Origin of the sequence: Olsenella absiana (genome assembly GCF_036408855.1) — a bacterium.
Taxonomy (GTDB): domain Bacteria; phylum Actinomycetota; class Coriobacteriia; order Coriobacteriales; family Atopobiaceae; genus Olsenella_K; species Olsenella_K absiana.
Genome location: NZ_JAZGJQ010000001.1, coordinates 342,357 through 399,348, shown reverse-complemented (window position 1 = coordinate 399,348; position 56,992 = coordinate 342,357). Strand labels below are relative to the sequence as shown.

Below are 56,992 nucleotides of genomic sequence, written 5' to 3'. Positions count from 1 at the left end.
CCTCGACGAGACCGCTCATCATCAGCCCGCCGAGAGAACGCACATCCCACTCGCTCGAGGTCATCCAGTAGCAGTTATGGTGGGGGTAGCGAGACCCGTCACTGTAAACGGGGTCCGCCCGCGCAGCCATATCAGGGAACAGGAGCATCTCCTTCCCCATGAGAGACTGGTCTGGCTTGTCGAGGGTACGGTACCAGGCGTCAGGATGATCCTTCGCCACCCTGCGGCGCCTTAGCCTCTCCTCGTTCTCCTCGAAATAGCCCCTGAGCCTTGGATAGTCATCGAGGTTCACGAGAGTCCCGTCCTCGTTCCATGGGTTTACGAGGTACTTTGTCGCTTCGCGACGCCCGGCACGCCAGTCACGCATGAAGAACAGGGGCAGCATGCGGTCCCTCTCCACGAGATCGGGATCCTCGGTGATATACACCTCGTCGCATCCCGAGGCGATACCGATGCCCAGCTTCACGCCTGCATCCTCTAGGCGAGGGTAGCGACTGGCGAGGTCTCCTAGCAACTGCAGCTTCTCAGGGGCTGCAAGCGGAATCGAGCCAGAGCCGGAAAGGGGACGAAGCACATCCGCTGACGCGTTCTCGGACCTGTAGGCCCCCTCCCCCGAGGCAATCCAGCGTTCGGCAGCCGGGACGTCACTCAAAGAGAACCTTGGCCGGCACTCCATATAGCGCATGGGCCTGCCCGCCCCTCTTCGGATGAGGGTAATCGCAGGATAGGCGGACACGTCGTCCTCGAAGGCGGAGACCCCATGCAATCTGATGTGAACGTCGAGGCTGTAGCGTTTCGACACGAAGGCGCGCAGTCGTGAGCCATAGCGGTTCTGCAGCCATCGATCGGAACAGATAAAACAGAGGGCGCCGTCTTCCGTTAGGGCTTCAAGGCTTTTCTCGAAGAAGCCCACGTAAAGGTCCGACCCCATTGTCACGCAGGACATCAACTCGCAATAGGCTTTCCTCTGCTCGCGAGGAATCAATGACGAGCGCACGTATGGGGGGTTTCCGACTACCCAGCGAGCCGCCGGAACGTTTGCCATCAGAAAGTCGCCCTGAGACACCCACACGTCCGAGAGGGTTTTCGAGTCATTCTCGCTCAGGCCGAAACGGACCAGCGCCCTTCGAATAGTCATCTTGCTTGCTGAGACGGAGGCATCGTCCAGGTCAAATGCCCTTACACACGGCTTGAGGTTCTCCACAGACAAAGATCCTACTCGCTTCGCTCGCTCGCACAGACGAGTCACAATGCGACCAAGGAATGCACCGTCACCACAAGACGGCTCAACGACACAGCCAGCCAGCAAATCGTTGTCAACGGTGTATCCCACAACATCGAGGACGAGATCGACAACCCAGTCCTTGGTGAAAACTACTCCCGGCTCTGTCACAAGAAACACCTCCCCCAACGACCCGGCAAATACATATCGACAGAACAAATATGATACCCGCAGGCGAGGACAACAATCTCCGTTCATTTGGGGCATCCTGGTTTTAGGTCAGACTAACCCATCTACCTGCGTGAGTATCATTTGAGTACCAGTGGGATGGGTTTCGCTCCTTTAGAGCGACTCCGTGAGTGCCAGCCTCATTGGCGCTGGTCATCAGCACATTATCGTGAGGCTGCTTGGGTATAGCGGAGCAAGATACCCTTACCAGGTCTCTTCAACTGGGCAAACACGCATCATGCCTGGAGGAGCGAGCAACTACCTCTCCACTGGCTTGCAGGTTCACGAATGCAAGACGACGCGCCTGGTAGACCACAGCCCACCAGATACGCCGCCAGAGAGACCTCACGATAATGTGCTGAGCTATTCCCACCCTACACCACAGCCGGGCTGCTGTCGCGCCTGCGAGGTGTGCTACAATACCCCGCGCGAGGTGGGCCAGACGACCGCGGGGCCGACCGGGCGACCGGTCCGGCCATGAGGAAAGTCCGGGCTCCACAGGGCAGGAAGCTGGCTAACGGCCAGGCGGGGTAACCCGACGGAAAGCGCCGCAGAAAAGAAGACTCCCGCTGCCCGCGCGAGCGGGTGAGGGAAAAGCTGAAACGGTGGTGCAAGAGACCACCAGCGTCGTGGCGACACGGCGGCTTGGCAAGCCCCTTCCGGAGCAAACGCAAATAGGAGCGCCATGGGGTGGCCCGCCCCGCGCTCGGGTTGCGCGCTAGAGGGCGTCGGTAACGGCGTCAGTAGATAAATGGTCGTCCACGACAGAACCCGGCTCATAGGCCCGCCTCGCACTTCGCCCCAACGGGCGCCCGCAACCGGCGGGCGCCCCTTCCCTTATCAACACGGCCCCTCGTCAGCCTTGTGCGTCCCCTTCTTCTGACCTCCCCTGTTCGGGTCCTCGATGTTAGGCCCCCTGTTCGGATCCCCCTTGTACGGACACCTGTTCGGTGCTACACTTGCCGAACAGAGGTTCTCAACGCGGTCGGGAGGCTTCGGTGGACACCTATTCCAAGCTGGGCATACTCGCGGAAGCAGCGAGGTACGACGCCGCCTGTACCTCCTCCGGCGTGGACCGTGGGGCGGTCAGCGGCCGGGTGGGCACGACGCGCGCCGCCGGCTGCTGCCACGCGTTCACCTCAGACGGGCGATGCGTCACCCTCCTCAAGGTCCTCATGAGCAACGCCTGCTCCTATGACTGCGCCTACTGCGTCAACCGCAGGTCCGCGAGCGTCCCCAGGGCAACCTTCGCGCCACGCGAGCTCGCGGAGCTCACGGTGGACTTCTACAAGCGAAACTACATAGAGGGCCTCTTCCTCTCCTCCGGCGTCCTCGGCACGCCAGACGAGACGTGCGAGCGCATGGTGGAGTGCCTCCGCGTCCTGCGCCAGGACCTCCTCTTCAACGGCTACGTCCACGCCAAGGTCATCCCCGGCACCTCACCCGAGCTCGTCGAGTGGCTGGGGAGGCTCGCGGATCGCCTCTCCGTGAACCTAGAGCTTCCGAGCTCGTCCTCTCTGACGGCGCTCTGTCCGGACAAGGACGCCTGCGGCATCACGCGTCCAATGGCCCAGATCCGGCGGGGCAGGGACGAGGAGGAGCTCCGGCTGAGGGCGGCCTCGGGGCAGGGTGGCGGCCGCTCGAGGGGGCCCTCGCGCCCCCTGGGGCCGTGTGCCGCGGCGCCCGCAGCGAAGGCCTCGCCGGGTGACGCCGCGCACGGGCCTGGGTCTCCCCTCGCCCTGGGGCAGGAGGCGGGCGCCCCCAGGCTCTCGTCGCGCCGCTCCCGGGTGAGCCCCTCGAGGCGCACGTTCGCGCCGGCCGGCCAGTCGACCCAGCTCATCGTCGGGGCGTCGCCCGAGAACGACGACCAGATACTGCGCCTCTCGTGGTCCCTCTACGAGAAGTACGACCTCAAGAGGATCTTCTTCTCCGCCTACATGCCCATGCTCGAGGACGACCGCCTGCCCGAGCCGGGCACGCCCGTGCCGCTGCGCCGAGAGCACCGTCTCTACCAGGCCGACTGGCTCATGCGCTACTACGACTTCAAGCCGGGCGAGCTCACCAGCACCGAGGAGCCCTGGCTGGACCTCGACCTCGACCCCAAGCTCGCCTGGGCTCTGCGCCACATCGGGCTCTTCCCCGTCGAGGTGAACGAGGCGCCGCTCGAGACGCTCCTCCGGGTCCCCGGCATCGGCCCCGTCGGGGCGCGCCGCATCGTCCGCGCGCGACGCTCGGGCATCCTCGGCTTCGAGGATCTGGGCCGCCTCAAGGTCGTGCTCAAGAGGGCGCGGCCCTTCCTGACCTGCAACGGCGCCACGGCGCGGGGCCTGCCCCTCGACGCGGACCTGATTCGGCGGAAGGCGGTGGAGGATGCCAGGGGAAGCTCCTACAACCGGACGAGGAGGCAGGCTGAGGGCCAGCTCTCGCTCTTCTGAGGACGCCGTACCGCCCGCCGGCGCGGACCCCTCGCCCACCACGGCGCGCGGCGGCGTGCTGGGCGGCTCGCGGGACGATCGGTCCGCGCCCCCCTTGGCCCCCGGCGCCGTCGGCGGGGCCGTCCGCTCCCTGCAGGAGGCCCTCTCCCACGCCATCTCCTGCGCGGTCGCCTGCGAGCCCACGGCCGAGGGCATCCTCTCGGGCGTGGGGACGCTCTACCTCGCCCACGCCGACCCCGCGCGAGTCCGCCTCGTCGGCCGTGACAGCTGCCAGCCGCGTCTCGGCGAGCAGCTGGTCTCGGGCCCCTCGTGCGCAGCAGACGAGACGGTCGCCCTCGCCCGGCGCGTGCTGCGCGGCTTCGAGCGCCACGTCTCGGAGGGCTGTCCGCGCGCGCGAGCGGGCCGCTGCCCGAGGGGCTGTACCGGCTCGTGCGTTCGACGGGTCCTCTACGCCTGCGCCTCGAGCACGGAGACGGCCCCGGAGGTCGTCCACCGATATCTGAGGCTCGCGTTCGAACGCGGCGGCGTCGTCCGCTCGGCGCTCCAGGACCCTCGCGTCGCCGACCTGCACGCCCTTTCGCTCTCGGTCTCCGGGGAGTGCGAGAGGACGAGGCAGTTCGTCAGGTTCTCCCGCCAGGAGGACGGCTCCTTCGCCGCGACCTTCAGCCCCAGGGACGACACCATCCCGCTCACGAGCAGCTACTTCGCCGCGCGCCTCCTCGACGACCGCTTCTTCGTCCTCGACCCCGTCCACCTCGTGGCTGCCTTCCACCTCCCGGGCAGGCGCGACTGCGGTCTCGTGCGCCTCGACGCCGCCGAGGCGGCGGCGCTTGCCGCCCGCCGCAGCGACGCGCCGGAGGAGGCCTACGTCGAGGCCCTGTGGCGGCGCTTCTACGAGTGCGTGGCCCTACCCGGTCGCGACCGCTCCCAGAGGGGCTACGACCTGCGGACGAGCTGGGTGCCCAAGCGCTTCTGGGCGGGCCTGCCCGAGCTCGCGAAGGCTGCCGCCCAAGGAAGTGGCCTCCCCGCCTAAGCGAGGGTGCCCCTTCCCACTCCGCGGGGCAGCGTGGAGCAGACCCGCGCCTTGCGGACAGAAAGGGCCCCGTCCAGGGACGGGGCCTCTCATCTCCTGCTATGTCCGAGACAGGTTCCCGCTAGTCGAGGTCGCCGAAGTCCTCGCCCGGCGCGGACGCCACGGGGGCGGTCACCGGCTCCACGACGGCCGTGGAGTCCACGTCCGGCGCGGGGACGGATGCCGCAGGGGCAGGCGCAGGCGCGGCGGGAGCGGCCGCGGCGGGCGTCGACTCGGGGAAGACCGCGTCGGCGTCGTCCAGGAAGTGCTGCAGCAGCTTCTTGTACTCGGAGCGGAAGTCCTCGCGCGACTGCTTGAGGCGGTCGATCTCGTCGAGCTCGTTCTGCTTCTCGGCGAGGGCCTGGCGGATGACCTCGCGGGCCTTCTGGTCGGCCTCGTTGCGGATGCGCTCCGCGTTGTCGCGCGCGTCGGCGACGAGCTTGTCGGCGCTCTGCTGGGCGACGATGAGGACCTGGGAGATCTGGCGCTCGGAGACGGACAGGTCGGTGCTCGGCGCGGAGAGCTCCGGCGCGGGGGCGGGCTGCTGCGGCCTCGCCGCGGCCTCGGCCTCCATGTCGGCGACCTGCTGCTGGAGGGCAGCGACCTGGGCCTGCGAGGACTGGAGCTGAGCCTCGGAGTTGTTCAGCCTGCCCTTGAGGTCTGCGATCTTCTGCAGCATGGCATCGACCTCGGTCGAGAGCTGCTCGAGGAAGGCGTCGACCTCATCGGTGTCGTATCCGTGCTTGGAAGGCGAGAACGCAAGTTGTTCGATGTCAGCTGGAGTAATGGCCATCTCAATCCCTTTCGATCCTTATCCGTGCCCCGCCACCGGCGGTTGCGCGTGACACGCGTTAGAGTATACCCACAACGAGTCGCTCGATGAAGTTAAGAACCACCAGGGCGATCACCGGGGAGAAGTCCAGCCCGCCCACGGGCGGGATGAAGCGCTGGAAAACGCCGACGTAGGGGTGCACGATCCTGTCGATCACCGTCGCGACGTCGCCGAGGAGGCCGTCCGGCGAGAAGGGGATCCAGGAGAGAATGCACCAAACGACCACGAGGATCTCGTAGAACTCGAAGAGCCTCATCACGACGTAGGCGAGCGAGACCAACCGTCCCCCCTCCCCTACGCGCCGGCCAGCTCGCGCGTACGCGCGAGCGCGGCGTCGACCGCACCGTACGAGCCCTCGAGGAGGTGGGGCTCCAGGGCGAGGAGGCCGGCCGCGGTGGTGCCGCCGGGCGAGGTGACCTTCTCCATGTAGGCCCTGGGGTGCTCCCCACTCTCGAGAAGCGCCTTGCCCACGCCGAGCATGGTCATCTCGACCATCTCGCGGCAGGCCTGGGCGGGAAGGCCCGCCCGGATGCCGGCCCTGGTCAGGGTGTCGACGAAGAGCGCCAGGTAGGCGGGGCCACAACTCACCACGGCGCCCTCGGCGTCGAGCTGGTCCTCGCGCATGACCTGCGCGCAGCCGAGCGCGGAGAACAGCCCGCGCACGAGCTCCACGTCGGCCGGAGTGGCCGCCTGTCCCGGCGCGATCGCCGTGGCGCCGCTCAGGACCTGGATGAGCAGGTTGGGCATCACGCGGATGACGCGAGCGCCGTCGAGGTAGTCCGCGAGCGTGGAGAGCGTGACGCCCGCCGCGATGGAGACCACGAGCCTCCCCACGAGCTTGTCCGACAGGCCGCCCGCCACCTCGGGCAGCACCTGGGGCTTGACCGCCAGCACGACCACGTCGGTGCCGGCGTCCACGAGCTTCTCGGCGCTCGCGAAGCCGCCGATTCCGAGCTCGGCGAGGGCGGCGAGCTTGTCTGCGCTCGGGTCGCACGCGAACACGTCAGAGGCGTCCATGGCGCCGGAGGCGACCAGGCCGCGCGCGATCGCGCCGCCCATCGACCCCGCACCGACGATGCCCACCGTAGCCTTGATCTTGTCCATTGAGTCCACCTGCCCCTAGCTTGAGACGTCCCTACCGGGAGAGCGTGCCGTCCGCGACGAGCCTGTCGAGGTCGGCCTGCGAGATCTGGATCCCCTCGGGCAGGACCGCGAAGACCTGGTCGCCGACCTGCTGGACCTCGCCCTCGATGCCGAAGGAGAGGCCGAAGCAGAAGTCGAGGATGCGCGTGGCCACGTCACCCGGGGTGTCGGAAAGGTTCAGGAGGACGGGCTGGTTGCCCTTCACGCGCCTCACCACGGCCTGGACGTCGTCGTAGGCGGTGGCGTTCAGGACGTAGGGCGGCAGCTGGCCGGAGGCGTTGCCGCGCGGGGCGGGGCGCGTCGGCACGTCGTCCTGCTCGTAGGCGCTCGACGGACGGGCGCCGTCCTCGCGGCGGTACGTCGGCGCGTAGCTTCCCTCGTCGAGGTTCTGGCCCTCGTAGCTGCTCGGGCCACCGGCGTTGTTGCTCACCGGCTTGCCGGAGCGCGTGTAGACCGAGACGCTCTCTGCCTCGGGACGCGGCGTGTTGCCGAGCAGTCCACTGCCGGCAGGCGCGTCGTCCTGCGCGTCATCGTAGTAGTCGTCCTCGTAGCCGTCGTCGTAGTAGTCGTCGTTGCCGTTGTGCGAGAACCTGTCGCGGATGTTGTCCAGAAATCCCATGGTGCCCTCTTCCTGTCGTGGTCTCTCGGTGGTGCGTCTGTGGTGCATGCGTGGCGTGTCTTTGGAGTGTCTATGGCATGTCCGTGGTGCTTCCGGGTCTCCCCCGCTCGCGGACGTCGTGCGCGGACCCGCGCCCGGGGCCTCCGGGTCGGCGCCCCTACCTGAGCTGGTAGTCGGGGCTGAAGACCGTCCTCCCCAGCCGGACGATGGTCGACCCCTCCTCTATCGCGATCTGGAAGTCGTCGCTCATCCCGCAGGAGAGCACCGGGAGCGCGCGGCCGGTCTCTGCGGCAAGCTCGTCGCGAAGCTCCCTCAGCCCCGAGAAGCTGCGTCGCGCCTCGTCGGGGTCGTTGGCGGGAGCCATGGTCATGAGGCCGAGGAGCTCCATGTTCGGCAGCTCGAGCAGGGAGCCCACCTCCCGCCTCACCTCGTCGGGGGAGAAGCCCGACTTGGACTCCTCGCCGGAGACGTTGGTCTCGACGAGGTAGCGGACGCGCACCCCCTTCGCCTCGGCCCTCTTGGAGATGGCCTGGGCGAGGTGGGCGGAGGAGACCGAGTGCACGAGCTCCGCGTTGCCGAGGACCATGTTGATCTTGTTGGTCTGCAGGTTGCCGATCATGTCGAAGCGGGCGTGCGCCATCTCGGGGCGCGCCTTGGCGGCCTCGACCTTGCGCTTGAGCTCCTGGGGGCGGTTCTCGCCGAAGGCCCGGTATCCCGCCTCCCACGCGAGGGCCACCTCCTCGGGGCCCACCGTCTTGGAGACGGCGAGCAGGCACACCTCGCCCTCGTCCCTCCCGGCGCGCCGGCAGGCCTCGCGGATCCTGTCGAGGATCTCTGCCCTGCGCTCCGCGAGGAACTCCCCGTACTGCTCTGGTGTCTCGTCTACCTGCATCGATGGTCAGCTCCGTCAGTCTGTCCCACGCATGAGCGCGATGGCCCCATGCCTTCCGCAATGGCCCCCCGAGGCGCGGTACGAGAAGAAGCGGTCGGTCTCGGAGGCCGTAGAGCCCCCTACCCAGGCGACGCGCCCGGGGGCAACGCCCGCCTCGTCGAGGGCGCACCCTATCGCCGACGCCAGGTCGAGGTGCCGGCTGCTCGGCTCGATTCTCGCACCGAACTCGTCTCGGAAGCGCCCTATCAGCTCTTCCGAAACCTCGTAGTCACCAGCCCCGACGTGCGGGCCCACGTAGGCCCAGACGTCGGCGACGTCCGCCCCGGTGCGCTCGCACAGCACGCGTGCCGCCTTGGCGGAGATGCGCGCGAGCGTGCCGCGCCACCCCGAGTGGACGACCGCGAAGCCGCCGGGGGCGACGAGCACCACGGGCGCGCAGTCCGCGAAGCAGAGAAGGACCGGCACCCCGGGGACCGTGCAGACCACGGCGTCGGCGCCCTCGGCGGCCTCGGCTCGCACGCGCCCGAGGGCGGCCTCCCCCGCATCGTCGACGACGACCACCCTGTCTCCGTGCACCTGCCGCGGGCATACGAGGCGTCCGAGGCACCCCTCAGCCCCGAGAGCGGCGAGGACGCGCCGGCGGTTCTCGGCCACGAGGGCAGGGTCGTCACCGCACGCGTCCCCGAGGTTCAGCGAGGCGAAGTCGCCTCCGGAGGCGCCTCCCGTGCGCTCCGTGAACGCGAACGTGACCCCGCACGGGCGGCTCCTGTCGCCGAGCAGGGTCACGCCGCGCGAGCCGAACCTTTCGATGAGCGGCCCGGGCATCTGGCACCTACATGCGCGTGCTGCGCTTGAGGAAGTCGGGGATGTCGAAGTCGCGCTCGCCGGAGGACTGGCGAGAGCCCGCGGCGGGACGGGACGCGGGACGCGAGCCGCGCGCGCCGGAGCGGCGGTCGGAGGGAGCGGAGGCGGAGCCGACGCCGGGGTTGGTGACGTTGTCGTCCTTGAAGCCGGTGGCGATGACGGTCACGCGGACCTGGTCGCCCAGGGACTCGTCGACGACCGTGCCGAAGATGATGTTGGCATCAGCGTCGACGTTCTTGGCAACGATGTCGGCCGCGTCGTTGATTTCCTGGATGCCGAGGTCCTTGTTGCCGGCGATGGAGAGCAGGACACGGGTGGCGCCGTCGATGGAGCTCTCGAGCATGCGGCTGGAGATGGCCTCCTCGGCCGCGTCGGCCGCTCGGTTGTCGCCGGAGGCGATGCCGATGCCCATCATGGCCGTGCCGGCGCCCTTCATGATCGTGCAGACGTCCGCGAAGTCGAGGTTGATCAGGCCCGGGACGGTGATGAGGTCCGTGATGCCCTGGCAGCCCTGGCACAGGACGTCGTCGGCCATGCGGAAGGCCTCGAGCATGGTCGTCTTCTTCTCGGAGAGGTCGAGCAGGCGGTCGTTGGGGATCACGATCAGGGTGTCGACGTTGTCGGAGAGGTTCTTGATGCCGGAGGAGGCGTTGGTCGCGCGCTTGCGGCCCTCGAAGGCGAAGGGCTTGGTCACGACGCCGACGGTGAGGGCGCCCACGTCGTTCTTCGCGATGTCGGCGACCACGGGGGCGGCGCCGGTACCGGTGCCGCCGCCCTCGCCCGCGGTGATGAAGACCATGTCGGAGCCGGCGATGGCGGCCTTGATCTCGTCACGGGAGTCCTCGGCGGCCTCGGCGCCGACCTCGGGGACGGCGCCCGCGCCCAGGCCCTTGGTGATGTCGGTGCCGATGTGGACCTTGATGTCGGCGTCAGAGAGGGCGAGCGCCTGCGCGTCGGTGTTGACGGCCACGAACTCGACCCCGCGGATGCCCTCCTCGATCATGCGGTTGACCGCGTTGGTGCCGCCGCCGCCGACGCCGACGACCTTGATGACCGCGAGGTAATTGCTGGGAATCTCGTTCTCGTTCATGGTTCCTCCTTGCTTGGGCGCGGTCCTGGTCGAGCGGCGCCTTGTCACTGCCTGCCTGGTTGGTGCTAACGAGTCTGCGTGCTGCTGCGTTTGGGGTGCGATGGTGGTGCGTTTGTGGTTCGTCTGGGTGGTGCGGTGGTGCTCCGTGCTGGTGCGTTTGCCGAGGCCAAAACCCTCAACCTCAAGTTAACCTCAACGCCTCATGCAAAGCGCGATATATTTGCACAACCAAAAGCCCCGCGTCAACGTTTTTGTCGAAACTATGGATTCCGCAGGTAGATGGCCACAATTCGGGCACGGAAAACCATCAGGCTGAGCTTGAGGTCAAGAGTTTCTGCGTACGTTCGGGCCAGCGTGCGAGCCTCAAGGCCTCGAGGGTTCGAGCCTTCCTCGAGGCTCGGTCGGGCCCTACGTGGGACAGGATCGAGGCTCGCACGGAATCGAGGCCCCCATAGGATCAGGCTCACGCGGAGGCGAGGCGGAGGCGTCGGGGCCGGGCCTACTGCGAGCTGGCGTCGGCAGACGACGACCCCGAGCCCGACGAGGCGGTTCCGTCGTCGTTCACGTCCGCGGGGTCGCCGATCTTGTCCGACCGGATGGAGTCGGAGTAGCTGGAGCCACCCTCGACGGAGCTCCCGGCGGCGCCCGTCCCCTCGCCCACGTTGGGAGAGTCGAGCCTTCGGTAGGCGGGCTTGGAGGGCACGCGGACGTTCACGTAGGTGAGCTCCCCCGGGTACTTGTCGAGCAGCTGGCGCACGAGCGCCTCCTTGGTGTCCACGTTGGAGGCAGCGCCCAGAGACACCTCCACGCCGCTCTTGAGCACGCAGGTGACGCTCTCGGAGTCCTCCACCGAGTAGGAGGCGATCTGATCCTTGAAGCCCTGCGAGAACTGCTCCTGGAAGAGCTCGACGGTCTTGAGGCAGCCGTCCGTCGCCGTGGCGAGCGCGGTGGGCTCCACGGAGCTGGGGGCGTCGGTCACGAGGAGGGCGCCATAGCCCTCCGCGAGGGCGAGCGCCGCGTCGTTGGTGGTCTGGCCGTCGGGCACCGTGAGGTGCACGGGCTCGATCCAGACGTCGTCGGTGCCGAGCAGCCACGCGATGTCGCCCGTGCTCATGGCCACGACCTCGCCGACCGACCTCTCGTGCACCTCGATGCCGAGCCTGTCGGGGAACTCGCGCGTGATGGTCGCCGAGGCGACCCAGGGGCTCCTCCTGAGGTTCTCCTCGACGGCCTGGACGTCCACGTTGAGGAGGGTCGCCCCGCTCTCCACCTTCGCGAGTCGCGCGACCGTGTCCGCGGAGACGTGCTCGGTGCCGGAGACGTCTAAGGACTCGATCGTGAAGGTCGAGGTGTGCGAGAGCAGGGTGACGCCCACCGTGGCGACGACGACGAGGGCCACGACCACGACGAGGGCGATGATGACGCCCCTGAGGAGCCTGCCGCGCCGCCTCTGGTCGCCGGCGGTGAGCCTGCCGGTGGCGGACGGGTCCACCTTGAGGTTGCCCTCGCGGATGCCTCCCTTGGGCAGGCCCCTCCCCTGCAGCCTGCCGGCGACGTCGCCCAGCGAGGAGCCGAGGACGCTCGAGGCGCCCTTCGGGGGGCGGGCCTTGCCCCGCCCCCTGCCGAGACCGCTCAACCTCAGACGAAGGCCCATGTCGTGTCCCCGGAGTTCCCTTGAGCCGCTAGTCGCCGGCGCCCGCGGCGCCCTCGTCGCGCTTTCGCATCTGGGCGATGAAGGCGGGGCCTATCGCGGTCACGTCGCCCGCCCCCTGGGTGATCAGGAGGTCGCCCGGACGCACGACGTCGCAGAGGTGCTCGACGAGCTCCTTGCGGTTGGGGATATAGGAGACGTCCTTGACCTTGCCGCGCTCCTCCACCGAGCTGACGATGGTCTTGCCGGAGACGCCGGGGATCGGCATCTCGCCGGCGGGGAAGACGTCCATCACGATGAGGACGTCGTCCTCGTCGAAGGCATGGCCGAACTGCTCGGCGAGCGCCTGCGTGCGCGAGTAGCGGTGCGGCTGGAACACGGTGACGATGCGCTTGAAGTCGAGGTCGGCCGCCGCAGAGAGGGTCGCGGCGATCTCCGTCGGGTGGTGGCCGTAGTCGTCGACGACCGTGACGCCGTCCACGTCGCCCACGTGCGTGAAGCGCCTGCGGGCGCCCTTGAACTCGCTGAGGGCGCGGGCGGCCGCGTGCACGTCGAGGCCGAGGACGTCCGCCACGGCGATGGCGGCGCAGGCGTTCAGGACGTTGTGGCGGCCGGGGTTGGCGTGGATGGTCACGTCGCAGGTCTCGCCCTTGGGGGTCCTCACGTGCAGCGTGCTCGCGAGCCCGTGGTGGGTGTCGTCCTCGCTGCAGACGTAGTCGTTCCCCTCGTCGAAGCCGTAGGTCACGAAGCGCCTGCCGCTCTTGCGGGCGATTTCGGCGTAGTGGGCGACGTCGCCCATCACCACTACGCAGCCCTCCTCGCCGACGAGGCCCATGAACTTGCAGAAGGTGCTCTCGATGTTGGCGAGGGTCCCGTAGTGGTCGAGGTGGTCGGCCTCGATGTTGGTGACCACGGCCACGCGTGGGTCGAGGTAGAGGAAGGAGCCGTCGGACTCGTCCGCCTCGCAGACGAAGTAGCCGCCGTCACCGTTGCGCCCGTTGGTGTCGTAGCCCTCGACGACCGCGCCGATGAGGAAGGAGGGGTCGAGCCCCATCTTGTCGAGCATCGTGGCGACCATGGAGCTCGTCGTGGACTTGCCGTGGGTGCCGGCGACGGCCACCGTGAGGGCGCCCTCGCCCAGGGCCGCGAGCATCTTAGCCCTCGGCCACACGGGGATGCCCAGCTCGCGGGCGCGCACGAGCTCCGGGTTGGTCTCGGGGATGGCGGTGGAGATGACCACCACGTCGGGCGCCGCCTTGTCGATGTTGTCCGCCTTGTGGCCGACCGAGACCTCGACGCCGGCGGCCTCGAGGTCGCGCACGTAGTGCGACTCCTTGAGGTCGGAGCCGGTGACCTTGCAGCCGCGCTCGTGGAGCACGAGGGCGATCCCGCTCATGCCGGCGCCGCCGATCCCGATGAAGTGGGCGCTCCTGAAGCCCTTGTCGCCAGCGTTACCAGCCATCTCTCCTCCTTCGGCGGGCAGGGCCCGCCAGACTCGCTCCTGCGCCGGGCTGCCGCCCGACGCCTCCGCATCCATGTGCCGGGCACCGAGGTGCCCACTCCATCCTACACGCAACCCGAGGGGGCCTGGCCCCTACACGCCGGGCGCCACGGCGGCCTCGACCTGGTCGGCGAGGGCGAGGGCGGCCCTATCCTGCGCGAGCCCGCGCGCGGCCTCGCGCATCCGGCCCCGCTCCGCGGCGTCGTCCAAGAGCGAGAGCACCTCGTGCGAGAAGGACCCGCCGCCCACCTCGTCGTCCGGCACGAGCACGGCGGCGCCGGCGTCCACGAGGTAGCGGGCGTTCGTCGTCTGGTGGTCGGCCGTCGCCAGCGGATAGGGCACGAGGACCGCGGGCACCGCAAGGGCCGCGATCTCCGCGATCGAGGACGCGCCGGCTCGCGACACCACGAGGTCGGCCGCGGCGAGCGCCTCGCCCATGTTGTCGATGTAGGGCATGACCGTCCAGCGAGCGGCCTCCTCGTCGGTGAGGGCGAGCGACGAGGTCACCTCGTCGTAGAGGTCAGCGCCGGTCGAGTGGACGACGTGGAGGCCGTCCCTCGAGAGGAGCTCGCCCTTGAGGGCACAGACCCCCTCGTTCAGGTGGCGCGCACCGAGGCTGCCGCCGAACACCAGGAGCATCGTCGAGCCCTCGGGCACGCCGAAGGCGCGCCGCCCCTCCTCGCGCGAGGCCGAAATGACGCTGCGCCTCACGGGGTTGCCGGTGACGACGACGGCGGTCTGGGGGCCGACGTGCTCCTTGAACGCCTGGGTCGCCGCGGGGAACGAGACGCACACCGAGGTGGCGTGGGCGGCCTCCGTCCTGTTGGCGAGGCCGGGGACGGAGTTCTGCTCGTGAATCACGTAGGGGACATCGTGCCTGTGGCACCACCTCAGGAGGGGCATCTCCACGTAGGCGCCGAACCCCACCGCCACGTCCGGGGCGCCGGCCTCGGCGAAGTAGGAGCCGAGCACGCGCTCCGCCTTGCGGACGCGCCACAGGGCCGAGACGGCCGTCCAGGGCCTCGCGCGGTCGATGCCGGTGACCCTGATGGGGCGGAAGTCGAAGCCCGCCTGAGGCACGAGCTTGCCCTCGAGCTTGGCCGTCTGGCCGTAGAAGGTCACATGGTGGCCCCTCTGCTCGAGCTCCTCAGCGAGCGCGAGCGCCGGATTGATGTGGCCCGCGGTGCCTCCCGCGGCTATCGCGACCTCGAGCCTATCGCTCACGGTATCCCCTCCTGCCGCGCCTGCCGGAGGCGGGCGCATCGTCTTCGTGCATCCTCAGTCTATCCGCCGCCGAGCCGTCGGGGTCCGCGCTCAGCCAACCTCCACGACCCGCCGACCTCCTTGGGTCCGCCGGGGAGAGAGGCCGCGGCGCGGGCGCGGCGCCGGAGGCCCCCCGGGCCGCCTGCGCGCCCGTCCCGGCGCTGGGCGCAACCGGGCCCGGCCGGAGCGGCGACGAGGCCGAGCCGCGCCGGCCGGCCGCGAGGCGCAGGCGCGAGGAGCGCGGCGTGGCCTCCCCTGCGCTCGACAGCCCCGGGTCCACGAGGTCCGCCACGCCGTAGCGGCCGTCTGCGTCCCAGGCGCCCTCTCCCAAGGGTCCCCCGTCCGCCCCGGCGAGGGACCCCTCGTCCTCGCCCGCCAGGCGCAACCTGCCGCGGCGCCGGTCGTAGACCGTCTCCGGCAGCTCGTCCCTGAGCGAGACCGACCCGATCAGCCCCACGAGCATGAGGCAGGAGATGATCGAGGAGCCGCCGTAGGAGAGGAAGGGCACGGGCTTGCCCGACAGCGGGAAGAAGCCGATGACGCCGCAGACGTTGACCAGGAGCTGGACCCCGATCAGGATCGAGCAGCCCGCCGCGACGAGCCTGCCCCTGAGGTCTGGCGCCTGCTCGGCGATCCTCATGCCCGCCCAGATCATGAGGGCGAAGGCGACGAGGACGCCCACGGTGCCGACGAAGCCCGTCTCCTCCCCCACCACCGCGAAGATGAAGTCGTTGTGCGCCATGGGCAGGTAGGAGTACTTCTGGCGCGAGAGGCCGATCCCCACGCCCGTGAGACCGCCCGACCCGAAGGCGTAAAAGCCCTGGACGAGCTGCCAGCCCGAGCCATAGGGGTCCAGGAAGGGGTTCAGCATGGTGAGGACGCGGGCGCGCGAGTAGGAGTCCCCCATGGCGAGGACCGCCGCGCCGAGGGCGCCCACGGCGAAGCACCCGATGACGAGGGCGGTGTTGACGCCGGCGAGGTAGCCCATGCCCAGCAGGGTGAAGACGAGGATGCCCGTCGTGCCCTTGTCGGGCTGCAGCAAGATCAGCAGCAGCGACAGGCCCACGGCGCCCAGGGCGAGCGCGGCGAAGCGCGCGGGGGTCACGGACCCCTCCTCGAAGAGGCGCACGTAGAGGTCGGCGCCCGTGAGCACGAGGGTGACCTTGGCGAACTCCGAGGGCTGCAGGGTGAAGCCCGCCACCGAGATCCAGCGGGTCGCGCCGTAGGCGTCGGTGCCCGCCGTCGGCGAGAAGATCGCGACGAGGAGGAGCACCGTCACGACCCAGGCCAGCACGAGCAGGCGGCCCCGCCAGACGCGGTAGTCCACCCTCGTCAGGACGACGAGGGCGGCGAGCCCCACCGCCACGAACCTCAGCTGCCGGATGAAGTAGTAGGTCGCGTCGTAGTCCGTCGCCTCGGAGGCGAGCGCCGTCGCCGAGGAGGCGGAGAAGATCATCAGCAGGCCGAAGAGGGTCAGGCCGAAGGCGGAGACGAACAGGACGACCCGGGGCACCATGATGCGCGCGGGGACCCCGTGGAGCCCCCGCGCGAGACGGCCGCCCGTGCCGCCCTGTGCACCCGTCCTGGCAAAGGCGGCCGCCACGCTAGGCGCCCGCCGTCATCTTGTCGCGCACGAGCGCCTTGAAGACGCGCCCGCGCTCCTCGTAGCCCGAGAACTCGTCGAAGGAGGAGCAGGCCGGAGAGAGGAGCACCGTGTCGCCGGGCGCGGCGAGCCGGCAGCCCGCCTCGAGGGCGTCGGCCATGTGCGGGGCGCGCTCTACCACGAGGCCACCCCCCTCGCCGGCGGCGGAGAGCGCCTCGGCGAAGCGCTCGCCGGCCTCGCCGTAGCAGACGGCGGCCCGGCACGAGGAGGCCACCTTGCGCGAGAAGGACGTGAGGTCGCTCAGCTTGTCGTGGCCGCCGAGCAGGAGCACGACCCGGCCCGGCTCGAAGGCGGTGAGGGCCTTCTCCACTGCGTCGACGTTGGTCGCCTTGGAGTCGTTCACGAAGCGGACTCCCGCGACCTCCCCGCAGGGCTCGATGCGGTGCTCGAGCGCGCGGAAGCCGAGGAGTGCGCGGCGCACGTCGGCCGGCGCCACGCCGACCTCGAGGGCCGCGGCGGAGGCCGCGAGCGCGTTCTGGACGTTGTGGTCTCCCCTGATGGCGAGTTCGTCCCTGCGGGCGAGCTCTACCTCGCCCGACTCGAGGCGGACGCGGAGGGCGTCGCCTGCGAGGTAGGCCGCGAGCGGCGAGGAGGGGACGCCGTGCACGTCGAGGTGGCAGACCCTGAGGCCGCGCGCCTCGAGCCGGCCCGCGATGGCGCAGCACCAGTCGTCCTCGACCGAGACGACGGCCAGGTCGCCCGCGTCGAGGTTCGCGAAAATCTTCTCCTTGGCCGCGGCGTAGCGCTCGAGCGAGCCGTGCCACTCGACGTGGTCCGGCGTGATGTTGAGGAGGACGGCGACCCGGGGGTGCAGGCGCGCGGTCTCCTCGAGCTGGAAGCTCGAGAGCTCGGCCACGAACCACGAGCCGGCCGGGCGGTCTGCCACCTGGCTCGTGGCGACGGTGCCGATGTTGCCGACCGTGAGCGCCACGTCGCCGCCGGCGCGCAGGAGCTCGGCCGCGAGGGTCGTCGTGGTCGTCTTGCCGTTGGTGCCCGTGATGCCCACCCAGCGCTCGGGGCTCTCGCGCCAGGCGAACTCGGGCTCGCCGATGACCTCGGCGGCGTGTGCGCGCGCCGAGGCGAGGAAGGGCGAGGACTCGGGGATGCCCGGCGAGGAGACGACGAGGTCGTAGCTGCCGTCGACCTCGTCGGTGCCCACGCGGACGGAGACGCCGGCGGCCTCGAGGGCGCGCGCCGCCTCCCCCATCGTCGACCGCGCCCCGCCGAAGACGGTGACGGAGGCGACCCGGCCCCGCGCCGGGCCCGCCAGGTACTCGGCGACCGCTACGCCGGTCTTGCCCAGGCCGAGCACGCAGACGTCCCCCAGCCACCCGGAAGGCCTGCTCGCGTCCGCACCCGTTGCGCGCGCCTCGCGCGCGGCTTGCTCCTCGCTCATGGAAAGGACCTCCTCGGCCTGCTAGTTGAGCTGGAAGTAGAGGGCGAAGCCCAGCGCGGCGAAGGCCGCGGAGACGATCCAGAAGCGGATGACGACCTTCGTCTCGCTCCAGCCCTTCTTCTCGAAGTGATGGTGGATGGGGGCCATGAGGAAGACCCTCTTGCCGGTCGCCTTGAAGCTCACGACCTGGATGATCACGGAGAGCGCCTCGACGATGAAGAGCATGCCCATCACGAGGGAGGTGACCTCCGTCTTGGTGAGGACGGCCAGGGCCGCGAAGGCCGCGCCGAGCGCGAGCGAGCCCGTGTCGCCCATGAAGATGGAGGCGGGATAGCAGTTGTGCCAGAGGAAGCCGACGAGGGCGCCCGCGATCGCCGCCGCCAGGATCGCCAGGGAGAGCTCGCCGTAGCTGTAGGCGACCATCGCCATCGCGAGCATCACCACGAGCACCGTGCCGCCGGCCAGCCCGTCCAGGCCGTCGGTCAGGTTGACGGCGTTGGAGAGACCCGCCATGAGCAGGAAGACGAAGAGCACGTAGAGCCAGGGGACCCTGACCTCGGCGCCGCCGGCGTGGAAGGTCGACGTGAGCACCCCGAGGTCGACGTCCAGCCCGCCCGGGAACCTGATGATCGGGCTGATCCCCACCCAGTTCACGGCCGCGAGGCAGAAGACGACGGAGATGGTGACGAGGCCGACCATCTTCTGCGAGGGGGTGAGGCCGAGCGAGCGCCTGTGGGCGACCGACTCGATGTCGTCGAGGAGGCCGAGCGAGCCCGTGACGAGCATGGCGAGGACGGCGCAGACGAGGTCTGGCGTCCACTCTGCCATGAGCGCGCAGGTCACGACCACGCCCAGCAGGATGACGACACCGCCCATCGTGGGGGTGCCCTGCTTGACGAGGTGGCGCTTGGGGCCGTCGGCGCGTATCTGCTGCCCGATCTTCTCGTGCCTCATGAGCCTGATGAAGGGGGGCATCGCGAGGACGGTGATGAGGGCGGAGATCCCCATGGAGAGGAACACCTGGTAGGTCGGATAGGCCGGGTTGCCGATGATCATCGGTCGTATACCCCCTTGGCAAACTGGTCGAGCCCCGCGGAGCGCGACGCCTTGACGAGCACGAGGTCGTCCTCGGTGAGGACGGGCGCGATGACGGCGAGCGCGGAGTCGACGGAGTCGAACGACTCGAGCGCGTCCTCCGAGAAGCCCATGGTGCGGGCGGCCTCCGCGACCTGCGCCGCGCCCTCGTCGCCGATCACGACGAGCAGGTCGATCGGCTTGGCGGCCGCATAGGCGCCGATGTAGCCGTGCAGGCGCGCCGACTCCCGGCCGAGCTCGCCCACCTCGCCGAGGACGGCGACGCGGCGCCCCGCGCACTCCATGGAGCACAGGACGTCGAGGGCCGCGGCGACGGAGCTCGGGCTCGCGTTGTAGGAGTCGTCGATCACGCGGGGCCGGTGCGGCCGCTCGACGACCTCCAGGCGCATGTGGGCGGGGCGCATCTCCCCCACCGCCCCGGCGGCGCGGGAGACGTCCGCGCCGAGCTCCCACGCGACGGCCATCGCGTCGAGGAGGTCGGCGACCATGTGCCTGCCGGGGACGTGCAGCCGCGCGTGCGCCCGCGCGCCGTCCGGGAAGGAGAGGTCGGCCTCGGCGCAGCCGTCGCCCGCGACGGAGACCCCCGTCGCGCGGACGTCGGCCGAGGGGGCGGCGCCCACGCGCAGCACGTCCACGCCGGCGGGGGCGCAGAAGCGCTCGGCGATGAAGTCCGTGAAGTCGTCCGCGGCGGAGAGCACGAGCGTGGGGCGCTCCCTCCCCTCGGCCGCCACCATGCCCGAGACGACCTCGGCCTTGGCGCGGGCGATGTTCTCGCGCGAGCCGAGGTTCCCGATGTGGCTCGTGCCCACGTTGGTGACGACGGCCACGTTGGGGCGGGCGGCGTGCGAGAGGCGGGTGAGCTCGCCGGCGTGGTTCATGCCCATCTCCACGACGAGCACCTCCGCGTCGTCGGGCGCCGAGAGCAGCGTCAGCGGCACGCCGAGGAGGTTGTTGAGGTTGCCCTTGGTGGCGTGCACCCTATACCTCGTGCCGAGGGCGCAGGCGAGCATCTCCTTGGTGGTCGTCTTGCCCACCGAGCCCGTCACGCCCACCACGAGCCACTGCGGGTTGCGCTCGCGCCACGCGCCCGCGAGCGCGAGCATGAACGCCGTCCCGTCGTCGTCTGCGGCCCGCGCCACGCAGGACCCGAGGCGGCCTGCGAGCTCGAGGTCGGCGGGGTCCGGCTCCGCGGTGAGCACGACGAGGGAGGCCCCGGCCTCGAGCGCCGCGCGCGCGTAGCGGTTGCCGTCCGTGCGCTCCCCCGCGAAGGCGACGAAGGCGGCGTGGGGCCGCACCTCGCGGGAGTCTATGGTCACCCCCGTGACCTCGGCGGTGCCGTCGCCTTCGAGCAGGGCGGCGCCTGTGGCGAGACAGACGTCCCGTGCGGACATACGCATATGCAACCATCACCTCTCTGCCCTAGGAGCTGGGCTTCACGTCCAGGTCCTGCAGGGCCTCACCCATGATACTCGAGAAGACCGGGGCGGCAGACCCCGAGGCCAGATAGGGCGTCTCGTAGAGGCCCACGTAGACGAGGACCTTCGCGTCGTCGGCGGGGGCGTAGCCCACGAGCGAGGAGAGGTACTTGCCGGCTATGTAGCCGTTCTCGTCGGCCTGCTCGCCCGTGCCGGTCTTGCCGGCGATCTCGTAGCCCTCGACGCGGCCCGCGTACGCCGTGCCCTTGGAGAACACGTCCTTCAGCATGTCCGTCATCTTCGACGCCGTCTCCTCCGAGATCGATTGGCCGGGGCTCGGCCAGTCGAGGTCCTCCCCGCCGACCTTGGTCGCGAAGTGCGGGGTCTCGAGGCGGCCGCCCTCGGGGATCGACCCCATGGCCTTCACGATCTGCACCATGGGCACGGCGAGGCCCTGGCCGAAGGCCATCGATCCCAGGGAGTAGGGCTCGTACTCGTCGAGCGAGCGCACCGAGCCGGCGGCCTCGCCCGGGTAGTCGATCCCGGTCCTGGTACCGAGCTGGAACCTCGCGAGCCCCTCCGAGAAGCGCTCTGCCCCGATGACCTGCTGCGCGAGCATGGAGGCGCCGACGTTGGAGGAGCGCCGCAAGATCTCGCGCGGGGACATGGCCATGGTGGAGGAGCGCCCGTCGTCGTCGCGCACGGTGTCGGAGCCTACCAGGATGGAGGCCGGGATCTGGTAGACGGTGTCGGTGTCGAACAGGCCGGCCTCGATGCCCGTCGCCATCGTGAAGACCTTCACGATGGAGCCCGGCTCGTAGGCGCTGGTCACGAGCTTGAGGCCGAGCCCCTCGTTCGTGACGGTCGAGGGGTTGGAGAGGTCGGCGAGGGGCGTCGAGCAGGCCGCCAGGATGCCGCCCGTCGCGGGGTCGGTGACCATGCAGAGGCCGGACTGCGCCTCGTAGGTCTTGACGCCGGCGACCATCTCCTCCTCGACCTTGCGCTGGATGTCCACGTCGAGCGCGAGGACGACGTCCTGGCCGTCCTTCGGCTCGACGGTCTTAGAGACCCCTCCGGCGATCGGGGTGCCCGTGGCGCCCGTCTCCATGATCATCTCGCCGTCCGTGCCGCCGAGGACGTCGTCGTACTGGAGCTCGAGGCCGGTGAGACCGTTGTTGTCGACGTCGACCATGCCGATGATCTGGCCGGCGACCGAGCCGTAGGGGTAGACGCGCTTGGTCTGCTCGAGGAAGTAGACGCCCGTGTAGCCCTTGTCGGCCAGCTCCTGCCTCACCTGCTCGGCCTTGTCCTTGTCCGCCTTGCGGACGAGGTAGACGAAGGTGGAGTCCTCGCTCAGCTGCTCCTTGTAGGTGGACGCCTCGCCGGAGAACGCCTCCTGGAGGATGAGGGCCTCGGCGGCCGGGTAGTTGACCTCCTTGGGGTTGCAGTAGACGTCGTAGCAGCCGACGCTCGTGGCGAGGACGTTGCCGTTCCTGTCGTAGATGGTGCCGCGCCGGGCCTCGATGACCTGCGAGTTGGTGCGCCTCGCCTCAGCCTGCTCGGCGAGGGCGGGGCCGTCCACGACCTGCAGGTAGAACAGGCGCGCGACCACGACGGCGAAGAGCGCCATCAGGACGCCGAAGACCCAGGGCAGGCCGTGCGCGCCGGGGCCGAAGCCGAAGGGGCCCCTCGGGCCGTGCGCGCTCCCGGCGCCCTCGCCCCCGCGAGGCCGCCTGCGCCCCCCACGCGTATGTCTCTCGTCTCTGCTCACGGCTCAAGCTTACCCTCTCGCGGCGACAGGCGGCCCCCGCAGCGTCGCCTGCGTAGCAACAACATTACCGGGGACCGGTGTCGGGCAGGCCTCCGCCTGCGCCCCTGGGGCGGACCGCCTAGGACAGCGCCTCGTCCTCCGTGGAGTAGACCATGCCGAGGTTCTGCGTGGCGATTCTCCTGATGCGGTCCTTGCTGGAGAGGAGCGACCGCTCGACCTGGAGGTCCGTGTTGGTGGCCTCGGCCTCGCCGATCGACTTCTCGAGGGCTGCGTTGCCCTGCATGAGGTTGACCGTGCCCACGGTGAGGGCCACGCGCACGCAGCCCACCGCGAAGACGACCATGATGGCGCAGACGACGAGCCTGACGCGCCGCCAGAACTCGGGGGCGACGCCCCTGCGGGCGTCGGCGTCGAGGTGGCCGCCCTCGACGACAACGAGGGGGGCCCGGCGGCGCCGGTCAGCGCGGTCCGGCGCCGCGCCCGTGGCGAAGGCGCCGCCCGTGAGATCGTATGCCTCTTGTGCCTGGTTCAACATGCCTGCCCGTCCCCCTGGATGCTTCGATGCGGTGCTGCGATGGTGGTGCGTTTGAGCTGCGTGGTGGTCCTACGTGGTGCGTGATGGTGCCTTGAGGCTTCGTTTGTCGTGCACTCGGCCGAGGCCGTTGGTGCCTATGGCTGCGCGACGTCGAGCTTGACCGCCACGCGGACGAGGGCGCTCCTCGCGCGCGGGTTCGAGGCCACCTCCGCCTCGTCGGCGGTGAGGGGCCGCCTGGTCCTCACCTCGACGATCGGGACGTGTCCGCAGACGCACACGGGGAGGTCGGGTGGGCAGGTGCAGCCCTGGGACAGCTCGCCGAAGACGTGCTTCACGATGCGGTCCTCGAGGGAGTGGTAGGAGATGACGCAGATGCGCCCGCCGGGGTTGGCCCAGCGCACGGCGGCCCTGAGGCCGCGGTCGAGGGAGTCGAGCTCGTGGTTGACCTCGATGCGCAGGGCCTGGAAGGTCTTGCGCGCGGGGTGTCCCCCGTGGCGCCGGTCGCGCGCGGGGATCGCGCGCTTGACGACGTCGACGAGCTCGAGGGTCGTCCGGATCGGCGCGCGCTCGCGGGTGCGGACGACCTGGCGGGCGATGGCCCTGGCGTGGGACTCGTCGCCGTACAGGCGCAACACGCGCGCGAGCTCGGCCTCGTCGTAGGTGTTGACCACCTCGGCGGCCGAGAGCGGGTTGTGCTCGGGGTCCATGCGCATGTCCAGGGGGGCGTCCTCGTTGTAGGAGAAGCCCCTCTCGGCCACGTCGAGCTGCGGCGAGGAGACGCCGAGGTCGAAGAGGAAGCAGTCGACGCCGGGCACCTCCGCCTGGACGAGAAGGTCGTCGAGGTCGCCGAAGTTGCCCTCGAGGAAGGCGTGGCGCGCGCCGGGGACCTCGCGCGCGAAGCGCTCCGTCGCGGCGGCGAGGGCGCGCTCGTCCTGGTCGATGCCGATGGAGAGCCCCGTTGGCGCGACGCGGCGGGCGAGCTCGACCGAGTGGCCGGCCCCTCCGAGCGTGCAGTCGCAGACGACCTCCCCCGGCCTGGGGTCCAGCTGTGCGAGGACTTGCCCGAGCATGACCGGTATGTGCTTGAACTCAGCGTCCAACCCCGGGCCCCCTAGTCCCCGTCGCCAAACATGAGGCTGTCGATCTCCTCGAACCCGCCGGCGTGCAGCGCGTTCCAGCTGTCGGTGTTCCAGACCTCGAAGTGGTCCTGCGCGCCCACCACCGTGACGTCCCTCTCCAACCCCAGGCGCTTGCGCGCCGCGGGGTCCGCGGCGTCAAGCTTCCCCAGGGCTATGCGCCCCGCGGAGTCGATGTCCACGGTGACGGCGCTGCCCGTCAGGAGGAGCCTGAGCCGGACGTCGTCGCGGCTCCGGGGGTTGAAGTGACCGCCGTCCTGCTCGAAGAAGCTGTCGACCCAGTCCCTGAAGCCCTCGGGGGTGAACCCGTAGAGCGAGCTCTTGAGGGGGATGAGGCAGACCTGCTCGCCGAACTCCTTGCGGTAAGCTGCGGGAAGGGTAAGGCGTGCCTTGGCGTCCAAGTTGTACTGCTTGGATCCCGTCAGGTACATCTCACACCCCCTCCCGTGGCCGAACACCCACCCCGTGAGCGCGTGTGAAGAACTATAACACCTAGCCCCACCCTCCTCCACTTAGCCCCCCGAAGGGGTGGGGCGAAGGGTCCCGGGACCGAACGAGGGCAGGCTTCGCCCCTACCAGATGTGGGGTCGACGGCGCTGCGGGAAGCACAAGAGCACAGGTGGCCCGAAAGGCGGGACCAGAACGAATTGTGGAGGCGCTATGTCGACACGGAGGGGGAACTGTGTGGGGCCCTCACCTGCGCGTTTGACAAAATTATAGCGTTTACCTGCGGTTTTCTAGTGCGAGAAGAACCTCGCGCAAGGGGCGCGCACGAAAGCCGCCAGGGTGGGACAAGCCCCTTCGAACATGCATCGAACAGAGCCGGAGGTTCGGGGCGGCGCGGGGCCTGGGGGCGGGGCGCCCGGGTGGGAGGCCGTCCCACCACGGGGGCGTCCGGAAGGTGGGAGGCCGTCCCACCACGGGGGGTCCGGTGGCGCGGGGCGCCCGGCGCAGGCGCGGCCTAGCCCCTGGCGCGCGGGTGCGCGGTGAGGTAGTCCCAGCGCACGTGGGTCCTGTCCACGTGCGAGTAGATCTGGGTCGTCTGGATGCTCGAGTGCCCGAGGAGCTCCTGGACGACCCTCAGGTCCGCCCCACCCTCGACCAGGTGGGTCGCGAAGCTGTGGCGCAGGGTGTGGGGATGGAGCCCCTCGATCCCCGCCAGCCTGCCGTAGCGCTCGCAGATCGCGTGCACGGACTGGCGCGAGATCCTCGTCCCGCGCACGTTGAGGAAGAGCGCCGCACAGGCGCCCGACCTGTCGAGCGAGGGCCTGCCCGAGGCGAGGTAGGACGAGACGGCGCCGGCCGCCGTGCCCAGGAGCGGCACGACCCGCTCCTTTCCCCCCTTCCCCCACACGCGCACGAGCCCCTCCTCGGGAAGCAGGCTGGAGACGTCGAGCGCGCAGAGCTCGGAGGCGCGCAGCCCGCAGCCGTAGAGGACCTCCAGGATCGCGCGGTCGCGCGCGCCGGCGGGCGTGGGCGGGAAGGGCTGGTCGAGCAGGCGCGCCGCCTGGTCGATCGTGAGGACGTCGGGCAGGCGGCGCGGCTTCTTGGGGAGCGGGACGTCGGCAGTGGGCTGCGAGGGCGCGATCTGCTCGGCCACCATGAAGCGGTGGAAGCTCTTGGCCGAGGAGAGGGCACGCTCGAGGGAGGCGGGAGCGAGCCCCAGGGAGGAGAGCTCGGCGAGGTAGTCCTCGACGTCGGCGCGAGACACCTCGCCGGGCGCGGTCACACCGCGCCCGGCGAGGTAGGCAACGTATCTCCTGAGGTCCCTCCCGTACGCCTCGACGGTGTTCGCGGAGGCGCCCCTCTCGACCGCGAGGTAGGAGAGGAACTCCCCCAGCGCGGCCTCGAGGTCCAAGGCGCTAGTCCTCGGGCACGACCTGGTGGCGGTCGCAGCCCTCGTGCCTGGCGATCGAGGCGCGCACGAACTCGCGGAACAGCGGCGCGGGCTTGGTCGGGCGGCTCTTAAACTCGGGGTGGGCCTGGGACGCGACGAACCAGGGGTGCACGTCCTCGGGCAGCTCGACCATCTCGACCAGGCGGTCGTCGGGAGAGAGGCCCGAGATCACGAGGCCGGCGTCCTGGAGCTGCTTGCGGAAGGCGTTGTTCACCTCGTAGCGGTGGCGGTGGCGCTCGTAGACGAGGTCGGCGCCGTAAGCCTCGCGCGACAGCTCGCCCACGACCTTGCAGGGGTAGGCGCCGAGGCGCATGGTGCCGCCCTTGTCATCGATGTCCTTCTGGTCGGGCATGAGGTCGATGACGGGGTACTCGCAGTCGGGCGCGAACTCGGTGGAGTTGGCGCCCGGCATGCCGGCGACGTTGCGGGCGAACTCGCTGACAGCCACCTGCAGGCCGAGGCAGACGCCGAGGTAGGGAACCTTCTCGACGCGCGCCTTGTGAGCGGCGAGAATCTTGCCCTCGACGCCGCGACTGCCGAAGCCGCCGGGGACGAGGATGCCGTCGGCACCCGCGAGGGCCTCGTCGACGTTGGACTCGGTGAGCTCCTCGCCGTCGACGAGGGTGATGTTGACGTGACGGCCGTAGTAGACGCCCGAGTGGTGCAGCGCCTCGATGACGGAGAGGTAGGCGTCGGGCAGCTGCGTGTACTTGCCGACGACCTTGATCTCCGTGACGTCGGTGCGCTTGTTGGAGCTGTGCATGCGGTCGGTGAAGGCGTCCCACTCGCTCATGTCGCTCGTCCTGGGATCGAGGCCGAGCTTCTCGCAGACCTTGACGTCGAAGCCCTGGGAGGCGAGGTGCTGCGGGACGTCGTAGATGGAGGGGCAGTCGGAGTTCTCGAAGACGCAGCCCTCGTCCACGTCGCAGAAGTGGGCGATCTTGGCCCTGATCGAGGCGTCGACCTCGTGGTCGGAGCGGCAGACGATGAAGTCGGGCTGGATGCCCATGGAGCGCAGCTCCTTGACGGAGTGCTGCGTCGGCTTGGTCTTGACCTCGTGCGCGGCCGCGATGTAGGGGACGAGGCTCACGTGGATGACGAGGGTGTTGCCGGCGCCCTTCTCCTTGCGGAACTGGCGGATGGCCTCGACGAAGGACTGGCCCTCGATGTCGCCGATGGTGCCGCCGAGCTCGGTGATCACGACGTCGGCCTGGGTCTGCTCCTCGATGCGCAGGAAGCGGCCCTTGATCTCGTTGGTGACGTGCGGGATCACCTGGACGGTGCCGCCCAGGAAGTCCCCGGCGCGCTCGCGGGAGATGAGGGACTGGTAGATCAGGCCAGTGGTGAAGTTGGAGGCGCGCGTGAGGTTCTCGTCGATGAAGCGCTCGTAGTGGCCGAGGTCGAGGTCGGTCTCCTTGCCGTCCTCGGTCACGAAGACCTCGCCGTGCTGGAAGGGGCTCATGGTGCCCGGGTCCACGTTGAGGTAGGGGTCGGCCTTCTGCATCATGACCTTATAGCCGCGGGCCTTGAGCAGGCGGCCGAGCGAGGCTGCCGTGATGCCCTTCCCGAGGGAGGATACGACGCCACCGGTTACGAAGATGTGCTTTGTCATGTGGGGGCCTTCCCGTAGTGAACCTACCTTTTCTACGGGTCTCGATTCTAGCGCCTCGCGGCCCCGGCCGGACGTTCGCACACCAACTGGCCATAACATTCCGCAGCCGGCGGAGGGGAGGCGCGCACCGAGGGGCGGCCCTGCCTACGAGCTCCCCCCAAAGGCCCGCTCGAGCATCTCCGCGGCGTGCTCGAGCGAGGTCGGCGAGGTGTCGCCGGAGAGCATGCGGGCGACCTCCGCCACGCGCTCCTCGCCCGATATCTCGCTCAGCGTCGTCTCGGGGACGTCCCCTCCCGACTTGGTCACGAGGTAGTGGGCCTGGCCCATGACGGCGACCTGGGCGAGGTGGGTGACGACGATGACCTGGTGGGTCTTGGCGAGGCGCGCGAGCACCCTCGCGAGCGCCACGGCCGTGGAGCCGCCCACGCCGGCGTCCACCTCGTCGAAGACGAGCGTCTCCGTCCCGTCCGCCTCTCCCAGTACGACCTTGCAGGCGAGCATCACGCGCGAGATCTCGCCGCCGGAGGCGATCTTGCGCAGCGGGCGGGCGCTCAGGCCGGCGCCGGGGCGGTACATCAGCTCCACCCTGCTCGGGCCCTGCTCGCCCCACTGCGCGCGCGGCAGGCGCTCCATCTCGATCAGGAGCTGCGCCGAGCCCATCTCGAGGAGCGACATCTGCTCCGTCACGGCGCCCGCGAACCTGGGGGCCGCCTCCGCGCGCACCCGGTCGAGCTCGTCGGCCTTCTCCGCCAGGCGCGCCTCCGCGGCGTCGAGCTCGCGCCGGGCGCGCTCGAGCAGCTTGTCCCCGTCGCTCGCCGCGGCGACAACCTCGCGGGCGCGCTCCCTGCGCTCGCAGACGTCCTCCATGCGCGGTCCGTAGGACCTGAGAAGCCCCTGCAGCGCGGCCATGCGCTCCTGCATCCGCCTCAGGTCCTCCGGCTCGAACTCCACGGAGTCGGCGTAGTCGCGCAGTCCCGCCGCCGCGTCCTCCATCTCTATGAGCGCACCCTCGACCTGCCTCACGAGGGGCGACAGGTCCTCGTCGTAGCGCTCGGCCGCCCTCAGCTCCGAGAGCGCCGATGAGACAACGTCCTCCACGCCCCCATCGCCCGTCAGCGCCTCGTGGGCGCCACGCGCGGCCGAGACGAGCGCCTCGGCGTGCTCCGCCTTGGGGAGCAGCTCCTCGATCCTCTCGAGCTCGCCCTCCTCGGGCGCGACCTCGTCGATCTTGCGGACGACGAAGGACGCCTCCTCGAGGCGGTCGGCGGCCGACCGGGTCATCTCGCGCACGCGCTCGAGCTCGGCCGCGGCGGCACGCGCCTCGGCGAGGGCGACGCCGTACTCCTCGCGGGCGCGGGCGGCCCCCTCGCCCGTCCAGGCGTCCAGCAGCTCGACGTGCGCCTGCGGCTGCAGGAGCCGCTGGTGCTCGTGCTGCCCGCACAGGTCGATGGTCCTCCCCACGCCCTCCGCGAGCTCGCGGACGGAGGCCATGCGGCCGTCTATGCTCACCCTTCCGTGACCCTGTGCGGAGACGCGCCGCGAAACGACCGTTCCGTCCGGGTCGTCTGTCCCCCGAAGGAAGAAGCGCCCCTCCACGCTCAGGGCGTCTGCGCCCTCGCGCACTGCGGAGGCGTCCGCGCGCTCCCCCATCAGCAGCTTGATGGCCGACAGCAGGGCGCTCTTGCCCGCGCCGGTCTCGCCGGTCAGGACGGTGAGCCCCTCGTGGGGCCTGAGCGTGGCGTCCCTGATGAGCGCTACGTTGCTCACGTGCAGCTCGTCGAGCATCACTTGCCCGCCTCGCCGTAGAAGACGCGCGAGACGGAGGCGTAGAAGCTCCGCGCGCTCTTGTCGAGCATCAAGACGTCGCCCGGCCCGCGCCGGCAGCTGGCGTGGAGGAGCGTATCCCCCTCCCCCACGGGCTGGCCGTCCGCGAATATGCAGCGCTCCGCCGGGCGCTCCGGGCTCATGGAGACCTCCACCACGTCCGCGGGCGAGGTCAGGAAGGCGCGCGCCATGATCGTGTGCGGCGCCACGGGAACGCAGACCATGCCGGAGAACTCCGGCGTCACGATGGGCCCGCCCGCGGCGAGGGCGTAGCCGGTCGAGCCGGTGGCCGTGGAGACCACGAAGCCGTCCCCGCGCAGCTTGTCGATGTGGTTGCCCGTCACCCAGACGTCGAACTCGATGATGTCCCCGCGGCCGCCACGCGAGATGGACATCTCGTTCAGGGCGAACGCGTGGCGGGTGACGCAGCTGCCCTCCGGCGTGAGGAAGGTGGCCTCGATGTCGAGCGTGGAGCGATGCGAGACGTGCATCCTGCCCGCGAGGGCGCTCTCCACGACCGCGTACAGATCGACGGGCTCCGCGCTCGTGAGGAAGCCGAGGTGCCCGTAGGAGACCCCCACGATCGGCACCTCCGTGTAGCCGACGACGTTGGCGGCGCGCAGCAGCGTGCCGTCCCCGCCGAGGGAGACCACCAGGTCGAGGCCGGCCGGGTCGTAGTCGTCCATCTGCTCGAGGCGCTTGTCGGGCAGCGTGTCCGCCTCCACGCCCTGGTCCCCCAGCCACCGCGCGAGGCGCTTGGCGTCCTCCAGGGCGTCCGGACGGGTGTAGTTTGGAACCAAGAGAACCTTCACGGACACCAACTCCCCCTCGCGTGCGACATCGGGGATAGAGTCTAGCACGGCTCCCCCCGGCGAGTCACGAACTGGCGTTCGCAATTCCCCGAACTGCCGCGCGACGCCCGCGGACGGCCGCCTAGCGCGGCTCGCGGCCGTCCGCGCGCACGACGGCGCCCTCCCCCACCACGCGCGCGAGCTCCTCGGCCCCGAGGCCTCGCGAGGCGGCGGCAGGCGCGCGGACGCCCAGCAGGAGGTACTCGACGTTTCCCTTGTGCCCCGTGATAGGAGAAGGACAGGCCCCCCGGACGGAGAGCCCCGCCTCCGCGAAGGCCGAGGCGACCCGCTCGAGCGCGGCGAGGCGGACGGCGGGGTCGCGGACGACGCCGCCGGCTCCGACGTCTTCCCGCGCGGCCTCGAACTGCGGCTTCACCAGGGTGAGGAAGGCGCCCCCGGGAGCGAGGAGCCTCAGCACCGACCCCAGCACCGCGAGCACGGACGTGAAGGAGACGTCGCAGACGGCCAGGTCGATCGTGCCCTCTCGCTCGGGGGTCGGCACGTCCACGATGTTGGTCCGCTCGAGGAGGGTCACGCGCCCGTCCTGCCTGAGGCCCCAGTCGAACTGGGCGTAGCCCACGTCGACCGAAAGGACGCTCGCCGCGCCGTGACGCAGCAGGCAGTCGGTGAAGCCACCCGTCGAGCAGCCGACGTCCAGGCAGGCGAGGCCCGTCGGGTCGACGTCGAAGGCCGCAAGGCCTCGCTCGAGCTTGAGACCGCCGCGGCTCACGAAGCCCTTCGCCCCCCGGACGTGGAGCTCGACGCCGCGCCTCACGCGCTCGCCCGCCGAGGTGAGCCGGCGCCCCTGCGAGGAGACCTCGCCCGCGAGGACCGCGCGCAGCGCCTCGTCGGTCGTGGCGAAGTACCCCTGGGCGACGAGCTCCTCGTCGAGGCGGCGACGCCCCTTGCCGGCGACGCCGCGCAAGGAGCTACGCCCCCGCGTGCCCATCCGGAGCGTCCCCCTCCTGGGCGGCTCGCCCGGTCGCGGCGGCGGCTGCGCCGTCCTTCTCGGACTCCCCCTCGCGAGCGGGCGTGCCGGCATCCGCGGCGGCCCCGGGGGCGGAGGCGGCGACCTCGCGGTCGCTCAGCTCGCTGACGTCCACGAGCTCGACCGCGCGCGAGCCCAGGCCTATGGCCTCGTCGAGGAGGTCAAGCGACTGCTCGAGCGAGACGTCCTTGTCCCTGACCTCGGCTACGATCCTCTCGAGGCGCGAGGTGATCTCGTCGAAGGAGTCGTAGGCGGAGGCGTCGAACTTGGCCATCGCTACTCCCAGGACCCTTCGCCCTCGTCGAAGGACGCGGGACGAAAGACCTCGAAGCCGTCGTCGCCGGCCTGCGGGCGCGCCCCCTCGGGCGCGGCGGGCGAACCCTGCCCGCCCTCGACGCCGGCACCCTCCGCCTCGGCAGCGCGCTCGGCCTCCTCGGCCGCCGCACGCTCCGCCGCGGCGCGCTCGGCCTCCTCGCGGCGCCGGCGCTCCTCCTCGTCGAGGCGCTCGCGCTCCCTCGTCGCGTCGCCCACGACGTCCTCGCCCGCCTCGATGCGGTCGGCAATGCGCCCGAGCACGCCGTTCACGAAGCGCGAGGACTCGTCGGTGCCGTAGGCCTTGGAGAGCTCGACGAACTCGTCGATCGTGATGGGGACGGCGACCTCGTCCACCTCGAGCATCTCGTAGGTGGCGAGGCGCAGGATGTTGCGGTCGACCGCGGGCATGCGCGGGACGGTCCAGTGCGTCGACGCCTGCGAGATGATGACGTCGAGCACGGGCAGCATCTCCCCCGCGCCGCGCGCGTCCGCCTCGCCGAAGGGGTCGAGCGGGCCGTCGGTGATGGCGTACTCGCCCGAGAGCACCTCGTCGACCGTCTTGCCGGTCGCCTCGGCCTGGAACAGGACCTGCAGCGCCTGGCTGCGTGCGAGCGTGCGCCCGCCGAATCTCTTGTTAGCCACTCTGGAACTACTCCTTGGGGAAGACGAGGCTGTCGATGCAGACGTTGACGGCGCCGACCTCGACGCCGACCTGCTCCTCGACGGCGGAGGCGACGGCGGAGCGCACCTCGTCCGCTAGCTGCGTGAAGGGATAGCCGTAGAAGACGGAGACGTGGATGGTGACCTCGAGCCTGCCGTCGGCCACGACGCACTCGACCGCGCCCTCGGGGGCGGTGCGCTTCTGCGTGAAGACGGAGATGAGGTTGGAGGCGATGTCGTTGCCGCCGACGCTGGCGACGCCCTCGACCTTGCTCGCGGCGAGGGAGACGATGGTGGACACGACGCCCTTCGAGACACCGATGCCGGAGATGACGATCTCGTTCGAATCCATGGAACTTCCTTTCGCGAACGACGAGAGGCTTGGTAAGGTCCGTCCGTACACTCCGTCAAGTATAGACGTTCCCCGCACGCGCGACCCGTCCGGGCGCGCGTGCGGGACGACGCGCGGCACGAGAAAAGAAAAGCCGCACCGCAGGTCTCTGCGGCGCGGCATGGCTCTCTCTGGGCTGTCGCTACACGCGGGAGACGAACTTGCCGGTGCGGGTGTCGACCTTGATGACCTCGCCCTGGTTGAGGTACATCGGGACCTGGACGAGGGCGCCGGTCTCGATCGTCGCGGGCTTGGTGCCGCCCTGGACGGTGTCTCCCTTGAAGCCGGGGTCGGTCTCGGTGATCTCGGCCTCGATGAACATGGGCGGCTGGACGCCGATCAGGTCGGTGTCGGCGTAGAGCAGCTGGCAGGTGTCGTTCTCCTTGAACCAGACCGCGTTGTCGCCGATGAAGCTGGTGTCGACGGGGATCTGCTCGAAGGTCTCGGGGTCCATGAAGTAGTACGCGGCGCCGTCGTTGTAGAGGTACTGCATCTCACGGGTGATGAGCTGCACGTTCTCGAACTTGGTGCCCGCGTTGCAGGTCTGGTCGATGACGCGGCCGCTCTTGAGGTCGCGGATCTTGTAGCGGACGAAGGCGCCGCCCTTGCCGGGCTTGACGTGCTGGAACTCGACGATCGTGTAGATCTTGTCCTTGATCTTGAGACCCATGCCGTTCTTGAAGTCTGCAGTGCTGATGGTAGCCAATGGACTCTCGCTTTCTCGAACGCCCGCATGCGGGCGACAGTCATGTGCGGTGCGCATTATAGCCCCCGCGCCGACCATCGCGCCGCCAGCCGCCGCGATTCACAGAGCCAACAGCAGCGAGGCCCAGCTCGCGGCGGCCGGGAGCCGGGCGCCAGCGGCCCTTGGCGCCTAGTAGCCGCCGAGGAACAGCCGCTTGATGCCGAGCCCCATGACCTGCAGGAAGGTGGGCGACCTCTGGAGCCTGTCCTCGGGGACGTGGCCCCTGAAGGAGCGCAGGGTGCGCTTGTTGTCCCTGGTGGAGAAGGAGAAGTGCCCGTTGCTCCTGGTGAAGATGGCGAAGCGCGAGATGAGCCTGCCGCCGAACATCACCGACGCCGCGACGTAGTCGACCTCGTCCCAGGGGATCTGGATGTAGTCCTCTGGGTTGCGCTCGTTGTAGAACTCGACGGCCCGGTCCCCGACCAGCAGGTCGCCGTACGTCGTGAGCCCCTGGAAGGAGGTCGCCTTGATCGTGAGCTCGACCTTGGTGTTCTGTGATTGTGCCATCTGGCCCGCCTCCTTGTCTTAAAGCCGAAGGGGCCGCACCCGGCCCCGGTGCGAGGCACCGTAGAGGCTACTAGGTGCGGCCCCCAGCGTCCAGCCCCGGGGCCGGGCGCGCCTGAGGTAGATGCGCTACATGAACTTGAAGAAGCGGCCGATGATGCCCACGCCGAACAGGGCGAGGATGATGGCGATCGGCGAGACCTTCTTCTTCAGGAGGTGGCAGCACAGGAGCGTGAGACCGAGCGCCGCCAGGCCGGGGATCAGGGAGTCGAGGTTCTGCTGGAGCGTGGTCACCTTGTACTCGTCCAGGCCGTTGACGCCGAGGCTGGAGTACTGCGTGAGCGCGCTCTTGATGCCCGCAGCGTCGCCGGTGATCTTGGACCAGTCGATGAAGGCGCCCTCGGACTGCTTGACCGTGGAGACGATCGGCGTGAAGGAGATGGACACCCACCGCTCTACCAGCGCGCCGATGATGAACATGCCGAGGATGGAGGCGCCCTCCGTGATCCTGCCGAGCATGCCGCCGGAGAGGTCCTTGGTGATCTCGGTGCCGACGCGGTAGCCGAACTCCTGCGTGTACCACAGGAAGGCGATGCGGATGATGTTCCAGGCGATGAAGAACAGCAGCGGGCCGACGATGCTGCCGGCGAGCGCGAGCGACGCACCGAGAGCGCCCAGGATGGGTCGGATGGTGAACCAGAAGACCGGGTCGCCGACGCCGGCGAGCGGGCCCATCATGCCGACCTTGACGCCCTGGATGGCCGCGTCGTCAATCGGCTCGCCGTTGGCGCGCTCCTCCTCGAGGGCCAGGGTGACGCCGATGACCGGCGCGGAGACGTAGGGGTGCGTGTTGTAGAACTCGAGGTGGCGCTTGAGGGCGGCTGCGCGGTCCTCCTTGGTGCTGTAGAGCTTCTTGATCGCGGGGATCATGGCGTAGCACCAGCCGCCGTTCTGCATGCGCTCGTAGTTCCACGAGCCCTGCAGGTACTGGTGGCGCAGGCACACGGCCCTGCGGTCGCCCTTGGAGAGGGTGATCCTCTTGGGGTCCTTCTCGGTGGTCTTGTCGGAAGTCTCTTCTGCCATCGTGCTCACTCCCCTTCCTACTCGTAGTCGTCCAGGATGTCACCGAGCGGGTCGCCGCTGCCCGCGGCACCGCCGTTCTGCGTGGCGAGCTCCTTGAGGCCGAGGTAGATGAGGGCCAGGGAGAGGCCGATGACGCCGAGGGCGATGAGCGTGAGGCCGGACAGGGCGGCGAGGACGAAGCCGAGCGCGAAGAACGGCCAGGTCTCCTTGGTGGCCATCATGTTGATGACCATGGCGTAGCCGACCGCAGCGACCATGCCGCCGCCGACCTGCATGCCGCCGGACAGCCAAGCGGGCATGGCGCTCAGGACCGCGGTCACGGCGTCGACGGGGATGAAGCACAGCGCGGTCGCGGGGATGGCGATGCGGATGCCCTGCAGGCAGATGGCGAGGACCTGCCAGACCTCGATGGCACGGAAGTCGGCGCGCTCGGCCGCGGCGTCCATGGCGTGGACCATCGGGATGGCGATGGTGCGGCAGAGCATCGTGAGGAAGAGGCCGGCGACGGACAGCGGGATGGCCAGGGCGATCGAGGTGCTGATCGCGTTGGTGGGGTCCTGGTTGCCGTTGAGCGCGAGGGCCATGAGGATGGCGGACGCGACGGAGGCGAGGGCCGCGTCGGGCGCGACGGCCGCGCCGATGTTGGCCCAGCCGAGGGCGATCATCTGCAGGGAGCCGCCGAGCATGATGCCCTCGGTCGGGTGGCCCGTCACGATGCCGATGAGCGTGCAGGCCACCAGCGGCTGGTGGAACTCCCATTCGTCGAGGATGCCCTCCATGCCGGCCAGGAACGACACGATGAAGACGAGCAGGATGGTGATTGGCGACATGAGTTTCCCTCCTTCTTTCTCCTTGGCCCTTAGGCCATGTTCTTAGCCTTCAGAAGCGCCCAGATGTCGTCGACGTGGTCGGACGGCACCTTCTGGACGTAGAAGTGGGTCCCGTTGTCGCGGATCGCCTTGAGCGTCCTGACGTCGTCGGCGTCGCAGGCGATCGCCTGGTTGATGACGGTCTTGCCCTGGGAGGCGGCCATGGAGCCGATGCAGACCTCCGGAAACTTGACGCCGCCCTCCTCCGCGCGCAGGAGGTCCTGCGGGTTCTCGAAGAGGATCATCGCCTTGGTTGCGCCGAACCTGGGGTCCTTGTCGACCTGGACCAGCTTGCTGATGGGGATGACGTGTACGTGGACTCCGGGAGGCGCGGCTTGGATGATCATGTTCTTGCGGAGCTCGTCGTGGGCGACGCCGTCGGAGACGACGAGGATGCGGTCGGGCTGCACCTGCTTGGTCCACGCGGTCGCCACCTGGCCATGGAGCAGGCGGGTGTCGATGCGGACGTAGGCGTACTTGATGTGCCCGTCGCCCAGGACGGTCCCCTCGGGGATGGCGGCGCCGGACGCGGCGACCGGCGCGGGGGCGGCCACGGTGGCGGCCTCCGCGGGCTCGAGCTCCTCGGGCTTGACCTTGATGCCGCCCCTGGAGTCGGCGAAGATCTCCTGCATGACGGCGACGGCAGTGTCGGCGCCCATGCGAGACCCGTAGGCCGAGACGAGCATCGGCAGGTTGAGGCCGGTTATCGCGACCCAGTCCTTGTGGCCCTCCTCCGTGATGAGGCGGGAGACCTGGTTGAAGGGGGTGCCTCCCCACAGGTCCACCAGGAACAGCACGTGCTCCTGGTCCGAGAAGGTGGAGATCGCGTCAAGCAGCTTCTGGTGCATGTCGTCGGGGCCCATGTCAGGCGTCAGGACCACGGCCGCCACGTCTTCCTGCGGACCGAAGATCATGCTTCCCGACTCCTTGATGCCCTCGGCGAACCTGCCGTGGCTGGCGAGAACTATGCTGACCATCCAACTTCCTCCTTTGCTAACCTTCTGCGTCCGACAGAAACTTGTGAACCGTAGAGGCTCCATAACCGAAACACGTTATCTCTACAAATTCACCACTCACGCAGTATACGACAGATTCTAAACAGCGTTTGTGACAAGGCCCAGCGACCCCAAGGTTGCGGTTTGCGCACCTAGGATGGCTGGGCCCACATCAAAGGACACCGTATGGAGAAGCATGTCTAGACAAGTGGACGCGCTCTGGTAAGCTGGTGGGTTTCGCGCGGGCGGACGAGAGATGGCGCGGACGCCGAGTGGGTCTACCCCACCACCTGCAGCTCGTGGGGCGACTGCGTGAAGACGTGGTAGCCGTCCTCGCGCATCACGCCGAAGTCCTCGATGCGCACGCCGAACCGGCCGGGCAGGTAGATTCCCGGCTCGTCCGTGATGACGGAGCCCACCGGCACCTCGCCGTCGTACGTCGCGCTGTAGCGCGGCATCTCGTGGATCTGGATGCCCACGCCGTGGCCGAGGCCGTGCTTGAAGTAGTCGCCGTAGCCCGCCTCGGAGATGATGCGGACGGCGAGCTCGTGCATCTGCCGGCCGGGCTGGCCGGGCCTGGCCTCGCGGCGCACCGCCTCGTTCGCGGCGAGCACGACGTCGTAGACGTGGCGCATCTCCTCGGTCGGCTCGCCCACGGCGACCGTCCTCGTCATGTCCGAGCGATAGTCGCGATAGCTCGCGCCGAAGTCCATGGTCACGAAGTCGCCCTCCCTGACCACGTAGGCACCCGGCTGGGCGTGGGGGTTGGCGCCGTCCGGGCCCGCCGCGACGATGGTGTCGAAGGCGAGGCCGTCTGCGCCGTGGTCGAACATGAACCCCTCGAGCTCCCTCTTGATCTGCATCTCGGTCATGCCGGCCTTGATGTAGCCGCATATGTGCTCGAAGGCGGCGTCGGTGATCGACTGCGCGTGGCGCATGAGCTCGACCTCCTCGTCGTCCTTCACGATCCTCAGGCGCTCGACGTCGCCGTGGAGGCGCGGGAGGAGGCAGGCGAGGGAGGCCGCGGCGAGCTCGCGCTCGAAGGCCTCGAAGAAGGCGAGCGTCAGGGTGTCCTCGACGGCGACCATGCGCGCGCCGGTCTCGCCCACCCGCCGCGCCGCCCAGCGCGCGGGGGTCACGTCGTCCATGTCGATCCGCCAGGCGCTGCCCTCCCCCAGGCGCTCCCTGAAGGTGTTGAAGTAGCGGGAGTCCGTGTGGAGCCAGAGCCCGTCCGCCGTGACGAGGGCGGTGTGGGCGTCCTCGTCGTCGAAGGTCCGCTCCGCGCCGGTGAGCCAGCGCAGGTCGGGGTTGTTCCTCAGGATCGCGGCGTCGTAGCCGCGCTCGCGCATGATGGAGCGGAGGCGCTCCACGCGCCCCGCGGTCGCCCTTGCGTCTGCCATGTTCTTCGTCCTTCCTTACGTGGGAACGTTCACTCCGCCTGGGGGGCGTGCGCCGCGCACCAGGCCTCGGTGTGCTCGCGCAAAAGCTCGTCGTCGAGGTTGGCGAGCCGCACGCGGCCCAGCGCCTCCGGTACGAGGAGCATGAAGCGGTTGGTCCTCGAGAACCGCTCCGCCCTGAGCGCCGCGCGCAGGGCAGCGGGGTCCACCTCGCAGGCGAGGGCGGGCAACCCCAGCGCCTCGAGGAGCTCGTCCTGGGCGAGCATGTCATCCACCGAGAGCTTGCCGAGGCCCACCGAGAGGCGCGCGGCGAAGCGCATCCCCTCGGCCACGAGGGTGGAGGGTGCGACGCCGGCGACCAGGGTCGCGAGCGCCGCCGCAATGTCCTCCCCGTAACGGGCGCTCTCGCGGATCGCGATGGAGGTGGAGGAGACGATGTGGCCTCTCCCCTTCGCCGTCTCCGCGAGCTGACCGCAGAAGAGCACGGGGTCGCCCGACATGACCTGCTCCGCCCTGTCCCAGAGGGCGGAGAACTCCTTCTCCGACTGGCTGACCGCCGTCGCGACCATGAGGGCGCGGGCCATCCTCGAGCCCTCCGAGCCCAGGCCGTGCACCATGACGGACGGCTCGCAGACGGCGTTCTTGGCGCAGGCGCGCACGGCGACCATCTGCCGCGCCCCGCCCACGTCGAGCCCCCGGGGGGTCGTGCAGGCCCTGAGCAGGGCCTCCTCGTCGGTAGGCACGACGACCAGGGGCGTGCCCTGGGCCCAGAGGGAGCAGGCGTGGGACATGAGCGAGAGGGAGTCCGCGCCGCCCACCGCGAGACAGACGTCGTCGGCCGTCATGCCGGCGCGGGCGAGCGCCTCGAAGGCACCCTGGGCGGCGTCGAGCGTGCGCACGGAGGCCCCCTCCCCCGCGACCTCGTAGGGGGTCACCTCGAACCCCTCGCCGACGAGGAGCCTCCCGAGGTAGTCCGTGAGGTCCGCGTCGGCGCCGGGCTCGCTCGCGAGCAGCGCGCGCTTCGGCCTGCCGACCGCGTCGCGGCAGACCTTGCCCGCCTGGTCGAGTGCGCCCTCCCCCCAACGGATGCCGCACGACGAGCCGGGGGTCGACACCCAGCACTTCTGCACGCTCTCGCTCTCGCTCATAGAAGGCCCTCCTCCCAGAGCAGGGCGCCGGCTTCCTGCGCCACCTGCTCGAAGCTCTTGCCGGTTATCTCCACGATGTAGTCCGCCGTCCGCTCGTAGAGCGGCATGCGGTGCTCGAAGAGGGCGCGCGTCTCGCCCGACGAACCCCAGTCGGGGCGCTTCTCGGGGTGTTGGATCTGCCTCGCGGAGTCCTGGAGGCTCCCCCTGAGGAAGACCACGGCGCCCATCTCGTGCATGAGGTGGCAGTTCTCCTCGCGCTCGACGATGCCCCCGCCGCAGCTGACGAGAAGGGAGCGCTCGTCGCGCAGGCGCCTCAGCACCTCGGTCTCCGCGTCCCTGAAGCGCCCCTCGCCGTCCTGGTGGAAGCACTCCGAGACCGTCTTCCTGAGCAGCCGCTCGGCGAGCCGGTCCGTGTCCACGTACCGTCGGCGGTAGAGCCGGCCGAGGTTCCTCGCGAGCGTGGACTTGCCCGCCCCGAGGAAGCCCACGAAGAAGACGTGGTCGCACCCTTCGTGGGTCACGTATCCGTTGTTGTTCACCGTCTGAGAATCTCCCGTGCTCGCTGACCTCCCAGATTCTAACCCAACGCCCCGCCGGTGACGTGCGGGGGCCGTCGCACGGGTCCCGCTGGCCCTGGGGCCGGCGCCTGCCTACTCGCTCTCGGCCGCGCTGCCGTTGCCCCCCGGCGCGCTCGAGCCGGAGTTCGCGATGGCGGCGAGGTGCTCCTCGTAGGTGGTCGAGAAGACGTGCTCGTCCTGCGTGATCCAGAAGTAGTAGTAGTTCGTGTCGGCGGGCGCCAGCGCCGCCTTGATCGACGCGAGGCTCGGCGTGCAGATCGGCGTGGGCGGCAGCCCCGTGTTCAGGTAGGTGTTGTACGGGCTCTCCTGCTTGAGGTCGTCCGCGGTCACCTCGCCGCCGGTCACGTACCCCATCGTCGCGTCGCTCTGCAGCGGCATCCCCGACGCGAGCCGGTTGTAGAAGACGGAGGCGATCTTGACGCGGTCGTCGTCCGTGAGCGCCTCGCGCTCGATGATCGACGCGAGCACCATGACCTGGTAGTCGCTCATCTGGTAACCGTTGTAGCGCCTCGCAATGGCCGCCTCGCCCGCTGCGAAGTCGACCGAGCCGAGGACCTCGGACTGGTACTGGTCGAGCATCATTCTGATGACCGTGTCCGACGTGGCGTCCTTGCCCGAGATGTCGTAGGTCTTGGGATAGAGGTAGCCCTCGAGCCCCTCCTCGTCGGCAGACTGCAGGAAGCTGTAGTCGGACGCGTAGTTGGCGACCTTGGCCCGGTCCTTGAAGTCCTGCTGCGAGATGCCGAGCGACGCCTCGACCTGCTGGGCCGTCTTGTCGAGCGTGAGGCCCTCGGCCACCGTGACGGTCCCCTGGCCGGAGTTGGGGCCGATGACGAGCTGGCTCACCACGTTCGCCGGGTCGGAGCCCGTCACGAAGACGTAGGTGCCGCTCTTGAGCTTCTGGTCGGCGTTCTGGGTCTGCACCGCCTTGAGGAAGGCGGAGGAGTCGGAGATGACGCCGGCGTCCATGAGCGTCTGCACGATCGTGGAGCCGCCCGCCCCGTCGGGGATGGTGACGGTCACCTCCTGCCCGGGCGTCACCTGGACGGTCGGCTGCGTCCTGCCGAGGCGGGGCGATACGACCCTGACCCACAGGAAGCCCCCCGCGACGCCGATGAACAGGACGAGAAGGGCGACTATGGCCGCGGTGCGGCCGGGGTGGCCCCGCCTCTCGCTCGCGTGGCGGGCCCCTCCCTCGCGCAGGTGCCCCTGGGCCTGGCGCGTCGCGTGCGCCGTCCGCTCGGAGACACCCGTAGAGCCGGGCGCGGGCCTCGCCGCGCGCTGCTGCGGACGCACGACCTGCGCTCGCGTGGAGGCCGCCCTCGCAGCCTGGGCGCGGGCGCCAGCCCGCTGGGCGTGAGCGCCCTGCTGTGCATGCGCGCCCTGCTGGGGCCTCCTCTGCCCCTGGGGCGCCGCGTGCGCGGCCGCGTGCCTTCCCGCCGCGTGCCTCGGCTGCGCGCCGGCTATCCGCGGGGACTGGTGCGCCGGGGCCTTCCCGTGCGCCTGCGCGCGTGCCTGCTGGCCGCGCTGGACTTGGGTCGCGTGCTGCTGCGCGCCGGTGGGCCGAGCGGAGCCGCCCTGCTGGCGCGCCCTCCCCGCGGCGGTGCCGTCTGCGCCCTGCGCGAGCGGCAGCGCGGCTCTTCTCGGCGGCTCTTGCTCTACTCTGGGGATGTCGTCGCGGCTCCGCTGCTGCCTCGCCGGGGTCACGCCCCGCTGAGCGCGAGGCCTCCCGCCTTGTCCGTCGGAGCCCCGGCTCGCCTCGCGACGAGGGTCCTGGGGTGTGGGCATGGATCGTATCCTTTGTTAGCGCCTGGCGTCGAGCCAGGTCTGCAGGAACAGGGAGGCGGCGACCATGTCGACCTTGCCGCGCATCGACTTCTCGTTCATCCCCTCCTCGTGCAATATACGCTTCGCCTCGGCGGAGGAGAGCCGCTCGTCGGCAAACTCCAGAGGAACACCGCAGCTATCTGCGACCTTCCTGGCGATCTGGACGACGCGGCGCGCCTGCGGGCCCTCCTCCCCCCGAAGCGTCATCGGCTTGCCGCAGACGAGGACGTCGGGCTCGTAGTCCTCGAGCACCCGCCGCCAGCGCGGTGCGCCCGCGAGGACCTCCGAGGCGGGCAGGACGCACACGGGCATCGCGATGGTGCCCGTGGCGTCGCTCGCTGCGACGCCGATCCGCTTCTGGCCTATGTCCAGCGCGACGACCCGCATGCGCCCTCCCCTCGTTCCCTCGCGACCTGCGCTACGCCTCGACGAGCTGGCGCGCGAGGGCCAGGGCGTCGTCGATGCCGGAGGCGTCCTTGCCGCCCGCCTGGGCCATGTTCGGCCTGCCGCCTCCCCTGCCGCCGACCTTGCCGGCGATGCCGGAGACCACCTTGCCGGCGTCGAAGCCGGAGGCGACCGCCTCGTCGGTGCCGGCGGCGAGCAGCGACACCTTGTCGTCCTTCGCCGATGCGACGACGCAGGCGCAGGGTGCACCGAGCTGCTCGCGCACCGTGTCCCAGACGTTGCGCAGCTCCTTGCCGCCGAGGCCGTCCACGCGGGCGACGACGAGCCTGTAGGCGCCGAGGTCGGTCGCGGAGGCCACGGCGTCCGCGACGGCGTTGGAGGAGCCGCCGGTGAGGGCCGCCTCAGCCTTCCTCTGGGCCTCCTTGAGCTCCTCCTGGAGCTGGCGCACGCGGGCGGCGACGTCGACCGGGCGGCACTTGAGCTCGGAGGCGACCTCGTCCATCTGCGCCAGGCGCTCGTCGAGGTACTCGATGGCGCCCATGGAGGTCACGGCCTCGATGCGGCGGGCGTTGGAGCCGACCGACCCCTCCGAGACGATCTTGAAGAGGCCGATCTCGGCGGTGTTCCTGACGTGGGTGCCGCCGCAGAACTCGCGGCTGAAGGGGAGCGCCTCCTCGCCGACCGAGACGACGCGTACGACGTCGCCGTACTTCTCGCCGAACAGGGCGGTCGCGCCCATCTCCTTCGCCTCGTCGATGCCGCACTCCACCGTGACGACGGGCTTGGCGGCGAAGATCTCGGCGTTGACCATGCCCTCGACGCGCGCGATCTCGTCTGCGGTCATCGCCTCGAAGTGCGTGAAGTCGAAGCGCAGCCTGTCGGGCGCGACGAGGGAGCCCGCCTGGCTTACGTGGTCGCCCAGGACCCTCTTGAGTGCGGCGTCGAGCAGGTGGGTCGCGGTGTGGTTGCGACGGACGAGCTCGCGGCGGCCGTGGTCGACGGTCGCGGTCGCGATCTCGCCGAGCAGCATCTCGCCGGTCTCCATGACCCCGACGTGCGCCACGAGGTTCTCGTGGTGCTTGGTGTCACGCACGCGGCAGACGCCGGAGAGGGTCTCGACCGTGCCGGTGTCGCCCACCTGGCCGCCCATCTCGCCGTAGAAGGACGTCTTGTCGAGGACGATCTCCACCTCGTCGCCCTGCTTCACGTGGTCGACCTCCTGGCCGTCCTTGACGATGGCCAGGACCTTGCAGCCGCGCGCGCGGTCGCGCTCGTAGCCCTTGAACTCGGTCTCGGGGAGCCTGTCGTTGAGCTGGGTCCAGACGTCGTTGAAGGAGCCCCAGGCGTCGCGGTTGGCGCTCCTACGGGCGCGCTCGCGCTGCTCGTCCATGGCGGCGTCGAAGGCGGCCATGTCGACGCCGTGTCCCGCGGCCTCGGCGATCTCGCGGGTGAGGTCGATGGGGAAGCCATAGGTGTCGTGGAGCTTGAAGGCCGTGGCGCCAGGCAGCGCCTCGCCCTCGCCGAGGGCGGAGAGCTCGGCCTTGAGGCTCTCCTCGCCCGCGTCGAGCGTCTGCGTGAAGCGGCCCTCCTCGGCCGAGACGATGCCGTCGACGAGCGCGGCGTTCTCCGTGAGCTCGGGGTAGACGTCGCCCATGAGCCTCGTGACCTCGTGCGCGTAGGTGGTGAGGAAGGCGCCCTCGATGCCCATGAGGCGGCCGTGGTAGACGGCGCGGCGCAGCAGGCGGCGCAGGACGTAGCCGCGGCCCTCGTTGGAGGGCAGGATGCCGTCGGCGATCATGAAGGTTACCGCGCGCGAGTGGTCAGCCACGATGCGCAGGCTCTTGTCCGTGCGCTCGTCTGCGTGGTAGGCGACGTGCGCGAGGTTCTCGCCGAGGCTGATGAGGGTGCGCAGGACGTCGCCCTCGTAGTTGGAGCCCTCGTGCTGCATGATGGCGGCCATGCGCTCGAGGCCCATGCCGGTGTCGATGTTGCGGTGCGGCAGGTCCGGCAGAGAGCCGTCCTCCTGGCGGTCGTACTGGGTGAAGACGAGGTTCCAGAACTCGAGGAAGCGGTCGCCGTCGTCGCCCGGCTTCTCGCCCTCGAACTCCGGGCCCTGGTCGAAGTAGATCTCGGAGCAGGGGCCGCAGGGGCCGGTCGGGCCGGCGGCCCAGAAGTTGTCCTCTGCGCCGAGGCGGGAGATGTGGTCGTAGCCGACGCCCTGGGCGTGCCACAGCTCGATGGCCTCGTCGTCGTCCTCGAAGACGGTCATGTAGAGCCTGTCGACGGGCAGGCCCAGGTGCTCGGGGCTGGTCATGAACTCGAAGGCCCAGGCTATGGCGTCTGCCTTGGAGTAGCCGCCGAAGGAGAAGTTGCCGAGCATCTCGAAGAACGAGAGGTGGCGCGAGTCGCCGATGTTGTCGATGTCGTTGGTGCGCAGGCACTTCTGGCAGGAGGTGGCGCCGATCTCGCGCATGGTCTTGGAGCCCTGGTAGTACTCCTTGAACTGGTTCATGCCGGCGTTGGTGAGGAGCAGTGACGGGTCGTCGGGGACGAGCGAGGAGGACGGGTAGAGCTTGCAGCCCTTGCCCTCGAAGAACTTGAGGAAGTCCTCCCTGATCTCTGCGGTGGTCATGGTCTTGTAGTCGGGCGTGCTCATTGGTCTCCTCTATCGCTCGTGCCCCCGGGGTGGGGCGTGGTCGCATCCTTCTGGGACGGCGTGTCCCCTGCCGGGTCCGCCCCACGTGCCCTATCGATACTAGCGCTCCGAGCGCCTTCCGCCTCCCCCTTCGCGCGATTCTTGCCCGGAGCTGCGGCGATTCCATATCTAATCCGATGCGAGATCTCGTCTCTGAGCGACATCCTGACGCCCGCCGGGCGCTTCGCCGGCTCGACCAGCGGGGCAGACTCCGGGCGGACGAGGAGGGTGTCCTCGAAGAACTTGTCGTCGTCGAGGGCGTCGAAGGCCGGCTCGACCGAGCCGTCCTCGCCGCGGAAGGGGGTTGAGCGGAAGAGCGCGCCGTCGTAGGAGACGAGCTGGCGGCCGCTCCTCTGCTCGAAGTAGTAAACGAACACGGAGCGGATGGCGGCTGTCAGGGGGATGGCGAGCACCATCCCGAAGACGCCGCCGAGGGCGTTGCCGAGCACGATGCCGAGAAGCGAGAGCGCCGGGTGGACGTTCACGGCCGAGCGCATGACGAGCGGCGATATGACGTTGTCCGTCACGTTCATGGCGACGACGGTGATGGCCACGGTCTCGACGGCGAGCAGCGGGCTCACGAAGAGCGCGAGCAGCGTCGCCATGGCCGCCGAGACCCAGGCGCCGATCACCGGGACGAAGTGGAAGATGCCGATGACGATGCCCATGAGGCCTGCGTAGGGGTGGCCCACCGCGGCGAGGCCGAGGAAGGACAGCCCCCCGCAGATGAGCGAGGTGAACAGGATGCTGCGCATGTAGCCGCCCATGGAGCGGCTCAGGACCGCGAGCATGACCGTGAGGCTGCGCTCGTGCCTGGGACCGGAAACGACCGCCATCTCGTGGGCCATCACGGGGTAGTCCTTCGCGAGCCAGTAGCCCACGACGAGGCCGAGGAAGAGCGTGCCGAGGAAGCCCACGCTCGAGGTCAGCCGCCCGACGAGGCCGCTCGTCAGCTGGTCCATCGCGTTGGAGGCGAGGTCCATCCCGTGGGCGGACACGACCCCCACGGCCTGGTCGACCATGCTCTGCAGCCCCTCGGTGTCCTCCGAGCCGAACTGCGCCCAGAAGCGGCCGAGGGCGTCCTGCACCTGCTCGAGGTAGGCGGGCACGTGGGCGAGAAGCTCCACGGTCTGCTGGAGGAAGGGCGGGAGGAACAGGGCGAGGAAGGCGACGACGACGGCGACCACCACGACGAGGGCGACGAGGGCGCCCGCCGCGCGGGGCACGCCGTGGCGCTCGAGCGCGTTGGTGATGGGGCTGCAGATGAAGCCGATGACGACGCCCACGACGACGAGCTCGACCGCCGGCCACACGAGCCCCAGGACGCGCACGGCCAGCGCGCAGACGACGCAGCAGCCGACCACCGTCCACACGGCGAGCGCGCGACGCCTCCACGTCTCAGCGTCGAGCCCGCCTCGCCCCTCGCGCACACTGTCGCCTGCGCCCATGCGTCCGTCCTCGCCCGTCTGCCGCTCCCTTCGCGCAAAAAAGCTACGGCAGTCGATTGTACCAGCACGGATGCCGTGTCGCAGCAGCTCCACAAGAGGCGCGGGGCGCGGCGCGGGGCCCGGCGGGCCAGGTGGGGCCCGGCGGGCCCGCGCCTAGCGGTAGGTGCCCTCCGGGTCGATCTTCTCCTGCACCTTCTTGAGGGTGCGGCGCAGGAGCCTCGAGACCTGCACCTGCGAGATGCCCAGGCGGTCGGCGATCTCCACCTGGGTGAGGCCGTCGATGAAGCGCATCTTGATGACCTCCTGCTCGCGCGGGGAGAAGTCCTTGATGGCGTCCTCCAGCACGATGCGGTCGTCCGAGGCGGCCAGGTCCTGGTCGACCGTCGCGTAGCGGTCGATCACGGCCGGGGCGTCCTCGTCGTCCGTGCCCCCGCCCTCGAGCGGGACCGAGCTGTAGGCGCTCGACGACTCCATTGCCTCCAGCACCTCGTCGACGCTCGCCCCGACGTGCTCCGCGATCTCCTCGACCGAGGGCGAGCGCTGAAGCTCGTTGGTCAGCTCGTCGGTGGCCTGGTTGACCTTCGCGGAGAGCTCCTGGAGCCGGCGCGGGACGCGCACCGACCAGCCCTTGTCGCGGAAGTGGCGCTTGATCTCGCCCATGATGGTGGGCGTGGCGTAGGTCGTGAACTCGAGCCCGCGGGAGGGGTCGAAGCGGTCGATGGCCTTGATCAGGCCGATGGTGCCGACCTGGATGAGGTCCTCGAGGGACTCCCCCCTGTTCTTGAACTTGGATGCGAGGAAGCGCACGAGGTTGAGGTGGTTGACGATGAGCTGCTCGCGCGCCTGCTCGTCGCCCTCCTCCTTGTAGCGACGGAAGAGCTCGCGGGTGCGGTCCTTGTCCCAGGCCAGCTTGCCGCGCGACCCCCTCCTGAGCTCCCTCCTTGACTGCGGGGCGCTCAGCTTACTCGGCATGCGCTGCGTCCAATCTCTTCTCCACGTGCAGGCGCCTCCCGTCGGGCGTGACCTCGAAGGAGTCGCATACGGCGGAGAGCAGGAGCTCGGCCAGGTCGAGCGACTCGGCCTGGTCCTCGGACTCCTCGCAGGAGCCCTCGCCGAGCGAGAAGTCCATGGAGATGCCCTCGCCCGTCAGGGCAAAGGAGATGTCGCAGGCCGCGGGGCAGGTGGCGCAGGAGAAGACGAAGCCCTCCTCGGCCGCCATGCGCACGTCCTCCACGTCGTCGACGCTCATCCCGCGCACGACCGCCAGGTTGGCCGCCATCATGCGCACGGAGCGTGCGAAGCCCGCCTCGGCCGGCAGGGTCAGCCTGACCGTCTTGTCCTCTGTGAGCTGCTGTTCCATTCCCTACTCCCCCTCGTGGGACCCGTCGGGCGCGCCCTCGGCGCGCGTGGGGCCATACGTCACGTAGGCCCTCTCGGTGGCCTCCGGCGCCTCGGGCGCGGACTCGGGGGCCTCGGTGGCGCCTTCGCCTGCCGCGCCCTCGGCCAGGCGTGCGCCGGCGCGCTGGGGCTTGCCCGTGATCTTACCGATGGCGTTGGCCACGCCGTTGGCGGCGCTGTCGGCAACGCGGTTGACCGTGGCCGTCACGCTGGAGGCAGTCCCGCTCACCTCGGAGACGTCCTTCAGGATGTCGTTCAGGGACGCGAGGTCGACCGTGGCGACGTCGACGGCCGTGTTGGCGCGCTCGATCAGGGGCTGCACCTGCTTTACGGCCGGCTCCAGGTCGTCGACCATGCCGTCCGCCTTGCTGATGATGGGCTGCACCTGCGCGATCGCCTCGTTGGCGGAGCGCGCGACCTCCTCCACCGAGCTGCGGGCGCGGCGGATGGTCAGCGCCAGCTCCACCACCGCCCAGATGGCGACCGCTACCAGAACGACGAGAACAACGTGAAGGACGTCCATGTCTGCCCTCTCTCCCACAAGCGAGACCCCTCGCCCGAGTCCGGACTGCCAACGCTCCCATTCTACCCAAAGGGCGGCCGGCTATCTGCCTTGCCCCGGCGCCGCGGAGCCTCCGCTCGGACGCGCGCCCTCGGCGCGGTCGCGGGAGGTCGCCTCGATGCGCCAGGCCTCCCAGCCGCGCGGGCTCGGGCGGAAGAAGGCGCCCCGCGAGAGGCCCTCGGGCAGGTAGTCCTGCTCCACCCACCCGCTCGGGTAATCGTGCGGGTAGAGGTAGGGGCCGTAGGCGTCCGACCCCGGGCGGTGCCGGTCGCGCAGGTGGTTGGGGACCTCGCGCCTGGGACCGTGGCGCACCTCGGCGAGGGCGGCGTCGATGCCCGCCTCCGCCGCGTTGGACTTGGGCGCGAGCGCCACGTAGAGAGCCGCCTGGGCGAGGTTGATGCGGCACTCGGGGTAGCCGATGACCTCGGCGGACCTGAATGCGGCCTCGGCGACGAGCAGGGCCTGGGGGTCGGCGTTGCCCACGTCCTCCGACGCCTGGATCATGATCCTGCGGGCGATGAACTTGGGGTCCTCGCCCGCGTCGACCATGCGCGCGAGCCAGTAGAGGACGGCGTCGGGGTCCGAGCCCCGCATGGACTTGATGAAGGCGCTGATGACGTCGTAGTGCATGTCGCCGTCCTTGTCGTAGGCGAGCCCGTGGCGGGGGTTCGCCTCGAGGACGTTCTCGGGCGTGATGGTCGCGGGCGCCTCCGGGGTGGGCCGGGGGCCCTCGGGCGGCTCGGCCATCTGGCTCGCGAGCTCGAGGGAGGTGAGGGCGGCGCGTCCGTCCCCGCCGGCGAGGGTCACGATCTCCTCGAGGGCGTCGTCGGCGAGGCGGAAGGCGCCGCCGAGCCCCTTGGGGCTCTCGACGGCGTGGCGCACGATCGAGCGTATCGAGTCGTCGTCGAGCGGGGCGAGCTCCACGACCCTGGAGCGGCTGATGAGGGCGGAGTTGACCTCGAAATAGGGGTTCTCGGTCGTCGCGCCGACGAGGATGACGGTCCTGTCCTCCACGGCGTGCAGGAGGGCGTCCTGCTGGGAGCGGTTGAAGCGGTGGATCTCATCCACGAACAGGATCGTGCGCTGCCCGCTCGAAAGGAGCCTGCCCTCGGCGGCCTCGATCTCGCGGCGGAGGTCCTTGACCGTGCCCGTGACGGCCGACACCTCGACGAACTCGGCGTGGGTGGAGTTGGCGATGACGTGGGCGAGGGTCGTCTTGCCGGTGCCTGCAGGCCCGTAGAGGATGACCGAGGAGAGGGTGTCGTGCTCGATGGCGCGCCTGAGCCAGGATCCCTCGCCCACGGCCTGCCCCTGCCCCACGTACTCGTCGAGGGTCTCGGGCCGCATGCGCGCTGCGAGCGGAGCCGCGGCCATGCGCCTGCGGCGCTCGATGCCGCTGAAGAGGTTGTCCATCCTAGGGCCTCGCCTTGTCGAAGTAGCTCCGGTTGGGGAAGAGCTCACGCGCCTCCGGGAAGAGGGCCTCGCAGGTGGCGACGAAGTAGTCGTCGGTCATCGCGCTGATGAAGTCGACCACGCACTGGTCGGGGTCGTCCTCCCACGCGTAGGAGCGCCCGTAGGGGGCGAGGTAGCGCGTGAGGGGCTGGATGTGGTGGTCGAAGATCGCCGCGGTCTCGTCGCCTGCGCGCAGGGCGTCCAGCTCGTGCTCGTAGAGCATCTCGAAGAGGCCGCCGACCTGCGGCGCGAAGTCCTCGCTGATCTCCTTGGAGCCGTAGATCTTCTCGTAGTTCTCGCGCTTGGCCCGGGAGAGCTCGGCGAAGCCCTCCTCGCTCATGCGGACCTCGCCGGTGCCCACGCTCGCCTCCACCACGTCCGCGACGAAGGCGGAGAGCGCCCAGGCGTTGTAGGAGCCACCGAGCCCGTCGTCGAAGGCGTCGGGGGCGACCAGGTGCGCGCGGATCGCGTCCTGGCGGTCCTTGCCGACGTAGGCGATGATGTCGGAGACGCGCACCACGCAGCCCTCGAGCGTCATGGGCCTGAGCCGCCTTATGGCGTCTTTGCCCTCGCGCCAGCAGCGCTCGATCCCCTCGTCGAACTCCTCGAAGCCGGAGAGGCCGCTCGTCGTGAAGCGCTGCTGCTCGAACTCACCGTTGTGGCAGGCCACGCCGTCGAGCGTCTGCAGCGTCAGGTTGCGGCCGTAGAGCACGTCCAGCACGCGGACGCTCTGCAGGTTGTGGAAGAACCAGCGGCCGGTGCGGGCGTGCAGCACGTCGTTCAGGTATCGCTCGCCCGTGTGGCCGAAGGGGGTGTGGCCGATGTCGTGACCGAGCGCGATCGCCTCGATGAGGTCGAGGTTGAGCCCGAGCGCGCGCCCGATGTCGCGCGCGACGCGGCCGACCAGCTGCTCGTGCAGGCCGCGGCGGGCGAGGTCGTCGTCCGCGCGGAAGGAGAAGACCTGGGTCTTGCCGTTGAGCCTGTTGTAGGCTGGCATGTGGACGATCTTCTCGCAGTCGCGCAGGAAGGCGGGCCTCAGCGCGGTGTCGCGGTCGCGATCGCGCGCGTCGCGCCTGATCGCCGCCGCGTCCGGCGTGGCGACGCCTGCGAGTCGCCCCGACGCGACGTTGGCGCGCACCACGCGCTCGACCTCGGGGCTCAGCCGCCCGGTGAGCCCGGGGGCCATCCTGTTCGTCCTGGCTTCCATAGCCCTCCTCAGGTCACATTCGAGAAGACCCTGTAGCGTACCACCTCGCGAGCTGGCATGGCGTCGGCGCCTACGCCGCGATGCGGCGCAGGCGCCGCCGGCACTCCCTACGCGCCCTCCCCCGGCTCCCTGGGGCCACGGCTCACGAAGGCGGACAGGGAGGCGTCAAGCACGGAGAAGCCCAGCCTCCTGTGGAGCCTCACCGACCCCTTGTTGTAGGGGTAGACCTCCGTCCACGGCACCTGGCCCGCCGCGAGGAAGGCGTTGGCCTTGGTGGCCTCGAGCGCGGCGCCCCAGCCCGCCTTGCGGTGCCCGGGGAAGACCTCGAGCATGCCGATGGAGCCCTCCTCGTGCTCGCCCACGAACCCCACGAGCTCCTCCCCCTCGAAGGCGCCGAGGAAGCGGCCGGCCTCGAGGGCGGAGGCGAGCCGCCCCTCGTCGAGGAAGCGCGCGAAGGAGTAGTGGCGTACCACGTCGCGGGCGAAGGAGGCGCCGAGCGGCCTGATGCCGGACGCGAGCGCGGCGTCCACCGGGATCGGTTCGGAGCCGTCGTAGGTGACGATGTGGTAGGGCTCGACGAGGTCGAGCCCCAGGACCTCCCGGACCTCGCGCTCCAGCCCCTCGCCGAGGGCGTCGACGAGAGTCGGCTCGCACAGCTCGCCCATCACGAGGCGCCCCAGCCCGCGGTCGGGCGAGAAGAGCATCTGGTCGCCGTTCTTTGCGCGGACGAGCAGGCAGCCGTCCTCCGCGAAGAGGACCTCGCCTTCGCCCCTGCGCAGCAGCTCCGCCATGGGGAAGGACTCGGGGGCCGCGCCCTCGAGCAGCGAGAGCGCACGGCGGCGGCGAAGCTCGGGAGGGAGCCGCGCGAGGTCGTCGGCGCGCATCCTGACGTAGAGGCGGCCGGCGAGCTGCTCGTGGCCGGCCGGCGTCGGGTGGTCCGCGTCTGCCGCTATGTGCGCGCCGTCGTGCGAGACGAGGCGCTCGCCGTCGGCGACGCGCATCTCGGGGTGCGCGCGGGCGGCGTCGCGGATGATGGAGGGCACCCGCGCGTAGCAGCTCCCCCGCCGCACGGGCGTCTTGAGCTCGTCGTGCCAGATCGGCGTCAGGACCCAGGTGGGGACCTCCGGCCACTCGCGCGCGACCTCGGCGAGGTAGGTCTCGACCTCGCGGCGGGTACGCGCCTCGGCGCAGGGCCCGAAGCGGTAGTTGGTGCCGAAGGCGACCACGACGAACTCGGGCGAGACGCATCGGCCGAGCCCCGTGCAGGTGCCGTCCTGGAAGACCTGGCCGTAGATGGACTGGTTGACGAGGTCGAGCCCGAGGCGCTGCGCGAGGAGCGCCGGCCAGGTGCGCGCGGGGTCGTCGGCGAAGAAGCCCTGCGGGATGGAGTCGCCGAGCACCAGGAGGCTCCCCTCCCCCTCCACCGGCTCGATGGCGGACCCGTCGAGCCAGACCCTCGAGACCTCGCAGCCGCGCAGGCAGGGCAGCCAGACCGTCACCTCGCGGACCCTGCCGAAGCCGGGCAGCGGGACCATGCCCGGGCCGGGGGCCTCCCCCTCGTCCTCGAGGCGCAACACGACCAGGGACGCCCCCTCGGAGGCGGGCACGCCGTCGATCCCGGAGGCGAGGGGAGCCGGTAGCACCGGGTCCACGTGGCGCCCGTCCACGTCGTAGGAGACGCCGTCGTGCGCAAGCCTGCCCGTGCCGGCGTCTATGACGGCGAGCTGGGCGGCGGTTTCGCGTGGCTCCGGGTCGAGACGCACCGCGAGCGCGACCTCGGTCGCGTCCGTCCTGAACCTGAGCCGCACGCCCGAGGTGGTCCGAGCCATCCGCCGGTAGGTGCCGGGGCGCCAGGCCATGCAGCTGCCCAGCATCCGCATCTGGGCGGGGGTGAAGCGCTCGGGGCGCACCCATCCGCCCGCGCCCTGCGTCACGCCGACGCAGCCGTGCAGGAAGTCGACGGCCGAAGCCTCGATCAGGGACGCGCGGGCGCGCGCGTCGAGCACCATGCGAGCTATGCCCATGCGCTACGCACCCGCGTCCGCGAGGACCTTGCCGCCCTCGACGACGACCTGCCTGAGGTCGAAGCCCTCCCCCAGGACGGGGCGCAGGTTCTGCTTGTAGTCCCAGGTGAAGAAGCTCGTGCCGCCGAGCGCGCCCATGGTTTCGTTGATCCTTTCGAGCAGCTCGGCGCTACCCTTGGGCACGCCCACGGCGCACAGCCGCCAGCCGCCGATCCCCGGCTCGCTCGCGGCGAAGCCGGCGTGCTCGGACGCCCAGTCGGTCGCGAAGAGGAAGTCCGCGAGAAGGGCGTCCCCCTCCCCCGCCTCCAGGGCGCGCCCGGCATCGGAGTAGCTCGACACCAGCCTCTGGCCAACCTCCGGCGTCCCGGCCAGGACGCTTGCGGCCTCCGTGCCCTCGCAGGCGATCACCGTCCTGCCGGCGGCCTCGGCGAGGTCGCCCAGGAAGGCGTCCTTCCTGGAGACGAGGCAATGCGTGGTGCGCAGGTAGGGCATCGAGAGGTCGGCCGCGGCCGCCACCTCGTCCGTCACCGGCAGGGCGGCGACCACGATGTCGGCGCGGCCGTCCGCGAGCGCGCCCAGGCGGTCCGCCGGGTCGCAGGCGACGTAGTTGGCGACCGCGCCCAGCTCGGTGGCGAGCCTGCCCGCGAGGTAGATGTCGTAGCCCACGTAGTTCCCGAACGAGTTGATGTAGCCGAGGGGGGCGGCGTCGGAGAGGACCGCTATGTCGAGCCGCTTGGACGCCCTGATCTCCTCGAGGGTGCGCCCGCCCGCCGAGGCGGCCGGGGTGGTGGCCGCCTGGCCCGTCTCCCACCTGGTGCCGCGCGGGGCGCAGCCCGCGAGCGCGAGGGCCGCGACCGAGAGGCCCACGCCCCCGACGAAGGAGCGCCTGCTGATGTCCGCGCCCCGGCCTAACTGCTTTCCCATGACCCGTCCTTAGAGTCTCGCGTCCACTCGCCCGCACCGCCGTTGCCGCCGGCGCGCCGTCCGCCGGCAGGCACGCCGTCCGCCGCCTCGCGGACGGGGCGGTACGCCTCCACGAGGTCCGGCAGCCGCCAGCGCGCGTTTGCCGGGCTCGTGGAGGGGAGGCAGGTCGCCTCCATCCCCACCTCGGGCTCCACGTAGCGCCGGTAGAGCCTGAAGGCCGCCGTGCCCGTGCAGAACACCCGCACGATCGGTGCGACCTCAAGTATACGCGAGAGGTCGTTGGGCACGGGGTCCTCTATCGAGGAGTCGGACGCCCCCGTGATGGTGCAGGCGAGAAGGACGTCGTCGAGCGCGAGGCGGTGGCGCAGGCACAGCTCGCGCTTGCCCGCGACGTCGGCCGGCACCTCCTCGTCCCACAGGGCGGCGATGACGCGCCAGAAGCGGTTCTGCGGGTTGCCGTAGTGGTAGCCCCGCTCGCGCGACCTGGGGCTCGGCATGGTGCCGAGGAGAAGGACGCGGCTCTCGGGGCCCACGACCGGAGGCAGCGGGTGCACCACCCGCTCCGGCCTGGCGTGCGCGCGCCCGGCCTCGCCGGCGCCCGCATCCCAGCGGGCCACCCTACTCGCCCTCCTCCACGGTGGCGTAGAACTCGCGCTCGTCGTCCAGGCGCAGCATGAGGATCCTCCCCCAGCCGGCGCCGCCCGCCGCCCCGCAGTCTATGGCCCAGCGGTCGGCCACTCCGCCCGTCGCCTCCGAGGCGCCGACACGCATCATCTGGCAGAGGCCCTCCTCGTTGCGCGCCGGGCGGTCGAAGGCGTCCGCGATCGGCTCGACGTAGGGGACCGGCGTGTGGCCGGCGACGACGATCGGCCCCTCGCCGCGGGCGTCCAGGAGGCCGGTCGGCGCACCCCAGAATTCCTCGCGGATCCAGAGCACGTCCTCGACTGACTGGCGCTCGAGCAGGCCCTCGAGGGCCGCGTCGTCCCAGTCCGTCCCCGCCGTGAGGTCCAGCGGGCGCAGGCCCGCGTGCACGAGGAGGAAGGGGCGCGCGCCCACGCGCACGTGTCCCGCCGTGGGGAGCTCGAGCGCCCACTCGAGGAGGTCGAGCTCCTCGTCGTGGGGCAGCTTGTCGAGGCCCTCCATCGTGGTGCCGCCCCCGTTGATCGCCCAGTTGACGGCCGCCGTCTGGTCCTCCTCCCCGTTGAGGAGGAAGTCCCTCATGAGGTCCTCGTGGTTGCCCATGAGGACGTGGGCGCCCGGGAGGTCGCGGCAGGCCCTCATGACCGAGACCGGGTCGGGACCGCGGTCGATCATGTCGCCGAGGACCCAGACCTGGTCCTCTGCGCCGGGCGAGACGTCCTCGAGCAGGCGCTCGAACGTCTTGAAGTGGCCGTGGATGTCGGAGACTACGTAGGTCGCCATGCAAACCTCCCATCCGAAACAAAATACCCGACTTGTTTTTGTCGCACAAGGAAGCGACGAGGCCTGCTGCACGATGGCATGGTGGCCACGCCGCCTGGGCGACGCCCCGAAGGCCCTTCTGGTCTGGCCCCCGCCCGGACGGCGGCGGCCCTACCTCGAGCGGCGCAGCCGTCGGATCCTGGCGCGGGCGCGGGCGAGCCTCCAGGGCGCGGGCGACCCCACCTCGACGACGCGCCCTGCGCGGGGACCGCCCTCGCCGGCGCGGCGCACCTCGAGCGCGACCTCGTCCATCGTCGGCCCGAAGCGCCCCTTGGCGAGGCGGCACTCCCACACCACCAGGACGGTCCAGCCGGCCGAGGCGAGCCGGTTGGCGTCGCGCACGTCGCGCGCCCGGTTACGGGCGAACTTCTGGCGCCAGAACTCCACGTTGCTCTTGGGTAGGGCCATCTGGCACCACGCGCAGTGGTGCCAGTAGCAGCCGTTCACGAAGATGGCGAGCCTGCGTCCCGGGTAGCAGACGTCCGGCCTCCCCGGGGCCTTCTTCCAGTGCAGCCGGTAGCCGGGAAGGCCCCTCTCGCGCAGGGCCTGCCTCACCCTGAGCTCCGGCTTGGTGTCGACGCTGCGGTTGGCCTGCATCACGTGGCGCGTGGCGAGGCTCACCACGGGCGCGGGGACGGGCCCCTCCGCCTGCCCCTCCGCGGTCCCCTCCGAGGGCACCGCCCTAGACCTCGAGGCTCTCTATGTCGGAGACGATGTCTGCCGGCGTGAAGTGGTAGATGTGGAAGAACTCCTCGGTCGGCACGCGGTCGAGGAACTCCTTCCGGCCGCCGTAGCACAGCACCCTCAGGTGGGAGGCGCCAAAGTAGCGGCACACCTTCTCTCCGAAGCCGCCGCACAGGATTCCCGGCTCGAGCGTCACCACGATGTCGTGGCCGGCCTCGAGGGAGTCGAGCAGGGGCTCGTCGAAGCTCGAGTAGTTGAGCGCCTCGACGACCGTGGGGCGGATCCCGTCGCGCTCGTCGAGGAGGTCGGCGACCTGGAGGGCCATCTCCACCGTGGCGCCGATGCTCAGGATGCAGATCCTGCCGCCCGGGCGCACGAGGTGCCAGCCGCCGGGACGCGCCGCGTCGAAGCCGCACGCGCCCTCTCCCTCGAGGACCTTCTCGGGCACGCGGATGACGACGGGGCGCTCCGTCTGGTCGATCGACCAGTCGAGCATGGCGAGGTACTCCTGGCGGGTCGCGGGGGCGAGGCAGGTGAGGCCGGGGACGTTGCCCGTGGTGACGAGGTCGGTCGTGCCGGAGTGGGTCGCGTCGATGTCGTAGAAGCCCGCGCCGAAGACGAGGATGGTCGCGGGGCAGCGGTTGAGCGCGAGCTCGAGCATGAGCTGGTCGTAGGCGCGCTGCAGGAAGGTCGCCATCACGTAGAAGACGGGCTTGGCCCCGCCGCGCGCGCAGCCGGCGGCGAACGCCACGGCGTGCGGCTCCGTGATCCCGGTGTCCACGAACTGCTCGCCCGAGAGGGCCCGGAACTCCGGCGTGAGCCCCACGCCGCCCGGCGCGCCGGCGTTGATGGCCAGGACCGTGGGGTCTGCGGCCATCTTGATGCTCATGAAGTCACGGGTGATCTGCTGGTAGGTGTCGGCCACCTCGCGCGAGGTGCGCTCGGCGGCGGAGGCGACGGAGTGGGAGGCCTCCTTGTTCTGCTCCGCCCAGGGCATCCCCTTGCCCTTGAGGGTGTGGATGTGGACCACGACGGGGTGGTCTATGTCCTTGACCTCGCTGAAGGCGCTGACGAGCGCGCCGACGTCGTTGCCCTCCTCGACGTAGCGGTAGTCCAGGCCGAGGTCGCGGAAGACGTTTCGCTCGGAGGTGCCGCCGCTCTCGCGCAGCTCGCGCAGGCCCTCGTAGATGCCGCCGGAGTTGGGCGCGATCGACATCTCGTTGTC

Annotated in this window: 52 protein-coding genes, 1 other RNA gene and 1 pseudogene (2 of these 54 only partly in view); 3 read left to right on the top strand and 51 right to left on the bottom strand. The window is 70.1% G+C overall.

The genetic code is table 11. The features are described 5' to 3' along the window. Nucleotides 1-1,393, bottom strand: the 5' portion of a protein-coding gene (locus VXJ25_RS01660) for an Eco57I restriction-modification methylase domain-containing protein (protein ID WP_330957470.1). The gene continues 206 nt to the left of window position 1, outside the view; only the first 1,393 of its 1,599 coding nucleotides appear in the window; it begins with the start codon at nt 1,391-1,393; its stop codon lies beyond the left edge, outside the window. A gap of 487 nt (nt 1,394-1,880) precedes the next feature. Between VXJ25_RS01660 and rnpB the strand changes: the two genes are divergently transcribed. From rnpB to VXJ25_RS01645, 3 genes are all read left to right on the top strand, one after another. After that, an RNA gene (gene rnpB / locus VXJ25_RS01655) (RNase P RNA component class A) lies at nt 1,881-2,245 on the top strand. 203 nt (nt 2,246-2,448) lie between these two features. Further along, entirely contained in the window at nt 2,449-3,885 is a 1,437-nt protein-coding gene (locus VXJ25_RS01650; protein WP_330957469.1) for a putative DNA modification/repair radical SAM protein, read from the top strand. 94 nt (nt 3,886-3,979) lie between these two features. After that, the gene (locus VXJ25_RS01645) at nt 3,980-4,918 is read left to right on the top strand and encodes a TIGR03915 family putative DNA repair protein (protein WP_330957468.1); all 939 of its coding nucleotides are present in this window, start codon (nt 3,980-3,982) and stop codon (nt 4,916-4,918) included. Nucleotides 4,919-5,039: 121 nt separating this feature from the next. Here VXJ25_RS01645 and VXJ25_RS01640 read toward each other — a convergent pair whose 3' ends face one another. The 50 genes and pseudogenes from VXJ25_RS01640 to VXJ25_RS01400 all read right to left on the bottom strand — a co-directional run. Then, entirely contained in the window at nt 5,040-5,750 is a 711-nt protein-coding gene (locus VXJ25_RS01640) for a DivIVA domain-containing protein (RefSeq protein WP_330957467.1), read from the bottom strand. 58 nt (nt 5,751-5,808) lie between these two features. After that, entirely contained in the window at nt 5,809-6,069 is a 261-nt protein-coding gene (locus VXJ25_RS01635) for a YggT family protein (RefSeq protein WP_330957466.1), read from the bottom strand. 14 nt (nt 6,070-6,083) lie between these two features. Continuing rightward, a complete protein-coding gene (gene proC, locus VXJ25_RS01630) occupies nt 6,084-6,893 on the bottom strand; it encodes a pyrroline-5-carboxylate reductase (protein WP_330957465.1) in 810 nt (269 codons plus the stop codon). A gap of 31 nt (nt 6,894-6,924) precedes the next feature. Then, nucleotides 6,925-7,551, bottom strand: a complete 627-nt coding sequence (locus tag VXJ25_RS01625; protein WP_330957464.1) for a cell division protein SepF — start codon at nt 7,549-7,551, stop codon at nt 6,925-6,927. Between the two features lie 157 nt (nt 7,552-7,708). Then, the gene (locus tag VXJ25_RS01620; protein WP_330957463.1) at nt 7,709-8,443 is read right to left on the bottom strand and encodes a YggS family pyridoxal phosphate-dependent enzyme; all 735 of its coding nucleotides are present in this window, start codon (nt 8,441-8,443) and stop codon (nt 7,709-7,711) included. 15 nt (nt 8,444-8,458) lie between these two features. Further along, nucleotides 8,459-9,268, bottom strand: coding sequence for a polyphenol oxidase family protein (locus VXJ25_RS01615; RefSeq protein ID WP_330957462.1), 810 nt, complete (start codon nt 9,266-9,268; stop codon nt 8,459-8,461). 7 nt (nt 9,269-9,275) lie between these two features. Then, a complete protein-coding gene (gene ftsZ, locus VXJ25_RS01610; protein ID WP_330957461.1) occupies nt 9,276-10,397 on the bottom strand; it encodes a cell division protein FtsZ in 1,122 nt (373 codons plus the stop codon). Between the two features lie 499 nt (nt 10,398-10,896). Continuing rightward, complete coding sequence (locus VXJ25_RS01605) at nt 10,897-12,051, bottom strand: cell division protein FtsQ/DivIB (RefSeq protein WP_330957460.1); 1,155 nt, start codon at nt 12,049-12,051, stop codon at nt 10,897-10,899. Nucleotides 12,052-12,079: 28 nt separating this feature from the next. Next, the gene (murC, locus tag VXJ25_RS01600) at nt 12,080-13,510 is read right to left on the bottom strand and encodes a UDP-N-acetylmuramate--L-alanine ligase (RefSeq protein WP_330957459.1); all 1,431 of its coding nucleotides are present in this window, start codon (nt 13,508-13,510) and stop codon (nt 12,080-12,082) included. Nucleotides 13,511-13,642: 132 nt separating this feature from the next. Continuing rightward, complete coding sequence (gene murG, locus VXJ25_RS01595) at nt 13,643-14,773, bottom strand: undecaprenyldiphospho-muramoylpentapeptide beta-N-acetylglucosaminyltransferase (protein WP_330957458.1); 1,131 nt, start codon at nt 14,771-14,773, stop codon at nt 13,643-13,645. Further along, nucleotides 14,763-16,415: an FtsW/RodA/SpoVE family cell cycle protein gene (locus VXJ25_RS01590; protein ID WP_330957457.1), complete on the bottom strand. Its 1,653-nt coding sequence runs from the start codon at nt 16,413-16,415 to the stop codon at nt 14,763-14,765. The genes murG and VXJ25_RS01590 overlap by 11 nt, the downstream gene beginning before the upstream one ends. Nucleotide 16,416: 1 nt before the next feature. Beyond that, a complete protein-coding gene (murD, locus tag VXJ25_RS01585; protein WP_330957456.1) occupies nt 16,417-17,871 on the bottom strand; it encodes a UDP-N-acetylmuramoyl-L-alanine--D-glutamate ligase in 1,455 nt (484 codons plus the stop codon). Between the two features lie 21 nt (nt 17,872-17,892). Next, the gene (gene mraY / locus VXJ25_RS01580; protein WP_330957529.1) at nt 17,893-18,924 is read right to left on the bottom strand and encodes a phospho-N-acetylmuramoyl-pentapeptide-transferase; all 1,032 of its coding nucleotides are present in this window, start codon (nt 18,922-18,924) and stop codon (nt 17,893-17,895) included. Further along, nucleotides 18,924-20,357, bottom strand: coding sequence for a UDP-N-acetylmuramoyl-tripeptide--D-alanyl-D-alanine ligase (locus VXJ25_RS01575; RefSeq protein WP_330957455.1), 1,434 nt, complete (start codon nt 20,355-20,357; stop codon nt 18,924-18,926). The genes mraY and VXJ25_RS01575 overlap by 1 nt, the downstream gene beginning before the upstream one ends. A gap of 28 nt (nt 20,358-20,385) precedes the next feature. Beyond that, complete coding sequence (locus VXJ25_RS01570; protein ID WP_330957454.1) at nt 20,386-22,152, bottom strand: peptidoglycan D,D-transpeptidase FtsI family protein; 1,767 nt, start codon at nt 22,150-22,152, stop codon at nt 20,386-20,388. A 118-nt stretch (nt 22,153-22,270) separates the two neighbouring features. Next, nucleotides 22,271-22,687, bottom strand: a complete 417-nt coding sequence (gene ftsL / locus VXJ25_RS01565; RefSeq protein ID WP_330957453.1) for a cell division protein FtsL — start codon at nt 22,685-22,687, stop codon at nt 22,271-22,273. Between the two features lie 134 nt (nt 22,688-22,821). Continuing rightward, the gene (gene rsmH / locus VXJ25_RS01560; protein ID WP_330957452.1) at nt 22,822-23,787 is read right to left on the bottom strand and encodes a 16S rRNA (cytosine(1402)-N(4))-methyltransferase RsmH; all 966 of its coding nucleotides are present in this window, start codon (nt 23,785-23,787) and stop codon (nt 22,822-22,824) included. A gap of 11 nt (nt 23,788-23,798) precedes the next feature. Further along, nucleotides 23,799-24,254: a division/cell wall cluster transcriptional repressor MraZ gene (locus tag VXJ25_RS01555; protein WP_330957451.1), complete on the bottom strand. Its 456-nt coding sequence runs from the start codon at nt 24,252-24,254 to the stop codon at nt 23,799-23,801. 530 nt (nt 24,255-24,784) lie between these two features. Next, a complete protein-coding gene (locus VXJ25_RS01550; protein ID WP_330957450.1) occupies nt 24,785-25,681 on the bottom strand; it encodes a site-specific tyrosine recombinase in 897 nt (298 codons plus the stop codon). A gap of 4 nt (nt 25,682-25,685) precedes the next feature. Beyond that, nucleotides 25,686-27,332 carry a CTP synthase gene (locus VXJ25_RS01545; protein ID WP_330957449.1) on the bottom strand — a complete coding sequence of 549 codons (1,647 nt, stop codon included), beginning with the start codon at nt 27,330-27,332 and terminating at the stop codon, nt 25,686-25,688. A 144-nt stretch (nt 27,333-27,476) separates the two neighbouring features. Continuing rightward, a complete protein-coding gene (recN, locus tag VXJ25_RS01540; protein WP_330957448.1) occupies nt 27,477-29,117 on the bottom strand; it encodes a DNA repair protein RecN in 1,641 nt (546 codons plus the stop codon). Next, the gene (locus VXJ25_RS01535) at nt 29,117-29,968 is read right to left on the bottom strand and encodes an NAD(+)/NADH kinase (RefSeq protein WP_330957528.1); all 852 of its coding nucleotides are present in this window, start codon (nt 29,966-29,968) and stop codon (nt 29,117-29,119) included. The genes recN and VXJ25_RS01535 overlap by 1 nt, the downstream gene beginning before the upstream one ends. Before the next feature lie 121 nt (nt 29,969-30,089). After that, a complete protein-coding gene (locus tag VXJ25_RS01530; protein WP_330957447.1) occupies nt 30,090-30,956 on the bottom strand; it encodes a TlyA family RNA methyltransferase in 867 nt (288 codons plus the stop codon). After that, nucleotides 30,937-31,269 carry an exodeoxyribonuclease VII small subunit gene (locus VXJ25_RS01525; RefSeq protein WP_330957446.1) on the bottom strand — a complete coding sequence of 111 codons (333 nt, stop codon included), beginning with the start codon at nt 31,267-31,269 and terminating at the stop codon, nt 30,937-30,939. The genes VXJ25_RS01530 and VXJ25_RS01525 overlap by 20 nt, the downstream gene beginning before the upstream one ends. A 2-nt stretch (nt 31,270-31,271) precedes the next feature. Next, a complete protein-coding gene (gene nusB, locus VXJ25_RS01520) occupies nt 31,272-31,952 on the bottom strand; it encodes a transcription antitermination factor NusB (protein ID WP_330957445.1) in 681 nt (226 codons plus the stop codon). A gap of 7 nt (nt 31,953-31,959) precedes the next feature. Continuing rightward, nucleotides 31,960-32,322 (bottom strand): Asp23/Gls24 family envelope stress response protein, encoded by a 363-nt coding sequence (locus VXJ25_RS01515; protein WP_330957444.1) that lies wholly within the window; start codon nt 32,320-32,322, stop codon nt 31,960-31,962. A 181-nt stretch (nt 32,323-32,503) separates the two neighbouring features. Then, nucleotides 32,504-33,067, bottom strand: coding sequence for an elongation factor P (gene efp, locus VXJ25_RS01510; protein WP_330957443.1), 564 nt, complete (start codon nt 33,065-33,067; stop codon nt 32,504-32,506). Nucleotides 33,068-33,235: 168 nt separating this feature from the next. After that, the gene (locus tag VXJ25_RS01505; RefSeq protein ID WP_330957442.1) at nt 33,236-33,613 is read right to left on the bottom strand and encodes a DUF956 family protein; all 378 of its coding nucleotides are present in this window, start codon (nt 33,611-33,613) and stop codon (nt 33,236-33,238) included. 126 nt (nt 33,614-33,739) lie between these two features. Beyond that, nucleotides 33,740-34,693: a PTS system mannose/fructose/sorbose family transporter subunit IID gene (locus tag VXJ25_RS01500; RefSeq protein WP_330957441.1), complete on the bottom strand. Its 954-nt coding sequence runs from the start codon at nt 34,691-34,693 to the stop codon at nt 33,740-33,742. A gap of 17 nt (nt 34,694-34,710) precedes the next feature. Further along, nucleotides 34,711-35,523: a PTS mannose/fructose/sorbose transporter subunit IIC gene (locus VXJ25_RS01495; RefSeq protein ID WP_330957440.1), complete on the bottom strand. Its 813-nt coding sequence runs from the start codon at nt 35,521-35,523 to the stop codon at nt 34,711-34,713. A 29-nt stretch (nt 35,524-35,552) separates the two neighbouring features. Continuing rightward, nucleotides 35,553-36,539 (bottom strand): PTS sugar transporter subunit IIB, encoded by a 987-nt coding sequence (locus VXJ25_RS01490; protein ID WP_330957439.1) that lies wholly within the window; start codon nt 36,537-36,539, stop codon nt 35,553-35,555. Nucleotides 36,540-36,835: 296 nt separating this feature from the next. After that, complete coding sequence (locus VXJ25_RS01485; protein WP_330957438.1) at nt 36,836-37,957, bottom strand: M24 family metallopeptidase; 1,122 nt, start codon at nt 37,955-37,957, stop codon at nt 36,836-36,838. 29 nt (nt 37,958-37,986) lie between these two features. Next, nucleotides 37,987-39,102 (bottom strand): 3-dehydroquinate synthase, encoded by a 1,116-nt coding sequence (locus VXJ25_RS01480; RefSeq protein WP_330957437.1) that lies wholly within the window; start codon nt 39,100-39,102, stop codon nt 37,987-37,989. After that, a complete protein-coding gene (locus VXJ25_RS01475; RefSeq protein WP_330957436.1) occupies nt 39,099-39,641 on the bottom strand; it encodes a shikimate kinase in 543 nt (180 codons plus the stop codon). Before VXJ25_RS01475 ends, VXJ25_RS01480 begins: the two co-directional genes overlap by 4 nt. A 111-nt stretch (nt 39,642-39,752) precedes the next feature. After that, nucleotides 39,753-41,387, bottom strand: a complete 1,635-nt coding sequence (mltG, locus tag VXJ25_RS01470; RefSeq protein WP_330957435.1) for an endolytic transglycosylase MltG — start codon at nt 41,385-41,387, stop codon at nt 39,753-39,755. 96 nt (nt 41,388-41,483) lie between these two features. Beyond that, nucleotides 41,484-41,894, bottom strand: a complete 411-nt coding sequence (ruvX, locus tag VXJ25_RS01465; RefSeq protein WP_330957434.1) for a Holliday junction resolvase RuvX — start codon at nt 41,892-41,894, stop codon at nt 41,484-41,486. Nucleotides 41,895-41,925: 31 nt separating this feature from the next. Continuing rightward, the gene (gene alaS / locus VXJ25_RS01460) at nt 41,926-44,568 is read right to left on the bottom strand and encodes an alanine--tRNA ligase (RefSeq protein WP_330957433.1); all 2,643 of its coding nucleotides are present in this window, start codon (nt 44,566-44,568) and stop codon (nt 41,926-41,928) included. After that, nucleotides 44,565-46,055: an AI-2E family transporter gene (locus VXJ25_RS01455; RefSeq protein WP_330957432.1), complete on the bottom strand. Its 1,491-nt coding sequence runs from the start codon at nt 46,053-46,055 to the stop codon at nt 44,565-44,567. The genes alaS and VXJ25_RS01455 overlap by 4 nt, the downstream gene beginning before the upstream one ends. Before the next feature lie 153 nt (nt 46,056-46,208). Further along, nucleotides 46,209-47,027: a SigB/SigF/SigG family RNA polymerase sigma factor gene (locus VXJ25_RS01450; protein ID WP_330957431.1), complete on the bottom strand. Its 819-nt coding sequence runs from the start codon at nt 47,025-47,027 to the stop codon at nt 46,209-46,211. Further along, nucleotides 47,017-47,415, bottom strand: a complete 399-nt coding sequence (locus tag VXJ25_RS01445) for an ATP-binding protein (protein ID WP_330957430.1) — start codon at nt 47,413-47,415, stop codon at nt 47,017-47,019. The genes VXJ25_RS01450 and VXJ25_RS01445 overlap by 11 nt, the downstream gene beginning before the upstream one ends. Before the next feature lie 3 nt (nt 47,416-47,418). Further along, nucleotides 47,419-47,994 carry a hypothetical protein gene (locus VXJ25_RS01440; RefSeq protein ID WP_330957429.1) on the bottom strand — a complete coding sequence of 192 codons (576 nt, stop codon included), beginning with the start codon at nt 47,992-47,994 and terminating at the stop codon, nt 47,419-47,421. A 63-nt stretch (nt 47,995-48,057) separates the two neighbouring features. Continuing rightward, nucleotides 48,058-49,428 (bottom strand): replication-associated recombination protein A, encoded by a 1,371-nt coding sequence (locus tag VXJ25_RS01435; RefSeq protein ID WP_330957428.1) that lies wholly within the window; start codon nt 49,426-49,428, stop codon nt 48,058-48,060. Nucleotide 49,429: 1 nt separating this feature from the next. Beyond that, the gene (locus VXJ25_RS01430) at nt 49,430-50,674 is read right to left on the bottom strand and encodes a deoxyguanosinetriphosphate triphosphohydrolase family protein (RefSeq protein ID WP_330957427.1); all 1,245 of its coding nucleotides are present in this window, start codon (nt 50,672-50,674) and stop codon (nt 49,430-49,432) included. 107 nt (nt 50,675-50,781) lie between these two features. Beyond that, complete coding sequence (locus VXJ25_RS09690) at nt 50,782-51,339, bottom strand: GNAT family N-acetyltransferase (protein WP_407941892.1); 558 nt, start codon at nt 51,337-51,339, stop codon at nt 50,782-50,784. A 258-nt stretch (nt 51,340-51,597) separates the two neighbouring features. Continuing rightward, a pseudogene (locus VXJ25_RS09685) lies at nt 51,598-52,209 on the bottom strand (SGNH/GDSL hydrolase family protein); the annotation flags it as partial. 492 nt (nt 52,210-52,701) lie between these two features. Then, nucleotides 52,702-53,622, bottom strand: coding sequence for a transporter substrate-binding domain-containing protein (locus VXJ25_RS01420; RefSeq protein WP_330957425.1), 921 nt, complete (start codon nt 53,620-53,622; stop codon nt 52,702-52,704). Next, nucleotides 53,607-54,239: a DNA-deoxyinosine glycosylase gene (locus VXJ25_RS01415; protein ID WP_330957424.1), complete on the bottom strand. Its 633-nt coding sequence runs from the start codon at nt 54,237-54,239 to the stop codon at nt 53,607-53,609. Before VXJ25_RS01415 ends, VXJ25_RS01420 begins: the two co-directional genes overlap by 16 nt. A gap of 1 nt (nt 54,240) precedes the next feature. Further along, nucleotides 54,241-55,044, bottom strand: a complete 804-nt coding sequence (locus tag VXJ25_RS01410; RefSeq protein ID WP_330957423.1) for a metallophosphoesterase family protein — start codon at nt 55,042-55,044, stop codon at nt 54,241-54,243. 150 nt (nt 55,045-55,194) lie between these two features. Then, nucleotides 55,195-55,761 carry a very short patch repair endonuclease gene (locus VXJ25_RS01405; protein WP_330957422.1) on the bottom strand — a complete coding sequence of 189 codons (567 nt, stop codon included), beginning with the start codon at nt 55,759-55,761 and terminating at the stop codon, nt 55,195-55,197. 4 nt (nt 55,762-55,765) lie between these two features. Beyond that, nucleotides 55,766-56,992: the 3' portion of a 1-deoxy-D-xylulose-5-phosphate synthase gene (locus VXJ25_RS01400; protein ID WP_330957421.1), read on the bottom strand. It continues 519 nt past the right edge of the window; only the last 1,227 of its 1,746 coding nucleotides appear in the window; its start codon lies beyond the right edge, outside the window — the gene reads right to left on this strand; the stop codon is at nt 55,766-55,768.

Bases quoted from the DNA above. Each gene is read 5' to 3' on its own strand.
- VXJ25_RS01640 (WP_330957467.1), bottom strand. From the start codon at position 5,750: ATGGCCATTACTCCAGCTGACATCGAACAACTTGCGTTCTCGCCTTCC.
- proC (WP_330957465.1), bottom strand. From the start codon at position 6,893: ATGGACAAGATCAAGGCTACGGTGGGCATCGTCGGTGCGGGGTCGATG.
- VXJ25_RS01625 (WP_330957464.1), bottom strand. From the start codon at position 7,551: ATGGGATTTCTGGACAACATCCGCGACAGGTTCTCGCACAACGGCAAC.
- VXJ25_RS01620 (WP_330957463.1), bottom strand. From the start codon at position 8,443: ATGCAGGTAGACGAGACACCAGAGCAGTACGGGGAGTTCCTCGCGGAG.
- VXJ25_RS01615 (WP_330957462.1), bottom strand. From the start codon at position 9,268: ATGCCCGGGCCGCTCATCGAAAGGTTCGGCTCGCGCGGCGTGACCCTG.
- ftsZ (WP_330957461.1), bottom strand. From the start codon at position 10,397: ATGAACGAGAACGAGATTCCCAGCAATTACCTCGCGGTCATCAAGGTC.
- VXJ25_RS01605 (WP_330957460.1), bottom strand. From the start codon at position 12,051: ATGGGCCTTCGTCTGAGGTTGAGCGGTCTCGGCAGGGGGCGGGGCAAG.
- murC (WP_330957459.1), bottom strand. From the start codon at position 13,510: ATGGCTGGTAACGCTGGCGACAAGGGCTTCAGGAGCGCCCACTTCATC.
- murD (WP_330957456.1), bottom strand. From the start codon at position 17,871: ATGAGCGAGGAGCAAGCCGCGCGCGAGGCGCGCGCAACGGGTGCGGAC.
- VXJ25_RS01575 (WP_330957455.1), bottom strand. From the start codon at position 20,357: ATGTCCGCACGGGACGTCTGTCTCGCCACAGGCGCCGCCCTGCTCGAA.
- ftsL (WP_330957453.1), bottom strand. From the start codon at position 22,687: ATGTTGAACCAGGCACAAGAGGCATACGATCTCACGGGCGGCGCCTTC.
- VXJ25_RS01555 (WP_330957451.1), bottom strand. From the start codon at position 24,254: ATGTACCTGACGGGATCCAAGCAGTACAACTTGGACGCCAAGGCACGC.
- VXJ25_RS01545 (WP_330957449.1), bottom strand. From the start codon at position 27,332: ATGACAAAGCACATCTTCGTAACCGGTGGCGTCGTATCCTCCCTCGGG.
- recN (WP_330957448.1), bottom strand. From the start codon at position 29,117: ATGCTCGACGAGCTGCACGTGAGCAACGTAGCGCTCATCAGGGACGCC.
- VXJ25_RS01530 (WP_330957447.1), bottom strand. From the start codon at position 30,956: ATGGGCACGCGGGGGCGTAGCTCCTTGCGCGGCGTCGCCGGCAAGGGG.
- VXJ25_RS01525 (WP_330957446.1), bottom strand. From the start codon at position 31,269: ATGGCCAAGTTCGACGCCTCCGCCTACGACTCCTTCGACGAGATCACC.
- VXJ25_RS01515 (WP_330957444.1), bottom strand. From the start codon at position 32,322: ATGGATTCGAACGAGATCGTCATCTCCGGCATCGGTGTCTCGAAGGGC.
- VXJ25_RS01505 (WP_330957442.1), bottom strand. From the start codon at position 33,613: ATGGCACAATCACAGAACACCAAGGTCGAGCTCACGATCAAGGCGACC.
- VXJ25_RS01500 (WP_330957441.1), bottom strand. From the start codon at position 34,693: ATGGCAGAAGAGACTTCCGACAAGACCACCGAGAAGGACCCCAAGAGG.
- VXJ25_RS01495 (WP_330957440.1), bottom strand. From the start codon at position 35,523: ATGTCGCCAATCACCATCCTGCTCGTCTTCATCGTGTCGTTCCTGGCC.
- VXJ25_RS01490 (WP_330957439.1), bottom strand. From the start codon at position 36,539: ATGGTCAGCATAGTTCTCGCCAGCCACGGCAGGTTCGCCGAGGGCATC.
- VXJ25_RS01485 (WP_330957438.1), bottom strand. From the start codon at position 37,957: ATGGCAGACGCAAGGGCGACCGCGGGGCGCGTGGAGCGCCTCCGCTCC.
- VXJ25_RS01480 (WP_330957437.1), bottom strand. From the start codon at position 39,102: ATGAGCGAGAGCGAGAGCGTGCAGAAGTGCTGGGTGTCGACCCCCGGC.
- ruvX (WP_330957434.1), bottom strand. From the start codon at position 41,894: ATGCGGGTCGTCGCGCTGGACATAGGCCAGAAGCGGATCGGCGTCGCA.
- alaS (WP_330957433.1), bottom strand. From the start codon at position 44,568: ATGAGCACGCCCGACTACAAGACCATGACCACCGCAGAGATCAGGGAG.
- VXJ25_RS01455 (WP_330957432.1), bottom strand. From the start codon at position 46,055: ATGGGCGCAGGCGACAGTGTGCGCGAGGGGCGAGGCGGGCTCGACGCT.
- VXJ25_RS01450 (WP_330957431.1), bottom strand. From the start codon at position 47,027: ATGCCGAGTAAGCTGAGCGCCCCGCAGTCAAGGAGGGAGCTCAGGAGG.
- VXJ25_RS01445 (WP_330957430.1), bottom strand. From the start codon at position 47,415: ATGGAACAGCAGCTCACAGAGGACAAGACGGTCAGGCTGACCCTGCCG.
- VXJ25_RS01435 (WP_330957428.1), bottom strand. From the start codon at position 49,428: ATGGACAACCTCTTCAGCGGCATCGAGCGCCGCAGGCGCATGGCCGCG.
- VXJ25_RS01430 (WP_330957427.1), bottom strand. From the start codon at position 50,674: ATGGAAGCCAGGACGAACAGGATGGCCCCCGGGCTCACCGGGCGGCTG.
- VXJ25_RS09690 (WP_407941892.1), bottom strand. From the start codon at position 51,339: ATGGGCGAGCTGTGCGAGCCGACTCTCGTCGACGCCCTCGGCGAGGGG.
- VXJ25_RS01420 (WP_330957425.1), bottom strand. From the start codon at position 53,622: ATGGGAAAGCAGTTAGGCCGGGGCGCGGACATCAGCAGGCGCTCCTTC.
- VXJ25_RS01410 (WP_330957423.1), bottom strand. From the start codon at position 55,044: ATGGCGACCTACGTAGTCTCCGACATCCACGGCCACTTCAAGACGTTC.